Source organism: Streptomyces sp. NBC_00442, from assembly GCF_036014195.1.
Lineage (GTDB): Bacteria > Actinomycetota > Actinomycetes > Streptomycetales > Streptomycetaceae > Streptomyces.
The window spans coordinates 854,923-912,593 of record NZ_CP107918.1; the positions used below are offsets into that span (position 1 = coordinate 854,923).

Sequence of the window (57,671 nt, forward strand, 5' to 3'; positions counted from 1 at the left end):
TCCTGGCCTCCGTACCGGCCCTTCCCAGGCTCCATCGCACCGCGCCGCCCGTGCGGCCGCTGGCCGAGCCCGCGACCGGCTCCGACGTGGTGCTGGGCGCCTGAGCGCGCGTCCCGCGCGGCGCCGTGGGCACAAGAACCGAGGCCGGAACTCGGCCTCGGTGCGGTGCAGTTCCTCTCGTGGACCCACGATAAAAGCACTGGCCTGGACCAGGACCGGCCCGTACCTTGCTGCCCGTGACGAGCGACCCCCGTGAACCGTCGGACCTTCTTCCTCCCCCCAGACTCTTCTCCCGTACGTATCTGGCGGTCACCGCGAGTTTCGCCGCGGTGATGTTCTTGACCGGGTTCGCGGCACTGGCGGTGATGCCGTTGCTGCCGGTGGCCGCCCGAGACCTCGACGGAGTCGGCCTCTACCCGCTGGTGGCAGGGGCGTTCGTGGCGGCGAGCCTGCTCGGTGGGGTGCTGGGCGGGACATGGGCGGACCGCGGCGGGGCCCGGCGGCCGCTGACGGTCGGCGTGATCCTGACCGTCGCGACGCTCCTCGTCTCCGCGACCAGCACCACGATCTGGCAACTCGTCGTCGGACGCTTCACCGACGGCATCGCCGCGGGCCTGGTGGCGGTGTCCGTCAACGCGGCCATCGGGCAGTCCTATCCGGATCTGCTCCGGGCCCGCGCCCTGGCCCTCATGAGCGCGTGCTGGATCGTGCCGTCACTGGCCGGGCCGCCCCTCGCCGGGTTCGTCGCGGCGTCGTGGTCGTGGCGCGCGGTGTTCTACGGCGTGGCCGGGCTCACCCTGATCCCCGCCGCGGCCGCCGTGTTCCTCCTGCGCGGACGATCGGCACGGCCAGGATCGCCGCAGGCACCCGCGAGTCCCGAAACGTCCGCGCGACGGCCCGCCCTGCCCGCGGCGGTGGCGGTGAGCGTGGCGGCGGCTCTCACCCAGTACGGCGTCTCCACCTGGAACGCAGGGCACGCGGTGTGCGCCTCGGTCGGTGTGGTGGTGCTCGTGGCGTTCGCCCCGAGGCTGCTGCCACCGCGCACATGGCGGGCGGGGAGCGGATTGCCCGCCACGGTGCTGCTGCGCGCACTGACCTCGGGCGCCTTCTTCACGCTGGAGACCTACGTCCCCCTGATGCTCAGCACGGCCCGCCAAGTACCCGGCGTCGTGACGGGGTTGGCGTTCACCGGGGCGGCGCTCGCCTGGGCCGGAGCCTCCTGGGCGCAGGGCCGCCTGCAGAACCGTGTGTCGCGGCACCGGCTGGTCGCCATCGGTGCCGCGATCATGGCGGCCGCGGTGGGGGTGGCCGCCATGTGCGCCATGCCGGCGGTCCCTCCGGCCGTGGCGGTGTCCTCGATGGCGATGGCCGCTGTCGGCATGGGGCTCGCGACGCCGTCGCTCACCCTGCTCTCGCTCGCGCACACACCTGCTGACAGGCAGGGGTACGCGAGCGGCGCGATGCAGACCTCGCAGAACCTCGGCCAGACTCTGGTGCTGGCGGTGACGTCGGCCCTGTTCACGGCGGTCTCCGCGGTGTCGGCGAGTCCACTCCCGGCATTCGCCGGAGCGTTCGCGCTTCTGCTCCTCCCGATCGCGGGCGCCGCAGGCCTGGCCGGCCGGACGCGCGTCACGGCTGGAGACCGACACGACGATGCCGCGGGGATGCCGGTCACCACGGCGGAGGGACAGGTGCGGTAAGCACGGCGGCGGGCTGAGGGACGGCAGCGGTGGCAGGCAAGGCAGAAGGATGCTGGCCCACATGGCCCCGGCCCATGGGTCCCCGCCACACACCGCCCCGGTGCACGGGCCCCCGCCACACATGGCCCCGCCCTATAGACCCCCGTCACACATCCCCCCTATTGGGCCCCGTCTCACAGCCCGCCCGACGTATCCCTGCCTCACCCACCCCGCCCCCGGCAACCTCATCCACGCGGCCCACACCGCATGCGTGCCACCTGCGGCGGTGTGAGGCTGCGAGAGTGACCACCGCCAGCGATGCAGCGCCCGTGTCAACGCCACCCGTGCTCGATGTCCGGCAGCGGAACATCGTCTTCGGAACGATCATGCTCGGCATGCTGCTGGCCGCGCTCGACCAGACCATCGTCGGGACCGCGCTCCCCACCATCGTCTCGGACCTCGGAGGCGCCGCCCACATGTCGTGGGTGGTCACCTCCTACCTTCTGGCGGAGACCGTCGCCACCGCCCTGGTGGGCAAGTTCGGGGACCTGTTCGGCCGCAAGGTCGTCTTCCAGGTCTCCGCGATCATCTTCATCACCGGATCGTTCCTGTGCGGGCTGGCGACGAACATGTCGCTCCTCATCGCCTGGCGGGCGCTCCAGGGCGTCGGCGCCGGCGGTCTGATGGTGACCGCGATGGCGTTGATCGCCGACGTGATCCCGCTGCGCGAACGCGGCAAGTACCAGGGAGCGATCGGCGCCGTGTTCGGCGTGTCCACCGTCATCGGTCCGCTGCTCGGCGGACTGTTCACGGACCACCTGACCTGGCGCTGGGCGTTCTATGTCAACGTCCCCATCGCCATCGTCGTGGTGATCGCGGCGGCCCGGAACATCCCCTCGGTCCGCTCGACGGCCAAGCCGGTCATCGACTACCTCGGCATCGGCCTGGTCGCCGCCGGCTCCAGCGCCCTGATCCTGGCCACGAGTTGGGGCGGCAACGAGTACGCCTGGGGTTCCGCGACCATCATCACCCTGTTCGCGGCCGGAGTGATCGCGCTCTCACTGTTCTGCTGGGCGGAGACCCGGGCCGCCGAGCCGATGCTGCCGATGCGGCTGTTCCGCAACCCCGTCTTCACCGTGTGCTCGGTCCTCAGTTTCATCGTCGGGTTCGCGATGCTCGGCGCGATGACCTTCCTGCCGACCTATCTCCAATACGTCGACGGCGACTCGGCCACGGTCTCCGGCGTACGTACCCTGCCCATGGTCATCGGACTGCTCATCGCATCGATCTTCAGCGGCAACGTGGTCAGCAGGACCGGCCAGTACCGGATCTTCCCCATCGTCGGCGCCCTGGTCATGGGGGTGGGCCTCTACCTCCTCTCGCTGATGGGGCCCGACGTCGGCGCCTGGCTGGAATCGCTCTACATGTTCGTGCTGGGCCTGGGAATCGGGCTGTGCATGCAGGTCCTCACCATCGCCGTGCAGAACACCGTCGACTACGCCGACCTGGGCACGGCGACGTCCGGAGTGACCTTCTTCCGTACGCTCGGCAGCTCGTTCGGCACCGCCGTCTTCGGCACCATCTACGCCAACACCCTGAAGACCAACCTGCAGGACGGGATCGCGGCGGCGGCGCGCGCCGGCGGTACGAACCCGGCGCAGCTCACCAAGGCGGCGCAGTCGCCGGAGGGCCTGCACCAGCTGCCCCCGGCGTCGTCCGCCCCCATCGTTCAGGCCTATTCCGACAGCCTCCACACCGTGTTCCTGTGGACGGTCCCGGTCGCCCTCGTGGGCTTCCTGGTCGCGCTCTTCCTCAAGCAGGTGGAGTTGCGGGACAGCGCGCGTTCGTCCTCCACCGACATGGGCGAGGGCTTCGCCCAGCCGACCACGGGCGACTCCGCCAAGGTGCTCGAACTCGCCGTGGGCAAGATCGTGCGTGGGGCGGACATGACCACGGCGCGACGCATCGTGGCGGCCTCCGACACCCGGCTCGACGTGGCCGGCGCCTGGGCCGTCATGCAGGTCGATCAGCACACGCGCATGGTCGGCCACGCCAGCCTCGGCCTGATCGCCTCCCGTCGTCACGTGCCGCCGGAGGTTCTGGTGCCCGTGTTCCAGCGAATGGTCGACGAGGGGTTCCTCAGTCGCGAGGGCAGCTACTTCTCGCACACCCCCGCCGGAGAGCGCGAGGTCGCGGCCATCACCGATTCGTGGGCGACCTGGCTCAACGAGCAGCTGGAGAAGGACCGGGGCCGGCCGCGCAGCGCGGAACTCCGCGCCGCCGCGGACACGATCGCCAAGCGCCTGATGGCCGAGGACCTCGCCAACGGGCTGCCCGCGGCCCGCGAGAGAGTGGGCACGGCCACCCGCCTCTGAGAGCGGGCACGGCCACCCGCCTCCGAGAGCGCTCCCGGCCACCCGCGCCCGAGAGCGCGCCGCCGGTTGCCTCACCTCTGAGAGCGCTCCCTGTCGCCCCACCCCGGAGAGCGCCCCGGCCACACGCACCACCTGAGAGCGCTCCCAGCCACCGCTGTGCCGGAGCGTCTTTCACCCGGCGGGCTGGTCGTCCGCGACGACGCCGTCCACATAGACCCAGCCGCCCTCGACCCGTGAGAACCGGCTCTGCTCGTGCATCGAGCCGGTCTCCGCGCCGTGGGCGTAGTGCGCCCGGAAGGTGACCGTGCCGGTGGAATGAAAAGCGCTCCCATCCGTGGCGCCCAGGATCTCCAGACGCGTCCAGCGCATGCCGGGGTCGAAGTCGATGCCCGCGGGCCGGGTGTCGGGGTGCCAGGTGCGCAGCAGGTACGGCCCGTCGTGCACGGCGAAGGCACTGAACCGCGAACGCATCAGCGCCTGTGCAGTGGGGGCGGCGGCCGCGCCCGAGTGGTACCGCCCGCAGCACTCGGCGTAGGCGGCCGGCAGCCCGCAGGGGCACGACTCCGGGGCGACGGGCGGGGTGGGGCGTGCGGGGCGCTTGGTACGACGGGACATGGCTCCATCTGATCACAGCCGTACGCCCGCCACGGCCCCCTCGGTCTCACTAGGATGCGCTCATGTCCGGTGCCCCACGGGCGCCGGCCCACGACGAGGGCCCGGCCTCGGACCGGTGGCCCCGGCCACCCAGCCCCGGCCCCAGCTCCGACGCCCACCCCGCCCCCAACCTCCACTCCGACCCCGACCCCGACCCCGACCCCGACCCCGACCCCGACCCCGACAGGGAACCCCAACATGACCACAGCACGGGACCTGCTGATCGTCAGCATGGACGTGCCCGCCGCCGACCGTCCCGTCGAGCAGGGCGACCTTTCGCTGGCCCTCGCCGGAGCCGAACTCCTGGATCTGGCCGCCGCCGAGGCGCTCGGCGTGGACGACGACGACCGCATCGTCCCGGGCCCGCCGTGCGATCTGACCGACGGGCCGCTGGCAGCGGCGGCAGCGGCGCTCGTCCGCCATGAACCGTACGAGTCCGTCGAGGACTGGCTGTGGCGCCGGGGTCGCGGGCTGCGCGCCGTCTACCTCGCCACCCTGGAAGCCGAGGGCAGGGTCGTTCGGCGGCGTCACCGGTTCCATCCGCTCAGTACCGGACGGACCGCCGTGGTCGATTCGCCGGACCGGCAGCGTGCGGCGGAGCGCTGGGCATCGGGCGAACCCGTACTCGCCGCTCTCGCGGCGGCCGTCCGTATCCAGGACGCGGCGGCCGACGAACTGGCACGCCTCACCTCGGACACCGTCGTGACCGTACTGGCCGCCGTCGACGAAGCCGTGACGGAACTTGCCGGAGAACGGCAGCGGCGCACGATCGAGGACGCCGCGTTCGACAACATCTGGCGGGGCCAGTAACTCCGTTTCGGATGGGGTCGGATCCGGTCGGTTCCGGCCCTGTACTGCCTGCTCCAGCACGGCCTGGTCCGGTACGGCCTGCTCCAGCAGGGCCCGGGTCCGGAACGGCCCCAACCCGGTCCGGTACGGCCCGGCCCGGCGCTCAACCCGCGTCGTCCGACCGGCGCGACATGCCCGTGCGCGGGCGCGTGCGGGTGCGCCATCCACTGTCGGCCATACGTGGCCATATGCGGCTGCACCAGGTTTTGTCGCAGGCAATCTCGCCTTTCGGACTCTACGGTGATCACGGTGCGTCAACACGCACCGCAACATGAGTCACCGGTCAGGGAGTTGAGACATGAGGCAGAGGTTGCGCGCCCTGGTGGCGGTCGGCGTTCTGATGCTCGCGGCGGCGGGACCAGAGAGCGCTCCCGCCGCCGCGATGACCCGCGGGTGCCCCGCGGGGCAGATCTTCGCCACCGACAACACGGCGATCATCACCGACCCCGCCGACCCCGCGCTCAGGACCCGCCTCACCCGCTTCGACCACGAGGTGCGCGGGATCATTCGCGCCAACGGCTCGCAGCCGGGCGCCTCGACACTCCTCAACGGGGTTTTCTGGTCGCGCGAGTTGCAGCAGATCACCTATGAGCGCTCGCGCGAGTTCGACGTCGACCGGGTCGGCCGTGAGGGGCTGCACCACATCGCCGGGGTGGTCGCCAAGCGGTACCACCAGGAGTCGGTGCTCACCTTCCGCTGCCTTCCGCGCACCTCGCCGCAGGCCGACGCGGTCGAGATCCAGGCGCCCGGGGTCTCGGCGGGAGCGCTCCACGGTGCGCTGGTGAGCGACCCCCGGGCCCGGGACGAGCTCGGCGGCGGGTCGGTCACCCTCGACGGCCGGCTCGTCCTCGTCGCCCCGCTCAAGGATCTGCCGCTGGCCCGGACGTTCACCCGGAGCCTCGGCGTCGATTGGTCCCGGGCCCAAGTGCGGTACGGGGACGAGGAATTCGTCGCATAGCGACTCATCACACGCACTCCACACGCACTCCGCCCCCGCCGGGGCCCCCGCCCGTCTCGCCCCGCGCGCACGCCCGGCCGCGGCCGGGCGTGCCGGGCCACGGCCCCGTCGCGGCCTCACGGCTTCCGGACCACCTCCGGCCCCGCGGGCCTCAGACCTTGCGGGCCACGCCGGCGTAGACGGGGATCGTCTCGTCCCCGTCGAGAGCGCTCTCACCGAGCTCGGGGTGCCAGAAGGCAGCAAGGCCGACGCCCGGGGCGGCCAGTTCACGGCCGTGGAAGAAGCGGGTGACCTCCGCCTTGGTCCGCGGGCGCAGCGTGACGCCGCCGCCCTTGTACAGCTCCACCGCGCGGGCCGCGCTCTCCTGGTCGAAGTCGCCGGTGATCTGCGACAGGACCAGGTAGCTGCCCGGCGCGAAGACGTCGAGGAGGCGGTTGACGATGCCGTACACATCGTCGTCGTCCCCGATGAAGTGCGTCAGAGCGATCAGCGAGACCGCTACGGGGCGCTCGAAGTCCAGGGTGTGGCGGGCGAGTTCGAGAATGCGCTCGGGTTCGCGGGCGTCGGCCTGGATGTACTCGGTGACGCCGTCGGGCGCGGAGCGCAGCAGTGCCTCCGCGTGGCGCAGCACGATCGGGTCGTTGTCCGCGTACACGATACGGGCGTCGGGTGCGGTGCGCTGGGCGACCTGGTGGAGGTTGGGCTCGGTGGGGATGCCGGTGCCGATGTCGAGGAACTGGCCTACGCCCCGCTCGGCGAGCCAGCGCGTGGCGCGGTGCATGAAGGCACGGTTGACCCGGGCGATGTCCCGGCCGCGCGAGTCGAGCGCGAGCAGCTGCTCGGCGAGCACCTCGTCGACCGGGTAGTTGTCCTTGCCGCCGAGGAACCAGTCGTAGACACGGGCCGGATGGGGCTTGCTGGTGTCGATCTGGACGGCGGTGCGGTCTTGCCCGGTCATGTGCGCTCCATGGGGATGAAGGTCAGCGAACAGGATTGTGGAACACGGCAGTTGCGGCTCGAACAGCGGACGGGAACCGGCGGCCCGGCGAGTGCGGCACGACCTGGCGGGATCGGGCGGAATCCGGAGGGATCCGGAGGGATTCGGAGAGACCCGGAGGGGTCCGGCGCACGGAGTCGGCGGGAACGCGTGGATCGTGGATCAGGTCAGATCGTGGATCAGGTCAGCAGGAAGTCGGCCTTGCCCGACTTCGCACCCTGGATGAAGGCGGCGATCTCGCCGGGTGTGTAGATCAGCGCGGGGCCTTCGGGATCGGCGGACTGGCGCACCGCGACCCTGCCGTCGGCCAGTTTCATGGCCTCGAAGCAGTTGCCGCCGTTGCCTCCGCTCCAGGGCTTGTGCCAGCCCTCGGCGCCGAGCTCGGCGGCGGGCATGCCGTTGTAGATGCGCCCGGCCGCCGTCCCGCCGTCGTATATGTGATCCATTCACAGCTCCTTGCGGAGACCCTTGAGGATCTCCTTCGTGCGTTGTGCAGTGGCGGCCTGAGCCGCCATGCGGTCCATGACCTCCAGGTGGGTGGCCACCTCGGGGCGGGCGTCCAGATAGACGGCGCCGGTCAGGTACTCGCTGTAGACCATGTCCGGAAGTTCGGGCACGGCGAAACGGAAGAGGACGAAGGGCCCGTACGTGCCCGGGTGGTGACCGGAGGCGAACTCGGCGACCTGCACGGTGACGTTGGGCAGCGTGGAGGCTTCCAGGAGGCGGTCGATCTGATCCCGCATCACCTGCGGCGTGCCGACCGGGCGGCGCAGCACCGTCTCGTCCATGACGACCCACAGCCGGGGCGCGTCCTCCCGGGTGAGAAGCGACTGGCGCTCCATGCGCAGGGCCACGTGCCGGTCTATGTCGGCGTCATTGGTGGCGCCGAGCGCGCCGCTGCGCATGACGTGGCGGGCGTACTCCTCCGTCTGCAGCAGACCGGGCACGAAGTGCGGCTCGTACGATCTGATGAGCGAGGCCGCGCCCTCCAGACTGACGTACATGCTGAACCAGTCCGGCAGGATGTCGTGGAAGCGTTGCCACCAGCCGGGCTTGTTGGCCTCCTCGGCGAGGGCGACGAAACCTTCCGCCTCCGCGTCGGCGATCCCGTACGCCTTCAGGAGCAGGACGACGTAGGGAATCTTGAGGGAGACCTCGGCCATCTCCATGCGCCGGACGGTGGCCGGGGCCACCCGCAGCACCTTGGCCGCCTCCTCCCGCCGGAGGCCGGCCCGCTCGCGCAGGTCCTGGAGGCGTCTGCCCAGCACGACCTGGCCCACGGTCGGGGCGGACCGGGGTTCACTCACTTCAGACCTCCCCACGCGCTGTTGCGTGCAGTGTGCCACGTCGTTGCAGATAGGAGAACGGCACTCTGCATTTTTCACAGTGCCTCTTGCCAAGTGTCCGCCGCGGGTACAAGGTGGGTCGGTGAACCAGTTCACACGCGGTCGTCGAGTGCAGCCTTGGGGGAGGCGGCACGGGGCTCCGCTTCCCCACTGTGAGGATTCCGGTCGTGGCTCCTGGTAACGCGCTCATCCCCCAGCTGACAGGCGCAGGCTCCGGGACCGCTGTGGTGCGGCGGTACGCGTTCGACGTGCCGTCCCGTACCGATTCGGTCTCGGTGGCCCGGCGCCGCAGCAGGGAGAAGCTGACCGGCTGGGGGCACCACGAGGAACTGCACGAGACCGCCTCCCTGGTGATCTCGGAACTCGTCACCAACGCCGTCATCCACACCGCCGGCGACCACATACTGTGCGAACTCACCGATCTGCGGCGGGCGTTGCGGATAGCGGTCAGGGACCTGGGCTGCGGCCCGGCCGGGCCGCGCCTGTGCCACTCCGGTGAGGAGGAGGAACGCGGACGCGGGCTGCTGCTCGTGGACGCGGTGAGCAGCGCATGGGGCTCGCACGACGCCCCGTACGGGCTCGGCCGGATCGTCTGGGCCGAGCTGGCGCACGAGGGGCCGGGCAAGGCGGTCCTTGAGTGCTGAGAGAGATTCTTCCCTGGGGACCCCGGGGCGGGCGACAGGGCCCGCCACCGGATGGGTCCGGAACCGCCGGGCCCCGTGGCCCCGTGCGCAGTGGGGGTGCGCACGGCGTGCTCGGGCCCGGCGGCTCCGCCGCTCGACCCGGCGGCGGGGTGCTCCTGCCGTCGATCCGGCCGGCGGCGCTGGGCCGGGACGCGGTGGGGGTGCCCGCCGGACACGGCTTCAGGCTCCTGTCCCGGCTGCCGAGCTCCGGCTGCGTGTTCGCCTCCGCCGACTGGTGGTGGTGGATCGTGCCGGCCGGCTCCGACCACGAGCTGCCCTGGCCGGGGCCGGTGCGCTACGCGCCGGGCGCGGTGGTCCCGGACGCCGGCGCGCCGCGCCTGATCCACTTCCCCGAGGGACCGACGCCCTACACCCCGCCGATCCCGCTGTACCTGGTGGTCTGCCAGCTGACCGGCACCGCTCCGGCCTGGGCCTGAGCCGGTACGCGCCGCGCCCGCCGACGGGCGCGTCAGTCCGTGGGCAGGCCGTCCGCCGCCTCGGCGAGCGCTTCGAGGACCGGCCGGAACAGCGGATGGCGCTCGGCTCCCCCGCGTACCGCGGCGAACACCCTGCGGGTCGGCGCGAGGCCCGCCACGGGACGCACCACCGTGTCCTTCCGCTCCATGCCGCTCAGCGCGGAACGCGGCACGAGGGCCACTCCCGCGCCCGCTCCCGCCAGCGCCACCACGGCGCGGAAGTCGTCGGACGAGTGCACCAACTTGGGCTGGAAACCGGCGAGTTCACAGGCCGTCAGCATGACGTCGTGGCAGGGGTTTCCCGGGTAGGGGCCGATCCAGTCGTCGTCGGCGAGCGCCGAGAGCGGAACCTGCGGGTCCTGGGCGAGGGGATGCGCCGCGTGCAGCACGGCGTCGAAGGGCTCGGCGTACAGCGGGACGCGTGAGAGCCGGCTGTCGTCCTCGCGCGGCGCTCCCCGGTACTCCACGGCGAGGGCCAGATCGGCCTCGCCGTCCAGGACCAGGGGCAGGGCCTCGTCGCCCTCGGCATCGCGGACGCGGACCCGGATCGCGGGGTGGCTCGCGCGCAGCCGCACGATCGCGGGGGCCAGCACCTCCGCGATCCCCGTCGCGAAGGCGGCCACGGTGACTTCTCCGGCCGCCCCGCCCGCATAGGCGGCCAGCTCCGCCTCGGCCCGCTCCAGCTGGGCCAGGACCGCGTTGGCGTGCTCCAGAAGGATCTCGCCCGCGGCGGTGAGCCGTACGCCCTTGCCGCTACGGGTCAGCAGGGTGTGCCCGGTCTCCTGTTCGAGGGCGGCGAGCTGCTGGGAGACGGCGGAGGGCGTCAGATACAGCGCTGCTGCCGCGGCGGTCACCGTGCGGTGGTCCGCCGCGGCACGCAGGATGCGGAGCCGGCGGGGGTCGATCACGCAGCCATTGTCGCGCGCCCGGCAGCCCGGCGACGACGCGCCGGGGACGCGGACGCGCCTGCGCGCCGGCCCCGGCACACGGCGTCAGGCCTTCATCGACTCCCGGGCGTCGACGAACGCGGCCACCGTCTTCTCGATGTCCTCGGTGGAGTGCGCGGCCGAGAGCTGGACGCGGATGCGGGCCGCACCCATCGGGACCACCGGGTAGGAGAAGCCGATCACGTACACGCCGCGCTCCAGGAGCAGTTCGGCCATGCGGGCCGCCTCGGCCGCGTCGCCGATCATGACGGGTGCGATGGGGTGCTCGCCGGGCAGGATCTCGAAGCCCTCCTCGCCCATCCGCGTACGGAAGAGCGTGGTGTTCGCGGCGAGCTTGTCGCGCAGGTCGCCGGCCGACTCCAGGAGGTCGAGCACCTTGAGGGACGCGGCAGCGATGACCGGGGCGAGCGAGTTCGAGAACAGGTACGGGCGGGAGCGCTGGCGCAGCAGGGCGACGATCTCGGCGCGGGCCGCGACATAGCCGCCGGAAGCGCCGCCGAGCGCCTTGCCGAGGGTGCCGGTGATGATGTCGACGCGGTCGCTCACGCCGTGCAGGGCCGGGGTGCCCGCACCGCCGGGGCCGGTGAAGCCGACGGCGTGCGAGTCGTCGACCATGACCATGGCGTCGTAGCGGTCGGCGAGGTCGCAGATCTCGCGGAGCGGGGCGATGTAGCCGTCCATGGAGAACACGCCGTCGGTGACGATCAGGCGGCGGCGCGCGCCGGACGCCTCCTTGAGCTTGGCCTCCAGGTCCGCCATGTCGCGGTTGGCATAGCGGAAGCGGGCCGCCTTGGACAGGCGGATGCCGTCGATGATCGAGGCATGGTTGAGGGCGTCGGAGATGACCGCGTCCTCGGCGTCGAGCAGGGTCTCGAAGACACCGCCGTTGGCGTCGAAGCAGGAGGAGTACAGGATCGTGTCCTCCTGGCCGAGGAAGGCGGACAGGCGGCCCTCCAGCTCCTTGTGGACGTCCTGGGTGCCGCAGATGAAGCGGACCGATGCCATGCCGTAGCCCCAGCGGTCCAGGGCTTCCTTGGCGGCGGCGACGACCTCGGGGTGGTCGGCGAGGCCCAGGTAGTTGTTGGCACAGAAGTTGAGCACGTCGCCCGAGGGCACGGAGACGGAGGCGCTCTGCGGGGTGGAGATCACGCGCTCGGGCTTGAAGAGGCCGGCCTCCTTGATCTCGTCGAGGGTCTTCTGGAGGTCGTCGCGGACGTTCGCGTACATCGGGTTCTGCTCCTAAGGCGGGCGGAGAGCGGAAGGGCGGGGACGGCGGGCCGGTCCTGTGGAGGGCCGGCGGGCCTGCGGTCCCCGCCGGGCGGCGGGTCGGGCCGCCCGGGGGGGCTCAGACGGTCCAGTCGAGGATGATCTTGCCGCTGCGCGCGGTGGCGGCCTCGTCGAAGGCGGCGTCGAAGTCCTGGTAGCCGTACTTGCCCGTGATCACGGGGCTGAGGTCGAGCCCGCCTTCGAGCAGCACCGTCATGGCGTACCAGGTCTCGAACATCTCGCGCCCGTAGATGCCCTTGATGGTGATCATCGACGTGACGATCTTGGCCCAGTCCACGGCGAATTCCTGGGCCGGCAGGCCGAGCATGGCGATGCGGCCGCCGTGCGTCATGTTGGCGACCATGTCGCGCATGGCCTCGGGGCGGCCCGACATCTCCAGGCCGATGTCGAAGCCCTCCTTGAGGCCGAGCTGGGCCTGGGCGTGGGCGATGTCGTGCTCGGCGACGTTGAGCGCGAGGGTGGCGCCCGCCTTGCGCGCGATGTCGAGGCGGGACTCGCTGACGTCGGTGATGACGACGCTGCGGGCACCGGCGTGCTTGGCGACCGCTGCGGCCATGATGCCGATGGGGCCCGCGCCGGTGATCAGCACGTCCTCCCCCACCAGGGGGAAGGAGAGGGCCGTGTGCACGGCGTTGCCGAACGGATCGAAGATCGCCGCGACGTCGAGGTCGACCTTGGTGCGGTGCACCCACACGTTGGAGGCGGGCAGCGCCACGTACTCGGCGAACGCGCCGTCGCGCCCCACGCCGAGACCGATCGTGGCGCGGCACAGGTGCCTGCGGCCCGCCAGGCAGTTGCGGCACTTTCCGCAGACCAGGTGGCCCTCTCCGCTGACCAGGTCGCCGACCGCGATGTCCTGGACGTCCGCGCCGATCGCGGCGACCTCGCCGACGAACTCGTGGCCGAGGACCAGGGGCGTCGTGACGGCGCCCTGCGCCCAGCCGTCCCAGGAGCGGATGTGCAGGTCGGTGCCGCAGATGCCGGTGCGAAGGACCTTGATCAGCACATCGCCGGGCCCGGTCTCCGGCTCGGGTACGTCCATGAGCCACAGTCCGGGTTCGGCGTGCTGCTTGACAAGTGCCTTCATGGGCGGTGCTCCCGGCGTACGGAGAGTGGCGGCCGGCCACGGAGGGGTGGCCGGACGTGGGGCTGACCGGACGCACGGCCGGAGGTACCGCCGTACGTGCTGATCCGGCGGACCGGAACAGGCTGCCGAGCCCGGCCGATCCGACTGATCACCAATCTGCCGAGCCCCGGCCCCCGCGTCCATCGAGGATTTCTTAAGCGGGCCAACAGCCAAGCTTCACGCGCGCCCCTCGCGCCCCGGGGGTTCCGCGCACCCCCCTGAATCACGTGCGGCGCACCGGCTGCTCCACACGGGTCACACCGACTGCCCCCCTGGAGACACGGCGAGTCACCACACGTCACGGTGCATCACGCCGGGGACCTCTCCCGGCGGGCCCGCCGCGCCCCAGGTTTGGCCGAAATCCTTCGGTACCGTGCCGGTAAGGGAGGGCCCGGAGACGTGCCTAGTGGCTCGGCACCACGCTCAGACGGGCGCGGCCGCGCCGCGCGACGGGCGGCTCGGTCTCGCGCAGGACCAGGGTCAGCCGCCGAAGCCCGAACTTCCGCAGCGTACGCGGGGATTCGACCACCAGACGGCAGCTGGTGCGGCCGCGCTCGGGGTCGGGGTGGCGCACCTGGCGGACCGTGCCGTCGTGGTGCACCGCCGCGTCGCCGACCGCTCTGACCCAGTGCGGAAGGCCGAGGCGGAAGGCGGCGTCCATGATCGGGTCGTCGGCGATCTCACGCCGGATGTCCGCGAGGCCGGGAGCGTTCTCGTCGTCGGCGAACGCCTCGGCGAACTGGGCCAGCAGGGGCAGGCACCAGCCCGTCTCGTGCTCGGCGAGCACGCTGGCGGCCTCCGGATGGAACAGGACGAAGCGCAGGAAGTTGTGGTCGGGCATCGCGGTCGGGTGCGGCCCCACGCCGCCGAAGAGCGCGTCGTACGCCGGATTGGCGTGCGCCACGCCCCAGCCCGGATCGAGCACCACGGACGGGAAGGGAAGGGCGTCCGTCATCGCGAAGTAGTCGTGGACATAGGCCCTGAGCTCCGGATCTCCCGGGAGCGCCGGGGTGCCGTTCGTTGCTGCCGTCGTGTCGTCGGCGGCGCGCTCCCCCGCGGCCGTCTGCTGTCCGGGCCGCTCCGGGACCAGGGCGAACGGGCGCCCCACCACCGGGACGTGCGCCGCCGGAACCTTGGTCACCGAATCCTTCGCCACCGATTCTTCCGCCATCGAGTACGCGACTCCTCTTGCTGGCCCGCTAGTGCGGCGGCCGGCCTTCGGGCCCGCCCGGGGCTCGGAGGGCGATCTTCACACCGCGTGGCGATCCTGATACCGCCGCCACAATGATGTCAAGCATCGTGGCATTCCGGCCCCCCGAAGCTTTGATTGCGCCACAACTGTGGCAAGTTCTGGTTGTTGTTGCCGGGACCCGCTAGCCTCCGGAGCATCCACTGTTGTGCCCACCGACTCGCATGATCTAGGAGAACTACTGGTGACGGACGGCTTCTTGGTTCCGGGACCGGCAGCCACGGGCCCCCTCGCGGCCGTCATCGCCCGTGTGGCCGAGCTCGCCGGAAAGCTCGGAATGGATCATGCGGACGTCTTCGACGTCCACCGGCTCTCCGAGGCATCGGGCGTGCCCGCCGACGTGGTCGGCGCGCTGCTCGACGGCCGCCCGGCCGGCGAACCCGATCTGCAGGCGCGTTTCCTGCAGCGGTTCGGCCTGCTGCGCAGCACCCGGCGCAAGCCCAACGGCCGCCCGCACACCCAGCAGGAGATCGCCGACGGCGCGGGCATGTCGCGCCAGCAGGCGGGCGCCCTCATCAACGGCGACCGGCGCCCGACGATGGAGCACTGCGACGCGATCCAGCGCTTCTTCGGCGTCCACGCCGGATTCTTGACCGCCGACGACACCGACGCCCTGGGCGGCGCCCTGCTGCGCACCGAGCAGGAGCTGCTCCAGCAGATCGCGGGCCGCGAGCGCGAGGGGGCGGCGCTCGGAGCCCCCGGCGGCGACGCGCTGGAACGGCTGCTCCAGGACCACGGTGTACGCGGCATCGCCTGGCGGGCCGCCCAACTCCCCACCGACAAGCACCGCGACAAGGTCACCGAGTGGCTGGACATGCTCCTGGAGAGCGTCAAGCGGTCGGAGTCCTGACATGCCCCGCACCACGTGGCGGCCGTGGTCCGCCGCGCCCGCAGGCCTGCCCGGACAGCGCTTTCCGCTGATTTCCGGCCTCGCGGTGATGCCGAGTTCAACGAACTCCGGCTCAATGTTGACTGGATCAATCGTTCACGGCTCGGCAGAGTGCTGGACAGTGACGGGTTGCTCGACGAAGTGCTGCTCGATGAACGGCTTGCGGGGAGAACGGTGGGCATAGGCAAGGAGATGCGCCGGCTGTGCGGCGAGCTGGTCGCGGGCATCACGATCCCCGCACCCGCGGAGCCGACCGCGCTGTACGCCGCCCTGTGCGAGGGCATGAGCCGGCGCAGGGGCCGCCCCGTCGAGTTCCGCATGGCGGCCTTCCCGCCCGGCACCGCGAGCGGACTCTGGCTCGACATGGCGGACCGTGACCTGGTCGTGGTGGAGGAGCGAACCGCTCCCGACCACCAACTGGTGATCCTGGGCCACGAGTTGTGGCACATGAACGCGGGGCACGGAAGCCATCACGTGGAGGGCGCGGCCGTCGCGGCCCGGCTGCTGCACACGGAGGGCGACCTCGGCGCGGCCGTACGCAAGGTGGCCGCACGCACCCGCTCGCACCTCTCGGAGGAGACCGACGCCGAGAGCTTCGGCCTGCTCCTGGGCAGCAAGTGCCGTCCCTGGCTCGAAGCATCCGGGAGCCGGGGGCCCGACCGCGAACTGCTCGCCGGCCGCATCGAGGCCGCTCTGGGCTACCGCTGGCCACAGGGCTGAGGCGTGAGGGACCCGGAATTCTATCTGCCCGCCATCCTGCTGGTCGCGGCCTTCGCCTGCCGGCTCCCCGGCATCCGGCAGACCTGGCGCGACCCGCTGCTGCTCACGGTCAACGCCCTCCTCGCCGTGGCGAGTTCGGTGTTCTTCTTCGCCGCTCCCACCACCATCGCGGAGGTCAACCGGATCACCGGCGTGCCCAACTTCTCGGCGCCGCTGGTGTATTCGATCCTCACCGCGTTCAGCGCCTCGTGCCTGGTGCTCATCATCAACTGGCGCGGTGGCCCGCCGCAGGCGGCCCGCCGGGCCACGCTCCGGTGCGTCACCGCGTACTCGCTGGTGATCGTCGCCCTGTTCACGCTGTTCGCGCTCGCCGACGCACCCGTCGAGCGGCTGCGCGACCTCGACACGTACTACGCCAACACCCCGTACATGCGCGAGATGATCGTCCTGTATCTGCTCGCGCACACCGTGGCGGCGCTGGTCACGACCTGGCTGTGCTGGGGGTGGTCGGTGAAGGTACGGGGCTGGCTGCGGGCGGGGCTCGTCCTCATCGTCGTCGGCTATCTGCTCAACCTGGTCTTCGACGCCGTCAAGTGCGCCGCCGTGGGCGCTCGTTGGCTGGGCCACGACCTGGACTACCTCAGCACGGGTACGGCGCCCCCCGTCGCGTCGATGTCCGCGCTGCTCATCGGCTCGGGGTTCATCGTCCCGCTCGTGGGGCCCCGGCTCTCGGAGACCTGGGGATCATGGTCCGCGTACCGCAGGCTCGGTCCGCTATGGTGCGCACTGCACGCGGCACCGGCCCCTCCGAGCGCCACGGTCAAGATGAAATGGTGGTCGCCGGTGCAGTTGCGCCTCACCCAGCGCGAGTCCGGCATCCTCGACGGATTCCTCACCCTCGCACCGTACTTCGACCGCACGCTGCACGGCGATGCCCGTGCCGCCGCGCTCCGCGCCGGCGCCGCGCCGAAGCAGGCGGAAGCGGTCGCTGACGCGGCCATGATCGCAGCCGCCCTCACCGCCCGGAGGAGCGACCCGGAGGGCGCGGCCCTGAGCAGCACCGAACCGGACGCCTCCCCCACCATCGGGCGCGCCCGCGACTTGATCGGTATCGCCCAGGCCTACCGCCGTTCAGCCGGCGCCGAAGGAGCCCGCGCCGACGCGGCACGGACAAAGAGCACACGCCCATGAGCACATCGGACGTCCTGGCGGCGCCGTCCCGCGGGCGCACGGCGGTGGTCGTCGGCGGTGGGCTCGCCGGCATGCTGGCCGCCGCCGCGCTCAGTGGCTCGGTCGACGAGATCACCGTGGTCGAGCAGGATGCCCTGCCCGTCGGACCCGAGCCGCGCGGCCGCCTGCCGCAGGCCCGGCACGCCCACATCCTGTGGTCGGGCGGCGCGGAGGCGATGGAACAGCTGCTGCCAGGAGTGACCGAGGCGTGGCTCGCCGCGGGCGCCCGACGGATCCCGCTCACCTCCCAGATGGTCGCGCTGTCACCCCAGGGCTGGTACCGGCGCTGGCGCGACTCCCACTACCTGATCTCCTGCGGCCGGGACCTCCTGGACTCCACGGTCCGCGACCGGGTCCGCGACCTGCCGGGCGTCACCGTCCTCGACTCGACGCGGGTCGTCGCACTCGAAGGCGGCGCACGCCGGGTCACGGGGGTTCGGGTACGAAAGGCCGACGGCACCGAGGAGTTGCTCCCGGCCACGTTCACGGTGGACGCCAGCGGCCGGGGTGCGCACACGCGGCGGTGGCTCGACGCCCTCGGCGTGCCCGCGGCCCGGGAGGAGGTCGTCGACCCGGGCGTGGTCTACGCCAGCCGTGTCTTCCGCTCGCCGGCCGGAGACCAGACCTTCCCGGTGATCAACGTGCAGGCGAACGCGAGGGCGTCGGCGCCCGGAAGGACCGCCGTCATCCTGCCCATCGAGGCCGGCCAGTGGCTGGTCACGCTCTCGGGCACGCGCGGCGCCCGGCCGACCGGCGACCCCGGCGCATTCGTGCCCTTCGCACTCGGCGCCCGGCATCCGGTCGTCGGCCGGCTCATCGCCGAGGCCGAGCCGCTCAGCGACGTGTCCACCTTCGCGCACACCGCCGGCCGCCGGCTCTTCTTCGAGAAGGTCAAGGGGTGGCCCGAGGGATACGTCGCACTCGGTGACGCGGTCGCGGTGTACAACCCGGTGTACGGCCACGGCATGTCGGTCGCGGCCCAGGGCGCACTCGCGCTGCGGGAGGCACTGGCCACGCAGGGCGTCACCGCGCCGCGGCTCGCCCGACGGGTGCAGCGCGCCGTGGCCGGCCCGGTGGGCACGGCGTGGCTCCTGGCGGGCCAGGACGTCTTCTATCCCGGCGCCACCGCCCGTCGGCCCGGTGCGGTCGAGCGGCTCATGGGCCACTGCGTCGACCGCCTCATCCACACCTCGACCGGCGACTACGCGGTCGCCACCGCGCTGACGGACGTCATGACGCTCACGGCTCCGGTCTCCGCACTGGTGCGGCCCCGCGTGCTCCTGGCCGCACTTCGCGGCCCCGGCCGGCCGCCACTGACCGAGCCTCCGCTGACGGAGCGTGAACTGGCCCTGGTACAAAGCCCGCAGAAGACCGCCTAGGCCGTCGCCGCGCGCGGCGGCCGCACGCCCCACTGATTTGGGGAGCGTGACGATGCTTCCATAGGATCCGGCGATGATCACCAGAAAACGTCTGGCGGCCGGAGTGTGCGCGCTGGTCGCCACTTTCGCCACCGGCATCCTTCCGGCGGCCGGTACGGCCTCCGCCGCCGCGCAGCCCGACGGGCAGCCCGCGCAGGCCGCGCCCAAGGTCGACCTCGTCCTCGACGTCTCCGGCTCGATGCGGACCGCCGACATCGACGGCAAGTCCCGGATGGCCGCCGCCAAGCAGGCGTTCAACGAGGTCCTCGACGCCGTCCCGCCGGAGGTCCAGCTCGGCATACGCACCCTGGGCGCCAACTACCCCGGCGAGGACCGCAAGGTGGGCTGCAAGGACACCCGCGCGCTCTACCCGGTCGGCCCGCTCAACCGTACCGAGGCCAAGACGGCCGTCGCGACCCTCGCACCCACCGGCTGGACCCCCATCGGGCCGGCGCTGCAGGGCGCGGCGGCCGACCTCAAGGGCGGTGACGCCACCCGCCGGATCGTGCTCATCACCGACGGCGAGGACACCTGCCAGCCGCTCGACCCGTGCGAGGTGGCCCGCGACATCGCGGCCCAGGGCATCCATCTCACCATCGACACCCTCGGCCTGATCCCGGACGCCAAGACGCGCGAGCAGCTCACCTGCATCGCCGAGGCCACCGGCGGCACCTACACCTCGGTGCAGCACACCGATCAACTCTCCGGCAAGGTCAAGCAGTTGGTGGACCGCGCGGCCGACCCGGTCGTCGTGCCGGTCGCCACCACCGGCACCGCGAGCTGTGAGAGCGCTCCCGAACTCAAGCCCGGCCTGTACACGGACCGCGAGAAGTTCGCCGAGCACCGCTCGTACAAGGTGAACGTACTGCCCGGCCAGGAGCTGCGTGCCTCGGCCAGCATCGGCATGGACCGCCCGGCCAACCCCGACTACGGCATCCTGCTGCGGGCGGTGACCGCGCACGGCCGCGAGATCGTACGCGGCTCGGAAGCCGGTGACGGCCGGACGGATCTGATCTCCACGGGCCTTCGCTACCCCAAGGCTCCCGCCGACGACTCGGACGACAAGTCGACCCCGGAGCCGGTCTGCCTCCAGGTGTCCAACTCCTTCTCGGCGGGGCCCGGTGTCAAGACCGACCCGGGTCTTCCGGTGGAGCTCGCCGTCGACGTGGTGGACGGCCCCGGCCACGCTTCCGACGTGGCCTCCTTCGGTCTCGGCCGGGGCTGGTGGCTGCTCGGTGCCCTCGCGCTGACCGGCCTTCTCGCGGGTCTGGTGTGGGGCTGGATCTCGCGCTGGCGCATCGCCGTCTGGCGGACCAGCTGATGCCGAACCACACCTTCAACCCCGGGGGCCAACTGATGCGTACCGTACGGACCTTGGCGGCCGCCGCCGTGCTGGCGGGCACGGTGCTCGTGGGCGCCGGAGCCGGAACCGCGCTCGCCGACTCGCCCTCGTCCGACGCGCCCTCGCCCGGCCCGACCGCGTCGAACAGCGACGCGGCGCCCACGGAGGCGGGGACGGCGTTCCGCACGGCGGTCGCGGTGCGGCAGGGCCAGAAGGCCACCGCGTCCGCGTCCAGCGGCGACTACCTGTACTGGATGTTCCCCGCGGATGCCGGGCAGCGTCCCACCGTCACGGCCAAGGTCACGCTTCCCGAAGCGGCCTCGCGGCACGGCGCCTCCACCTGGCGCATCGACGTGTACGACGGGCTGCGCCGCCGCCAGCCCTGTATGTACGGCACGCAGTCCGGGTCCGCGGCCGAGGACGCGGCCACGGTCGACCTGTCCTGCACCCTGCGGCCGACCGTCGCCTGGGCCGACACGTGGTCCACCGACCCGTTGCCGGGCAGCTACTACATCCGGCTGACGGCGGTCTCCCTGCCCGAGACCGACCGGGGGCTGCCGTTCAAGGCGGAGGTCGAGCCGACCGTCCTGGACACCGGGGGCGCCCACGCCGTGGACGGCAGGCTGTCCACCCCGCTCGGCGCGAAGTCCGCGGTCGAGCCGGACGGCGGCTGGGCGTCGGGCTGGTGGACCGACCGCTGGGTGTGGACGGCCGCGGGCGGACTCCTCGCGGCGCTCGCGGGCATCGCCGGCTACAACCTGACCCGCGGCCGCGGCCGGCCCTCCCGCGCACCTCGGGGGGTCTGACACCCGCCGGGGCGGTACCGGCCGGGCACGGCCGAAGGCCCGGCGGGCCGCGGGCCGAGAGCGCTCTCCTGGCCGTGCTTCCCCCGCTCGCTCACCCCTCCCTGCCCGCCGCCCCGCCCCGGGAACGGCGGGCAGGTGTCGTGCCCGGGGCGCCGTGCCCGGCCGAGCCGACTCATCCGTACGAGACTCCGGGGTACGCGACCGAGCACCGCCTGCCCTAGGAGTTCACCGTGTCCTCAGCTTCGCTAGCCTCGACCACGCCCGTCGTCGCCGTCCTCGGCACCGGCATCATGGGGTCCGGCATGGCCCGCAGTCTGATGCGCGCCGGGCTGTCCGTGCGGGTCTGGAACCGCACCCCGGAGAAGGTCCGGGCGCTGGCCGAGGAGGGGGCCACGGCCTTCCCGAGCCCCGAGGAGGCGGTGCGCGGCGCCGATGTCGTCCTCACGGCGCTGAACGACGGTCCGTCCGTCTCCGCCACCCTCGCGGCCGCCTCCGGCGGAACACACCCCGGGCAGCCGTGGCTCCAGGCCTCCACCGTCGGACCGGACGCGACGGAGGAACTGGCTTCGCAGGCAGCCGAGTTGGGGGTGGCGTACTACGACTGCCCCGTGCTCGGCACCCGCGGCCCGGCCGAAGAGGGCAAGCTGACCGTCTTCGTCTCGGGGCCGCCGGCGGCGCGCGAGCGCCTCGCGCCGGTGCTCGACGCGATCGGGCAGCGCACCGTCTGGGTCAGCCACGAGCCGGGCGGCGCCTCGCGCCTGAAGCTCGTCGCCAATACCTGGGTGATCAATCTGGTGGGCGCGGTCGCCGAATGCCTCGGCCTCGCCGAGGCCCTGCAGGTGGACCCCCGCCTCTTCCTGGACGCGCTCTCGGGCGGCCCGCTCGACACCCCCTATCTGCATGCCAAGTCCGCCGCCCTGCTCACCGGCGAGCTGGCGCCCAGCTTCGCCCTGTCGACCGCGCTGAAGGACACCCGTCTGATCCTCGAAGCGGCCGGGTCGGCGGGCGTCCGGCTCGACTTGACCGAGGCGTCGGCCGAGCGGTTCGCGCGGGCGGAGGCAGCCGGGCACGGCGCCGAGGACATGATCGCGACGTACTTCGCCGGCCGGACCGAGGAGTGACCGGGCCCGGCGGGCCGGGGCGGTAACTCCGGCGAGAAGGGTCCGGGCGGTTCGATAGCATGGCCCTGCCCATCGGGCGGGGGCGCCACCTGGTGTGAGCCCCCGGGTGGGCCTCCCTACCTGGGTTCGCCGCGGCCGCGCCGCGGTGCCGCACGTACGAACATAAGGAGCATCCGAGGATGTCTCGACACCTGATCACCAGCGCGCTGCCGTACATCAACGGGATCAAGCACCTGGGCAACATGGTCGGGTCGATGCTCCCCGCGGACGTGTACTCCCGCTATCTGCGCCAGCGCGGCCACGACGTCCTGTACATCTGTGCCACCGACGAGCACGGCACCCCCGCGGAGCTGGCCGCGAAGGAGGCGGGGCTTTCGGTCGCCGAGTTCTGCGCGCAGGCGCACGACACCCAGAAGGCGATCTACGACGGCTTCCAGCTGGCCTTCGACTACTTCGGCCGCAGCTCCTCGCAGCAGAACGTGGAGATCACGCAGCACTTCGCGCGGAAGCTGAAGGAGAACGGGTTCATCGAGGAGCGGGCGATCCGCCAGGTCTTCTCGGTCGCCGACGACCGGTTCCTGCCCGACCGCTACATCGTGGGCACCTGTCCGCACTGCGGTTACGACAAGGCGCGCGGCGACCAGTGCGAGAACTGCACCCGTGTCCTGGACCCGACGGACCTGCTGGAAGCGCGTTCGGCGATCAGCGGGAGCAGCGAGCTCGAGGTCCGCGAGACGCGGCACCTGTTCCTGCTCCAGTCCAAGCTCCAGGGCGAGGTGGAGGAGTGGATCGACCGGGTCGGCGGCGAGTGGCCGCAGCTCGCGTCGTCCATCGCCCGCAAGTGGCTGACCGAGGGCCTGCACGACCGCGCGATCACCCGTGACCTGGAGTGGGGCGTGCCGGTCCCGGCCGACACGTGGCCGGAGCTGGCCGCCGAGGGCAAGGTCTTCTACGTCTGGTTCGACGCCCCGATCGAGTACATCGGCGCGACGAAGGAGTGGTCCGACCTCGACCCGGCGAACCGCGACTGGAAGTCGTGGTGGTACGAGCCCGAGGGCGCGGCCGACGTCCGGTACACCGAGTTCATGGGCAAGGACAACGTGCCCTTCCACACGGTGATGTTCCCGGCGACCGAGCTGGGCGTGCGCGAGCCGTGGAAGAAGGTCGACTACGTCAAGGCGTTCAACTGGCTCAACTACTACGGCGGCAAGTTCTCCACCTCGCAGCGCCGTGGCGTCTTCACACACGACGCCCTGGAGATCCTGCCCGCCGACTACTGGCGCTACTTCATGATGGCGAACGCCCCGGAGTCCGACGACACGTCGTTCACCTGGGAGCACTTCACCGCGACGGTCAACAAGGACCTCGCGGACACGCTGGGCAACTTCGTGAACCGTGTCCTGTCGTTCTCGCGCAAGCGCTTCGGCGACGACGTTCCCGCGGGGGCGGCGGCCGGAGCGGCCGAGGAGAAGCTGGGCGAGGAGATCGTCGGGCTGCTCGCCGAGTACGAGGGCCACATGGAGGCGCTCCAGTTCCGCAAGGCGGCCGCCTCGCTGCGGGCGCTGTGGTCGGCCGGCAACTCCTACCTGGAGGAGAAGGCGCCCTGGCTGGAGATCAAGACCGACCCGGAGGCGGCCGCGCTGACGCTGCGCACGGCGATGAACCTCATCCACCTGTACGCGGTGGTGTCCGAGCCGTTCATCCCGTCCTCGGCGAAGGCGATGCGCTCGGCGTTCGCACTCGCCGACGACTCGGCGACCTGGGTCACCCCGGAGCAGGCCAGGGCTCTGGACACGGTTCCGGCCGGGACGGCCTTCACGGTTCCGCCCGTCCTCTTCGCGAAGATCACGGAGGAGGACCTGGAGTCCTACCGAGAGCGCTTCGGCGGCGCCGACGAGGCCTGACCTCCCCCACTCCGACGCGCTCTCAGAGCTTGACGCGGGGCCCCTGCCAGGATCGGCGGGGGCCCCGCGTCCGTGTGCCCGTGGGTCAGGCGTGTTCGTACGTTCCCGTGTGCTCGTGTGCTCGTCCGTGCTCGTGGGGAGCGGTGGCCCGCGCCCTCCGGGTTCAGGTGGTGAGCAGCGCCGGGTCGCTCAGGCCGGACGCGCCGGTCTCCACGTGACCGGCGAACCGGCGCAGGAAGGCCGAGTCGGCGTCGGAGGTGACCGACACGTCGTACCAGTTCTTGCTGGAGCGCAGATTCACGGTGTAGCGGACGGTGGCACCAGCGGCCACGGTCAAGGTGTGTGTCGCTCCCCCATAGGCCGCCGCGGTGGTGACCGTGAGGTGGACCGTGCTCGTGCCCGCGTTGGTCATGGTCAGATCGAGGTTCCCGGTGCCCGCGTTGTGGCGCGCGACGACCTCGGGTCCCGCGGTCTTGCCCGGGTTCTGGAAGGTGCGCAGGAATCCGTTGGGGCCGAAGACGCTGAGGTTGGTGACACCGCCCGAGTAGGCCGTGTTCCACGTGTCGGAGATCGTCTTGCCCGCCTCCGTCGTATAGGTCCAGGGGCCGTCGGTGCGGTTGGTCGAGGTGACCAGGAACTGCGCGCCGGCCGAGGCGCCGCCGCCGAAGGTGAGCGTGAACTTGCCCGTGCTCACGTTCGCCGCTCCGTCGACGAGGGGCGCGTAGCGCAGCGGCCGGGTGGGCCGGGCGCCCCGCTCCTGCTTGGGCAGGGTGCCGGTCGCGGGCGGCACCGGCACGAAGTCGGGGTGCCTGTTGTGGTCCGGCGGGACGTACGCGTCCGTCGAGGGCAGCGACGGGGCCGAGGAGTGGCTGCGGCCGAAGTCGAACGCCGAGGTCAGGTCGCCGCAGATCGCGCGCCGCCAGGGCGAGATGTTCGGCTCGTGCACGCCGAAGCGGCGTTCCATGAAGCGGATGATCGAGGTGTGGTCGAACGTCTCGGAGCAGGTGTAGCCGCCGGTGCTCCACGGCGAGACGACGAGCATCGGCACCCGCTGCCCCAGCCCGTACGGTCCGGCCGCGTAACTGGCGTTGCCCGGGAAGTAGTCGGGCCCCGTCGCCACGGTGGACAGCCCCTGGGATGCGCCGGAGGGCACGAACGGCGGAACCACGTGGTCGAAGAAGCCGTCGTTCTCGTCGTACGTGATGAACAGCGCCGTCTTGGCCCACACGTCCGGGTTGGACGTGAGCGCGTCCAGGACCTGGGAGATGTACCAAGCGCCGTAGTTCGAAGGCCAGTTGGGGTGCTCGGTGAAGGCTTCGGGCGCGGCGATCCAGGACACCTCGGGCAGCGTGCCGGCCTGGACGTCGGCCCTGAGGATGTCGAAGAAACCGTCGCCGTTCTTGGCGTTGGTGCCCGTACGCGCCTTGTCGTACAGCGGGTCGCCGGCCGTGGCGTTGCGGTAGGTGTTGAAGTACAGCAGCGAGTTGTCGCCGTAGTTGCCCCGGTAGGCGTCGTTGATCCAGCCCCAGCCGCCGGCCGCGTTCAGGCCGTCGCCGACGTCCTGGTAGATCTTCCAGGAGATGCCCGCCTGCTCCAGGCGCTCGGGATATGTGGTCCAGCCATACCCCTTCTCGTCGTTGCCGAGGACGGGTCCGCCGCCAGTGGCGTCGTTGCCCGTGTAGCCCGTCCACATGTAGTAGCGGTTGGGGTCGGTGGAGCCGATGAACGAACAGTGGTAGGCGTCGCAGATGGTGAACGAGTCGGCGAGCGCGTAGTGGAACGGGATGTCCTCACGCGTCATGTACGCCATCGTCGTGGACGTCTTGGCGGGGATCCACTGGTCGTACTTGCCGCCGTTGAACGCCTTGTGGCTGCCGTTCCAGTCGTGGTTCAGGTCCTGGATGAACTGGAGGCCCAGCTTGTCCGCCTTGGGGCGGAACGGGAGCACCTCCTTTCCCGCACCGACCTGGTGGAACACGGACTTTCCGCTGGGCAGGGTGACCGGCCGCGGGTCACCGAAACCACGAACGCCGTTCAGGGAACCGAAGTAGTGGTCGAACGAACGGTTCTCCTGCATCAGGACGACGACGTGTTCGACGTCCTGAATGGTGCCGGTACCGCCCGCGGCCGGGATGGAGGCGGCCCGCGCGATGCTCTGCGACAGCGCGGCGAAGGCGGCGGTGCCGCCCGCGAGCTGCATGAACCGGCGCCGGTTGAGTTCAGCCATGAGTGAGGGCCTCTGCAAGCGTGAGGGAACAGGGGGCGAGAGGGGTGTATCAAGAACACCCGGGGCCGCGAAAGCCCCCATGTCGTCACTGTGACACTCAGCGGTACGTCAAACGAACAGGAACCGCATGTGGCAGCAGACCCCACACGTTGTGAAGTTTCTGTGGTCGCCTAGGCCATCCAGAAGAAGACGGCGGTCATCCGCTTGTCATCGATGGTGCTTCCGCAGTAGCCCGTCGCGCTGTGCATCGTGTTGGCGGTATAGAGCAGCAGCCGGTTGTAGCGATGTGCGACGCGCACGTCCTCAGTGAAGGAATCCGGGGGAACGAAGCGCGTACCGAGTGCTTCCACGAGGTTGTTGTGGGGCGCGGTGACCATGTTGCCGCCGAGCACTCCGCCGGGCAGGCTCTGCCGGAAGAAACTGGTGCCGCAGTCCTTGGGGGCGCGCGGACTGAGATAGAGGACCGCCGCATAGCGGCACAGCGCGCGCGAGTCGGTATGCGGGCGCGGCTCGCTCTCACCGGCGCCGACGACCTGAATGCAGTTGTGGTTGAGCGTCGCGCCGCCCGGAGCGGTGGCCTGCCACACCTCCTTCGCGCCGGTGTTGGCCCTGACCAGGCGTTCCACGCGGGCCAGCTCGGCGGGTGCGAGGCCGGGCATGGTCCGCAGCCCTGGCCACGACTCGGGTTTGTACGGATATCCCTCGACCCAGTCGCTCTTGGCCACGCATCGGGCCCTCACTTCGTCGATGTTGGGCAGTACGTCGTCCAACACCCAGTAATCCCGGCCGAGTTTGGGCTTGCGATAAGGAAGGACCGGGAGCGCCGGACGAATGGGGGGCATGCGGCCGACCATACTGGCGGGTCTGGTCGCGCTCCCCTCCGAACAGGTCAACCTTTCCCCAATAGAGGGGAATTGACGAACGGCCACTTTGGGAGGGGGCTCGCAAATGTCCGATGGGCGATCACGCGAAAAGAAAAGCAAGGGCAAGAAAGGACCATGCTCCAGTAACAGCTCGCTCCGCATTTCGTCAGGTCGCCCACCCTTGGTGGGGAGGTGAGGCAGGGCGGACGGGCGGACGGGTCCAGGGGTGGCTCGGCCGAGAAGGCGGACGCTCCGGGGCGGCCGAGCGGAGCATCCGGCCAAGCGGACGGACGGGCCTGGGGCCGGCCGGCCGGGCAGGCGGACCCACCGAGCGGGCGGGCCGGGGAGACAGGCCTCGGAGGGGTGGCCTGGGGGCCCGAGCACCCGGCCCGGCCGGCTGAGGGCCGGCCGGGCGCGAGCACCGGCCAGGCGGGGGCTGAGAGCGCTCTCGGCGGCCCGCCCCCGCCCCGGGCGGCACCCCGGGAGCCCGACGCTGGGCTTAGGCTCGGAGGTGACATGAACGACCACTCGACCGTGCCCAGCCGCAACCGCCCCGCGCCGCTCGCGCCCAAGGCGGACAAGGACACCGTGCGCCGGCACAACCTCAGTCTTGTGCTGCGGGCCGTGTTCGATGAAAGCGCTCTCAGTCGGGCCGGAGCCGCCGCCCGCACCGGCCTGACCAGGGCCGCGGTGTCCTCGCTCGCCGATCAGTTGATCCGCGGCGGGTTCCTCACCGAGTCGGGCAAGTCGTTCAGCGGACAGGCGGGGCGCCCCGGCACCATGCTGACCCCGGCGCGCAGCGGTCCGGCCGGGGCCGGGGTCGAGGTCAACATCGACTACGTATCGGTGTGCGTCGTGGACCTCGCGGGCACCGACCGCGTACGGCTCACGGAGCACCTCGACAACCGGGGTCAGCCGGCCACCGGCGTACTGACCCGGGCCGCAAGGATCACCGCGCGCGCCCTGGACTCGGCGGCCGATCAGGGTCTCCATCCGGTCGGCGTGGAACTGGCGCTGCCGGGCCTGGTCTCCCAGGGCTCCGTGCGGCAGGCGCCCAACCTGGGCTGGAAAGAGGTCGACGCCGAGGACCTGTTCAAAGCGGCCCTGTCCGACCTGAGGCCCGACTCGCCCGCCTCGACGGTCACTTCGGACAACGAGGCCAATCTCGCGGCACTCGCCGAGCTGTGGTTCGGCGGTACGGACGGACGGGTCGGCCACTTCCTCTACCTGACCGGGGAGATCGGCGTGGGCGGGGCGGTCGTGGCCGGCGGCGAGCTGCTGCGCGGCGCGCACGGCTTCGCCGGCGAGATCGGGCACACGCCGGTGGATCCGGAGGGCCCCGAGTGCCGCTGTGGTTCGCGCGGCTGTCTGGAGCAGTACGCGGGCCAGTCGGCGCTGCTGCGGGCGGCGGGAATCGACGAGAACGCCGGAGTGCCCGGCGTCATCGAGCTGGAGCACAGGGCGCGGGCCGACGACGAGAGCGCTCTGCGCGCGCTCGACGACGCCGGCCGCACCCTGGGCATCGCCCTGTCCGGTGCGGTCAACCTCCTCGATCCGGACGCGGTCGTACTCGGCGGCATCTACCGCACATTGCTGCCCTGGCTCGCGCCCGCCGTGGAACGGGAGCTGTCCAGCCGGGCCGTGTCCGGGCTCTGGCCCCCCGGGAGCGGACGCGTCCGCGCCTCGTCCCTCGCCGGGGACGCCGCCCGGGGCGCGGCGGCCCGCGTCGTGCGCGGGATCGTCGCCGACCCGCTCGCCTATGAGTAGATACGGCCTGCGCGTAGGCACCGTCGGTCGCCCCCCTCGCGCGGGGCGACGCCCCATGGGCCCGTGGCGGTCGATGCCGGGCCGGCCGCCGCGTGCGGCGTCGCCGGGGGGCCATTCCCGCCGATTCCGTTGACTGTCGGGGAGAATGCCGTACCGCGGTCTTGAGCGGCCGGCGCATACAGACGGGACTCGGCAGATGACCGAAATCGAAGCGTCTCGTACGGCACCGGAGGCGTTCGCGGCGGGATGGGCGCTGCGCGACGTGGTGGTCGACGCACTCGAAGCACGCTGGCCCGCCGGGCGGACCGGCCTCGACGAGGTGTGCCGGCACTCCCTGTTGCCGGTGGGGAAGCTGCTCAGGCCCAGTCTGCTCCTCGCGAGCACCCAGGCCGTCGGCGGCGACCCCCTGAGAGCGCTCCCGGCGGCGGTCGCCACGGAGAGCGGACACGTCGGCAGCCTGATCCACGACGACATCATCGACGCGGACACGGTCCGCCGAGGGCGTCCCGCCGCGCATACCCGGTACGGCACGGGCGAGGCCATCGTCGCGGGCGACCTGCTCTTCTTCTCGCTGTTCGAGTCCCTCGCCCAGTGCCGCGACCGAGGCGTCCCGGCCGACCTGGTGGTGACAGCGGTCGCGGCCATCTCACGGGCCGGGATGGACCTGTGCCGGGGCCAGAGCCTGGAGGCACGGCTCGCCGGACGGCAGGCGTTCGAGGTGGACCCGTACCTGGAGATGGTCCGGCTCAAGACGGCGGCGCTGTTCCGTGCGGCGTGCGAGGTCGGCGGCATCCTGGGAGGGGGCGGCCCGGCCGAGCTCGCCGCGTTGGTGGCGTACGCGAACCATCTGGGGGTCGCGTTCCAGGTTCACGACGATCTGCTGCCCTACACCAGCGACGCGGACACCACGGGCAAGGCTCCGACGAGCGACATCAGGAACGGCCGGCCGGTACTGCCGGTCGCCCTGGCCCATCGCGGCGCCGACCCGTCCACCCGGCTCGCGATCGAGGCCTGCCTGACGGAGCGGGGAGAGCCGGCCGCGGCGCTGGCCGCGCTCACGGAGATCCTGCGGGCGTCCGGTGCGATCGAGGAGTCGTTCGCGCTGGCCGGACAGCACGCCAGGGCCGCCGTCGACGCGTTGGAAGCGCTCTCACCCGGCGAAGGGCGCGATCTGCTCGCCACGTTCGTGACACGCGCGCTCGCCGCGGCGCCGACCCCCTGACCCACGGGGTCCCGCTCCCCCAACCCTGCGCGCCCCGCAGCCCCGCGCGCACCGGCCATCCGTGTCCGCACCGGCCATCCGTGTCCGCACCGGCCCTCCCGTGTCCGTACCCGCACCTGCCACCCGTGTCCGCACCGGCCCTCCCTGACCGCGCCGGCCATCTCTGTACGCACCCTCGTCGCACCCCGCCCCCGCCACACCCCCAACCCGGCAGCTTTACAAGTGACTTGACTCAATTTGACTCCGCCTGTTGAATTTTATCGAGTCGCAGAGTCAACCGAGGGGGACGGCGCGATGAAGGACGACACCTGTCCCTTCCGCCGGCCCCTCCGCCGGGCTCCAGCGCCACCTACCGATTCAGGACACTCCCGGGGGCACCGTGTCTTCCATCCTCCAGCTCTTCGACGCGAGCACACGTCCCGCACCGCCCCACCTCCCCGCACCGCCCGCGACGGCCGACTTCACCGCCTACTGCCAGGACCTGTTCGGCGCGATGACCCGCTCGGACCAGCGGCGTTGGGGCACGGTGTATGTGCGCGGGCTGCTCGACGTGCCCGGCCGCAAGACGCCGACGAGAATCTCCGAGCATGTCCTCGGCCACCGGGCCGTGCAGCAGCTCCAGCAGTTCCTCCACCAGAGCCCGTGGGACTCGGGCCCGGTACGCCGGCGGATCGCCGAGCGGACGAACGCGGTGTTCCGCACCGAGGCCTGGGCCGTCGACGAAGTCGTGTTCGCGAAGAACGGCGACCGTACGGTCGGCGTGGCACGCCAGTACGCCCCCTCCCAGGGACGCACCGTCAACTGCCAGCTCGCGTACGCGGCTTCACTGGTGGGCTCCGGGGGCGGCGTGCCGGTGAACTGGCGGCTGATGCTCCCCGGGCGCTGGGACCGGGACGAGCCGCTGCGCCGACAGGCCCATGTGCCGGACGGCGAGCACTGCCGGCCGCGCTGGAGCTACGTCCTTGAGGCGCTGGACGAGATGACGGACGAGTGGCTTCTCGAACCCCAGCCGGTCCTTGCCGACTGGCGGTTCGACAGCGATGTCGAGCCGCTGCTCAAAGGTCTTGAGGCACGTGGCCACGGCTACTTGGTCGAGGTGTCGCCGAGCACGGCCGTCACCCTGCCACGGCCGAACGCCGCGTCACCCGCGGCGCGGGGCACGGTGGCCGAGCTCGCCGAGCACCTGTCGCGGCGCGGTGAACGCACCGCGATCGCGTGGTACGACCGAACGGCGGAGCGGATGCGGCGCTCGCAGTTCCTGTCCGCTCCCGCCCTGCTGCGCACGGACGGCGCGCGGCATTCGGCGCCGCGTCGGCGTCCGCAGGTCCGCACGCCGCCCGGCCCGGAGGACCCACACCCCCGGGCGCACCCTCCGCGGTCGCGGCACCTGGTCACGGACTGGCCGTACGGCCGCCCTGCGCCGCGCGCCCACTGGCTGACCAATCTGCCGGCCCGTCGCCTCCACGAGACGATCGCGCTGGCGCAGTTACGCGCCCTGTCCGGGGAGGGACTGCGCAGACTCCAGGACGAGTTCGGACTCGGGGACTTCGAGGGGCGCTCGTTCCGGGGCTGGCACCATCACGTCACGCTCGCGTCGGCCGCGCTCGCCTTCGACGCGCTCACCCGGCACGCCGAGGAGGAGTGGCTCAGCGGACAAGGAGGGTGACGGCGCCCGCCGATCTGACACACCATCACCATGCTGGGTGCGAGGGCTATTTCCGCCACCCCACCGCCGCGAAGTCGATGTCGCCGAGCCCCGGTACGCCGAAGTTGGCGAGACCCTTGCGGACGGCGATCATCTCGGGCCGCTGGTAGAGCTCGACATCGTGGCCGAGCTGCCAGATCTCCCTGTCGGCCTGGTTGTACAGCTGGGCCGCACGCTGGGGATCGAGAGTCGCGGACGCCTCCTTGAGGAGGCCGTCGAGGGTGGCGTCCGAGATCCTGCCGTAGTTCAGGAAGCTCTGGGCGCCGCGCGGCAACCGGTAGACGGCCTGCAACTGGCTGGGGTAGGTCATGTCGGTGAAGCGGAAGATCGCGAGGTCGAAGTTGCCGACGTCGAGGTATTTCGGGCCGTAGTCGTCGGCCGGCACCTTCTGGATCTCCACGGCGATGCCGACCTGGGCGAGCATCTGCTGGAGCAGCTGGGCGAGGTCGAGGCCGAGACGGTTGGTGGACTCCGCGATCACGAACCGTAGTTTCAGGCTCTTCCCTGCCTTCACGCGCGGCTCGCCCGCACCCGTCGGCTTCCATCCCGCCCGGTCCAGGAGCCGTTCGGCAGCCTTCGGGTCATAGGTGCCCAACTCGCCGGAGTTGTCGGCGTATCCGGGCTGGTTGGTCATGAAGATGTGATTGCCGAGCAGGGGCACGCCGATGGGCAGCCGCTCCGCCGCCACGTTGGCCAACGCCTGCCGGTCGACGGCCCGTTGAACCGCGTGGCGAACGTCGATGTCCTGGAGCGGGCCGCCCGCGCCGTTCAGGCTGACGTGGACCTCGTCCCAGGCGGAGCCGATGCGCACGGTGCTGTCGCGGGCCGACTTCAGCTGCTGGTACGCCTCGGCCGTGGCGGCGTTCACCGCGTCGATCTCGCCGTTGAGGTAGGCCTGCAGTGCGGCGGCCGGGAGCAGCGCGCGGAACACCACCTTGTCCAGGCGGGGCCGTGTGCCCCACCAGGCGGGGTCGGGGACGGCCGTGACGGACTGGGTCGTCGGATCCATCGAGGCGATCTTGAACGGTCCCGCGGTGACCGGGATCCGCGCGCGCCAGCCGTTGTTGAACTGCTCGGGCGTGCTGGTGGCGGACGCCGGGAAGAGCGGGCCGAACAGGCGCTGCCAGTCGGCGTACGGGGAGCGGAAGACGACCTGCACTTCACTCGCGTCGTGTCCCGGCCGCACCTGGGATATCTGGTCGTAGCCGGAAGGGTCGGCCACCAGGTACCGGTCGTCCCCCCGCCCGAGCGCCCGCCACTGGGCCTCGAAGTCGGCCACGCCCAGTGGCTTTCCGTCGGACCAGCGGGCTCGCGGGTTGAGTCGGTAGGTGACCGTCTGCGGGGACGCCGTGGTGACGGAGGCGGACAGGAGATAGTCGGGGTTGGGATGCGGTACGCCCTTGGCGTCGCGGTGGAACAGTTCGGGCTCGACGAGGCTGTCGATCTCCGACGCCTCGCCGATGGATCCGGCGGCCTGGTTCACGTTGTACTGCGTGACCCACTGGGAGGTGGCGAGCGTCATGGTGCCGCCCTGGCGCAGGCTGCCGGGCGGTTGGCGGTCGATGCCCTCGGTGCCGTAGGAGGGGGCGGGCAGCGGGCGGGCGGATCCGCCGGGCCGCGCCGTGGAGGACGTACAGCCCGCGAGCAGGAGCGCCGCCGCCGTGCCCAGGGCCGTCCACACCCGCACGCCACGCAACCGATTCACCACGGCCCCCGCCTCGACGAAGCATCAGTGCATGCGTGCATGCACGCGTCAATCCATCAGTACGTCAGCGCATCGGTACGTCAGCGCGTCAGCGCGTCAGTACGTCAGTACGTCAGCGCGTCAATTAAGCGAACTGATCTACGATTTCCGGCTCGGACCCTAACATTGTGGCCAGTGAGGACGGTGAACCGTGCCCGCCGTCCGCCCGTTCGAGGAGAGACCCGTGATCGGCCGTTTGTCCTGGCGCCTCGCGCGCGGCGCGGTCCTGCTGCTCTCCTCGGTCTTCCTCTCGTATCTCATCGCCTCCGCGGCGCTCAGCCCGCGCGCCTACTTCGAGGACCGTCAACCGCGGCCGCCGGCCGCCGCCGTCGACCACGAGCTCGCGCTGCTCGGCGCGGACGACCGCACACCCGTCCTGGAGCGCTTCGGGCACTGGGCGGTGCGGGCGGCCCACGGCGACCTGGGGCGCACCGTCGACGGGACGTCGGTGAACGACGAGTTCGGCCGCAGGGTCGGGGTGTCCGTCCGGCTGCTGCTCGTCGGCACCCTGGTCGGCACCGGGCTCGGCGTGCTCGCAGGACTGTGGGCGGCGGTCCGCAGGCACCGGCTGCCCGACCGCGCCCTGACCGTCCTGTCGTTCCTGGTTCTGTCGGTGCCCACCTTCGTGCTCGCGCTGCTCCTCAAGGAGGGCGCCCTCTGGTTCAACCAGAGCGCCGGGCACACGGTGATCCGTTACACGGGCGAGCGGACTCCGGGGCTCACCGGCCCGCCGCTCACCCGGCTGGGGGACCGCGCGGCCCATCTGGCGCTGCCCGCGGCCACGGTGGCGCTGGGCGCCATCGCCTCGTACAGCCGCTATCAGCGCGCGGCGACGCTCGACGTGCTCGGCGCGGACCATCTGCGGACCGCCCAGGCCAAGGGCCTCACGCCGGGCCGGGCGCTGCTGCGGCACGGGCTGCGCACCTCGCTGATCCCGCTGACCACCTTCTTCTCGTTCGGCTTCCTGACCCTGTTCACGGGGGCCGTGTTCACCGAGCAGATCTTCGGCTGGCCCGGCATGGGCAGCTGGTTCATGGAGTCGGCCCAGAAGGGCGACGTCAACTCGGTGGTCGCGGTCGACCTGTTCGCCGCGGTGACCGTGCTGCTCGCGGGCTTCGTCGCGGACGTCCTGCACGCGGCGCTCGACCCGAGGGTGCGCCGACGGTGAGCGGTCAGCCGTCCGCGGAGGCGGTGGGGGCGCGGCGGGAGCGGCCGTCCGCGCCGCGCGGGCGCGGCGTCACGACCGGCCTGGCACTGCTGCGGTCGCCCGGGGCGCTGACCGGCCTCGCGCTGATCGCGGGCCTCGTCCTGCTGGCGTACGCGGGCCCCTGCCTGACGCCCTGGAACCACACCGACATCGACTACACCTCGCTGCGCGACGGCCCCAGTTCCCGGCACTGGATGGGGACCAGCCGGATCGGCCAGGACGTGTTCGCGCAGACGGTGCGCGGGCTCCAGAAGTCTCTGCTCATCGGGGCTCTGGTGGCTGTGGCGAGTACGGGACTCGGCGCGGCGTTCGGAGCCTGCGCCGGGTACTTCGGGGGCTGGGTGGACCGGGTGCTGATGTTCGTGGTCGATCTGCTCCTGGTGATCCCCGGCTTCCTGCTCCTCGTGCTCCTGGCACCGAAGCTGCGCCGGTTCGGCTGGCCGGCGCTCGCCCTCGTGCTGGCCGCGATCGGCTGGATGATCACCGCGCGGGCGGTCCGCATCATGACGCTCTCGCTGCGCGAGCGCCCTTTCGTCGCCGCGGCCCGGCACATGGGTGTCGCACCGTTCAGGATCATCGTGCGACACGTCCTGCCGCACCTCGCCTCGTTCCTGATCACCGACGCGACCATCGCGGTCGCCGGCGCCGTGATCAGCGAGACGGGCCTGTCGTACTTCGGTTTCGGGGTGCAGCCGCCGGACGTGTCCTTGGGCACGCTCATCGCGTCCGGCAGCGATGTGGCGCTGACCTGCCCGTGGATGTTCTTCTTCCCCGCCGGGCTGCTGCTGCTCCTCGTGCTGGCCGTGCACCTGGTGGGCGACGCGCTGCGGGACGTCCTGGACGTCGGCTCCGGCCGGGGACGGGACGCGCGATGAACTCCCCCTCGGTGCTGGAGGTCAGGGACCTGCGGGTGGCGTTCGCCGGAGAGTCCCGGGCGCCGCTGCCCGTCGTGCGCGGGGTGGGATTCGCACTGCGGCGCGGCGAAGTACTGGGCCTGGTCGGCGAGTCCGGGGCGGGCAAGACGGCGACGGCCCTGGCGCTGCTCGGGCTGCTGCCGCCGGGAGCGCGGGCGAGCGGCTCGGTGCGGCTGCTCGGCACCGAACTCGTGGGCCTGCCCGCACGCGAGCTGGCACGGCTGCGCGGCCGGCGCATCGCCATGGTGTTCCAGGACCCGCTCGCGTCCTTCAACCCGGCGCAGCACATGGGCGACCAGATCGGCGAGGCGCTACGCATCCACCAACAGCCGCGCGCGGAACGGTGTTTGACACGCGGGCGCGTTCTCGAACTCCTGGCCGGGGTGGGCGTGTCCGATCCGGGACGGGTCGCCCGTTCGTATCCGCACGAGCTGTCCGGCGGGCTGCGCCAGCGCGCCATGATCGCGATGGCGATCGCCAACGACCCCGATGTGATCGTGGCGGACGAGCCGACCAGCGCCCTGGACGCCACGGTCCAGGCCCAGGTGATCGACGCCCTGGAGAGCGCCCGCCGGGCGACGGGAGCGGCGCTGCTCCTGGTCAGCCACGACCTCGGGGTGATCGCGAGGATGGCCGACCGGGTGGCCGTCATGTACGCCGGGCGCATCGTCGAAACGGGCCCCGTGGACGCCCTGTTTGCACGCCCCCGCATGCCGTACACGCTGGGTCTTCTCGGTTCGGCGCCCCGCCTGGACGCCGTCGTCCCCCTCACTCCGATCCCGGGCACCCCACCCACGCCGGGCGGCGCGGGATCCGGATGCTCCTTCGCACCGCGGTGCCCCTTGGCGACCGAGGCGTGCCACGACGCGGAGCCCCAACTCGCCCTCCACGCAGCCGAGTCGCCGTCGGGGGATTTCGATGCCGCGGCGGAACCGGCGCCGGTGGCCAGTGACGCGACGAACCTCGCCGAGCCGTCCGCGGGTCACGCGTTCGCGGGCCGGCCCGAACACGACCTCCCCGAACCGCACATGGCGGCCTGCTTCCGGCCGGACGCCCTCGCGGGGCGGTCCGCGTCCACGCTGTTCCCCGCCGCGGCCGTCCCGCCGCCCCGCATACCCCTGGGCCGGGCGCCGGGCGGGGCTCCGCTGCTGCGCGTCGCGGGCCTCGCCAAGTCCTTTCCACCGCCCGGCCGGCGGGGCCTGTTCGCGCGGCGGACGCCGCGGGGCCGGGTCGCGCTGGAGCGGGTGGACCTGGAGGTCGGGCGGGGTGAGACGGTGGCGCTGGTCGGCGAGTCGGGTTCGGGGAAGACCACCACCCTGATGGAGATCATCGCCCTCGCCGCCCCCGCCGCCGGGGTCATCGAGGTCGCCGGGTACGACACGGCCGCGCTGAGCCGCGCCGATGTCCGCAAGCTGCGCGGCACGGTGCAGATCCTCGTGCAGGACCCGATGGCCAGCCTCGACCCGCGCATGCGGGTCGCCGACATCGTGGCCGAGCCGCTGCGCGCCCAGGGCGCGGCCCGGGAGCACGTCGTGGCGCGGGTGCCCGAGCTGCTGCGCCGGGTCGGCCTGGACGCCGCGGACGCCGAGCGCCGCCCGCACCACTTCTCCGGCGGGCAGCGCCAGCGCATCGCGCTCGCACGGGCCCTGGCCGTACGGCCCGAACTCCTGCTGCTCGACGAGCCGGTGTCGGCGCTCGACGTGTCCGTGCGGGCCGGCATCCTCGATCTCCTGCGCGGGCTGCGGGCCGAGCAGGGCCCCGCCTGCCTGTTCGTCACGCACGATCTGGCCGTGGTGCGCCAGATCGCCGACCGGGTGGCCGTGATGTACGGCGGCCGGACCGTGGAGAGCGGCCCGGTCGACGCCGTCTTCGGCGCCCCGCGCCACCCCTACACCCGGGCCCTGCTGTCCGCCGTCCCCCTGCCCGACCCGGTCGCCGAGCGGGCCCGCACCCGTATCGTGCTGCCCGGCGAACCCCCGCGCGGCGAAGGCCCGTTGACGGGCTGCGGCTTCCGTCGGCGGTGCCCGGTGTACGCCGCGCTCGGCGAGGAGCGGCGCGGGGTGTGCGAGCGCGAGCCCTTGGCGCCGGTCGGTGCGGATGCCCCGGCCGGACACACCGTGGCCTGCCACTTCCCGTACGGGTCGAAGGGAACGTCCGGTCACGGCGGGACGCGATCCCCGGTCCCGCCGCGCCGGGAAGCGGAGGAACTCCCGCCGGTGAGCTGAGGCCTGGCCACGGTCGCTGGAGGCCGGTGCTCCGATCCGCCGGAGGCCGGCGCTCCGATCCGCCGGAGGCCGGTGCTCCGATCCGCGGGTGCGGGGTGGCCGATCCACGCGTGGCGGGGTGGCCGATCCGCGGTGGCCGGGGCCGAAGAGTCCCGATGCGGGCGCTTGCGGGTGAGTAACATCGCTTGTAATGATCGGAGTCAAGCACCGTTGCTCAAGGGAGTCGCCGTGGATCACTCTGAGCCCTCCTCCCCCCTCGGCCTGGGCCGGCGCTTGCGGGAGCTCCGGGTCCGGCGCGGCCTCAAGCAGCAGGACCTCGCGTCCGACGAGATCTCCACCAGCTATGTGTCACTGATCGAGGCCGGCAAGCGGGTCCCTTCACAGACGGTGCTCGCCACCCTGGCCGAGAAGCTGGGCTGCAGCGCCGCATACCTGCGTACGGGGCTCGACGAGCACGAGGTGGAGGAGGCCAGGCTCAGGCTGGCCTTCGGCGAGATGGCGCTGCGCAACGGGGTGGACGGCGAGGCGCTGCAGACGTTCAGCGAACTGCTCACCGGCGGGCTGCCGTTGGACGCCGCCATGAAGCGCCGCGCCCGTCTCGGCCAGGCCACCGCGCTGGAGAAACTCGGGAGGCTGGAGGCCGCGATCCCGCTCCTCGAGGAGGTCCTGGCCGGCCGCGAACCGGCGCCGGGCTCGGACGAGTGGTGCCGTACGACCGTGGCGCTGTGCCGGTGTTATCGCACCATGGGCGATGTCACGGTCGCCATCGAGATCGGCGAGCGGGCCATGAGCAGGCTGGACTCCCTGGGCCTCGAGGTGACGGTCGATCACGTCCAGCTCGGCTCGACGCTCATGGGCTGTTACCGCGTGCGCGGCGACCGGACCCGTGCGTACGTGATGGCGCAGCGGCTCATCACGGTCGCGGAGAAGCAGGGCGCACGGGCCGCGCGGGGCGCGGTGTACTGGAACGCGGCGATGATCGCCCAGTCGCGCGGCCAGCGGGCCGAGGCCCTGGCCCTCACCGAGCGGGCGCTGGCGATGATGGCCGAGGAGGACAACGTGCGCCATGTCGCCACGCTCAAGATGAACTACGGGCTGCTTCTGCTGGAGATCGAGTACGCGGATGTCGGCCGGGCCAAGCGTCTCCTCCTGGAGGCGCGGGAGTCGCTCGCCGAGGCCGGCACCGCCGACGAGATGACCCGCTGCGAACTCTGCCTGGCGCAGGCCGAGATCGCGCTCGGCGACCTGGCGCGGGCCGCCGCCCACGCGGAACGCGCTCTCGACGTGCTCGGCAGCGAGCCACGCGTCCTCACGGTCAACGCCCGGATCGTCCTCGCGGAGGTGCACTTCCTGCGCGGTGAGAGCGCTCTCGGCGAGCAGGTCCTCGAAGCCGCCGCCCGCCAGTTGCGGCACTTCCCCGCCACGTACGAGGTCTCGGGATACTGGCGCATGATCGGCGACCTGTGGCGGGGCGAAGGCCACGTCGAGCGCGCTCTCGTCGCCTACGACGCCGCATTGTCGGCCAACGGCCTTCCCCCGTCGGCGAGTTGGCAGGACCGGGACGGCGAGCGGGCGGCCCGGACCTCGGAGCTGCCGGCGCCGACGGCCGGCGAGGATGTGGCGCGCCGACGGTAGCCGGGCGGCGGCGCGGGAGGAGTTGCCGCAGCCCGTGCGACGACTTGACGCAGTGCGCGCCGGCCGCCGCGCGGCCCGTGCGCGGCGGTGGCGGATGTGCCGGAATCGGAGGGCGGCACCGCGGCCCCGGGTGCCGTGGCGCGTCGTGCGCGAGGGCCGTACCGAACACGGCAGGGGCACCCTTCGACATCCCACGGAGTGAAACCGCATGACCACTGCCACCGAACAGACCATCCTCATCACCGGCGCGACCGACGGCCTCGGTCGCGCCCTGGCCCATGAACTCGCCGGCCAGGGACACGCGTTGATCCTGCACGGCCGCAACCCCGGCAAGGGAAAGGAGCTGCTGGCGGAGCTGCGCGAGCAGACCGGCAACGACAGGAGCTCCTTCGAACTCGCCGACTTCTCCTCGCTCAAGGAGATCGACGCACTCGCCGATCGTGTGCTGGCGCGTCATGTCCGTCTCGACGTCCTGGTGAACAACGCCGGCATCGGCGTGGAGCTGGCCCGCCAGGACAGCCGCGACGGCCTTGAACTGACCTTCCAGGTCGACTACTTGGCGGCGCACATGCTCAGCTGCCGGCTCGCCCCGCTCCTGGTGCGCTCCGCCCCGGCCCGCATCGTCAACGTCAGCTCGGCCGGGCAGGCCCCGATCGACTTCGACGACGTCATGCTGGAGCGCCGCTGGGACGGGGTGCAGGCCTACTGTCAGGCGAAGCTGGCGCAGGTCAGCCTGACCGTGGACCTCACGGAGCGGCTGGCGGGCACGGGGGTGACGGTGAACGCGCTGCACCCGGCCTCGTACATGCCGACCAAGATGGTGGTCGGTCTGTTCACCCCGCAGAGCACGGTCGCCGAGGGCATGCGCAATGTGGCACGGCTGGTCACCGACCCCGCGCTCACCGAGGTGAGCGGGGAGTACTTCGACCGGGACCGGCGTTCGCGGGCCGGCGCCCAGGCCTACGACGCGGCGGCCCGCGCCAGGCTGCGCGAGCTGAGCGAGTCCCTCACCGGGGTCGCGCTGCCCGCCCTCGGCTGATCCCCCCGGCTGATCCCCCCGGTCCACGCGGAAGTGCCCCGCACCAGGCTTCCTGGTGCGGGGCACTTCCGCGTGGGCCCGTGCGGGCCCGTGCGGGACAACCGCCCGCGGGGCTCGGGCCCCCGGGGACTCAGTAGACGTCGTGACCGCTGACCGTGGTCTCCGGAACGTCCTCGCGGACGTCCCAGTGCTCCACGATGCGCCCGTCGTCGATGCGGAACACGTCGACGACGACCATGCCGCGGTGGCCCGGCTCCGGCCGGAAGTGCGAGTGGGTGAAGACGAGGCCGTTGTCGCCGGCGATCCGGCGGATCTCGAAGCGGGCCTCGGGCAGCTGCTTGCGGAATCCCTCGATGAAGTCGACCAGGGGCTTGCGGCCGTCGGGCAGGTTCGGGTTGTGCTGGATGAGGCCGTCGGCCAGGTATTCGTCGGCGCGGTCGGTCTGGCCCTCGTTCCAGATGTTCTCGATGTAGTCGCGCACGAGCTGCACATGGTTGGACACGGTGACTCCTAGGTGTATTGGGTGTCGTAACGGTCTGGTGCGGGATGTGGCTGGTGGGCCGCCAGGGAGTGTCTTCAAAGCCCCGCCCGCCGGACGGGACGTCGAAGACACGGCCTAGGGGGCGGGGACCGGTGTGGCGGGCCCGGCCACCGTGATCTTGCGCGCCGACGAGGCGTGCGCGAGGGCGGCGACGGCGAGAATGGCGAGGGCGACGGCCGGGATGGGGCCCGCGCCCATGTCGGGCAGCAGGGCACTGCCGATGAAGCTGCCCAGGCTCATGCCGAGGTAGAGGGCGGCGGCGTTCATCGCCAGGATCAGGCCGGGCTGTGCGGGCAGCAGGTCCACGAGCCGGGCCTGCTGGGGCGCCTGGTACATCTGACTGAAGAACGCCCAGATCGCGAAGAGCACGAGGCCCGGCTCGGAGTGCGGGGCGATGAGGAGGAGCAGGAATCCGGCGGCGAGGCCGGCGACCGCGATGGTGATGGTGCGCAAGCCGCCGAGCTTCTCGGCGATCCGGGGCGACGCGGCGTTGCCGAGGACACCGATGACGCCGAAGGCGAGCAGGGTGACCGAGATCAGTCCCGGGGAGGCGTCGAAGCGTTCCTTGAGGTAGGCGCCCGCGATGCCGTAGACGGTGAACTGCGCCGCCATGAACAGCAGCGTCGTCGAGACGGTCGAGAGCGCGGCCGGTGTGCGCAGGGTCTCGCGGTAGGCCTTCACCGTGGGCGGCTCGCCGGAGGGGATGTCTGGTACGTACACCGCGACGAGCAGGCATCCGAGCGCCGAGAGCGCGGCCACGCCGAGCATCGCCGGGCGCCAGCCGAAGCTGCCGCCGAGGAACGAGGCGAGCGGCACCCCGAGGACCGCCGCCGCCGTCATTCCGGCGAAGACGGTGGCGAGGGCGCGCTGCCTGCGCTCGGGCGGGACGATCAGGGACCCGGCCGCCGAGGCGCCGGGTCCGAAGACGGCCGCCCCCATCGCGCCGACGACCCGCGTGGCGGCGAGGAAGCCGTAGCCGGGCGCGACCGCACCGAGCACCGCGCCCACGGTGAGCAGACCGATCCCGAGCAGCAGGACCCGCTTGCGGTTCCAGCGGCGCAGCAGGATGGGGGCCGCCGGGGCGAACAGGGCGAACGTGAGTGCGAAGACGGTGACCAGGAAGCCCACGCGCGCCGGCGCCACGTGCAGATCGTCTCCGATGGGGCCGTTGAGCCCGACCACCGCCAGTGAGATCGTGCCCAGACTGAAATAGCCCAGCGACAACGCGAGCAGCGCCGGTGTCGAACTGCGGGACGGCATCACGCCACCTCCTTTTCCATGCCGGAGAACTTGAGTACGCAGGAACGCTAGGGGCCCGCGGCCGGCGGTTTCGCGCCCGGCGGCCGCCCCCGGAACACTTGGTCAGGTCCCTGGCCGTACTACGTCAACTAGCCCTGCGAAATCCCCGGTTGGGCCTGCTGGACGGCGTTTTGGTCCGGCCCGGAACGCGCCGCGCGGGGGCGCCCCCCACTCGCCCCCACCCTCCGGCCACCGCGACGCTTGCATAAACATTCGGAATGATGAATACTCTTCCCATGTCCAAGGTTCTCACCTCCCTGCCCGCCGGCGAGCGCGTCGGCATCGCCTTCTCCGGCGGCCTCGACACCTCCGTCGCGGTCGCGTGGATGCGCGACAAGGGCGCCGTCCCGTGTACCTACACCGCCGACATCGGCCAGTACGACGAGCCCGACATCGCGTCGGTGCCGGGCCGCGCCCAGGCCTACGGTGCCGAGATCGCGCGCCTGGTCGACTGCCGGGCGGCCCTGGTCGAGGAGGGCCTGGCCGCGCTCGCGTGCGGCGCTTTCCACATCCGCTCGGGCGGCCGCGCCTACTTCAACACCACCCCGCTGGGCCGTGCCGTCACCGGCACCCTGCTGGTGCGGGCGATGCTGGAGGACAACGTCCAGATCTGGGGCGACGGCTCGACCTTCAAGGGCAACGACATCGAGCGGTTCTACCGTTACGGCCTGCTCGCCAACCCGCACCTGCGGATCTACAAGCCCTGGCTCGACGCGGACTTCGTGACCGAGCTCGGCGGCCGCAAGGAAATGTCGGAGTGGCTTCTCGCCCACGACCTGCCCTACCGCGACAGCACCGAGAAGGCGTACTCCACGGACGCCAACATCTGGGGCGCCACCCACGAGGCCAAGACCCTCGAACACCTGGACACGGGTGTCGAGACCGTCGAGCCGATCATGGGCGTACGGTTCTGGGACCCGTCGGTCGAGATCCCCACCGAGGACGTGACGATCGGCTTCGCCCAGGGCCGCCCGGTCACGATCAACGGCAAGGACTTCGCCTCCCCCGTCGACCTGGTGATGGAGGCCAACGCCATCGGCGGCCGCCACGGCATGGGCATGTCCGACCAGATCGAGAACCGGATCATCGAGGCGAAGAGCCGCGGCATCTACGAGGCCCCCGGCATGGCGCTGCTGCACGCGGCGTACGAGCGCCTCGTCAACGCGATCCACAACGAGGACACCCTCGCCCAGTACTACAACGAGGGCCGCCGTCTCGGCCGGCTGATGTACGAGGGCCGCTGGCTGGACCCGCAGGCGCTGATGGTCCGCGAGTCGCTCCAGCGCTGGGTCGGCTCCGCCGTCACCGGCGAGGTGACGCTGCGGCTGCGGCGCGGCGAGGACTACTCGATCCTCAACACCACGGGTCCCGCGTTCAGTTACCACCCCGACAAGCTCTCGATGGAGCGCACCGAGGACTCGGCCTTCGGCCCGGTGGACCGGATCGGCCAGCTCACGATGCGCAACCTCGACATCGCCGACTCGCGCGCCCGCCTGGAGCAGTACGCGGGCCTCGGCATCGTCGGCACCGCGCACCCCGAGCTGATCGGAGCCGCCCAGGCCGCGGCGACCGGACTCATCGGCGCCATGCCGGAGGGCGGCGCGGAAGTCATCGCCTCGCGCGGTGAGGTCTCGGCCGACGACGAGCTCCTGGACCGAGCGGCGATGGAGTCCGGCACCGACTGACGTCCGGTGCCTGTCGACGGCGGCGGCCCGCTCCCTCGGGGAGCGGGCCGCCGCCGTCGTAGGGGCCCGACCGGCGCCCCCCGCTCACCCCGACGAGGGGCTGGCCGAAGCCGAGGAGGACGGCGAGGACGAGGATGACGGCGACGCCGACGAGGACGGACGCGGCTCGGGCACCGGCAGGTTGAACACGTGCCCCGGCGTCACGATGCTGCTGACCGCCTGGCCGAAGAGCGTGCTGGGTTCCGTCTTGCCGTCCAGGATGTCCGTGTTGAGGACCACGACCATCGTGGCCTGCGACTCGGGCAGGTACACGGTCAGGGTCTCGTAGCCGGGCAGCGATCCGTTGTGGCCGATCCAGCCCTGGACGTTGATGATGCCCAGGCCGTACCCGGCGCCCGGAATCCCGGTCGGGATGACCTTGAGCCGCTCGGCCTGCGTCTTCGGGGACAGCAGGGTGCCGGTCGCGACCGTACGGGCCCAGCTCTTCAGGTCCGGGAGCGTGGAGATCATCGCGCCGGCCGCCCAGCCCCAGGAGGGGTTCCAGTTGGTGGTGACCGCTTCCTTGCCGTCAAGGGTCTGGTTGGTGTAGCCCTGCGGATGCGGGCTGGGGAACTCGGCGCCGACCGGGAAGCTGGTGTTCTTGAGACCGGCCGGCTTGAGGACGTTCTGCGCGATGAAGTTCCGGAGCGGCATGCCGCCCTGCTTCTCCACGACCAGACCCAGCAGGATCAGGTTGGTGTTGGAGTAGAAGTACTTCGTTCCGGGCGGGAACTGGATCGGCTGCTTGTAGGCGTAGGCGAGCAGCTGCTGCGGGGTGAATGGCCGCTTCGGGTCGGAGAGCAGCGCCTGGACGAACGCCGGGTCCTCCGTGTAGCTGGGCAGACCGCTCCGCATCTCGGCGAGCTGGCGCAGCGTGATCTTGTCCCCGTTGGGGACGCCCTTGATGTACTTCCCGATCGGATCGTCCAGGCCTGCTTTGCCCCGGTCGACCAGTTCGAGCAGGGCGGTCACGGTGAACGTCTTGGTCTCGCTGCCGATCCTCACGAAGAGGTCCGGCGTCATCGGCCTGCCCGTCGCCTTGTCGGCGACGCCGAAGGACTTGAGGTACGTCCCCTTGCCGGGCGCCGACACGCTGACGGACACACCCGGGACGTTCGCCTCGCGCATGACCTTCTGGATCGCGGCGTCCAGGCGCGCGGTGACGGCCGGGGTGAGCTGGGTGAAGCCCGATCCGCTCGACGCGGACGCCGAGGTGGAGGGGGACGGCGCAGGGGGCGCGGTGGCGGCGTACGCGCTGCCGACTGCCGCCGGTACGGTCAGCAGCGCGGCGGCGGCGACACCCGCGCACGCCCTGCGCCACTGGTTCTGTGAGTACCTCACGGGCAGGCCTCCTGCCGGTCGAGGAACATCCGGACGACGACGTCCGGACGGGAACGTCCTGACGGGACATCCCGACGGGGGACGTCATTCACCACCACGCTAGGCCCGCCCGCTCCGCCCCGCATGGTGGCGCCCGGCTTGCGACCCGGCCCACCGCGTGCTGCGCCTTCCACGCGAGCACCGCCTCCCGCCCCCACTGCCACACGCCTCCGCCCCGCTCAACCCCCGTACCGCGCACGGCTGTTGGACGGATCCGGAGAGGATGCCGAGCCCGATGCCGGACCGCCGCCCGACCGGCCGGAGTTCGCGACGGCACGGCCTGATCCCCCTCGCCGGGCTCGCGGCCGCGCTCCTCGTGCGCACGCGGGCCGAGAGCAAAACCGACTCCGCACCCCAACCATGTCGTCGCAGGTCCAAGCCCCGGACGAACAACCAAGGCTTGGCTTACTTAGGCTAGCCTCACCTTTCATGACTCTCGTTCACGTGGCCGCCTCCGCCGCCTACACCACGCCCCCGCTCTGGCGAATCCTTACCAAATCCGGCTATTTCCTCGGCCTGTCCGGGGCCATCGGCGCCGCCGTGACCTACGCGGCCACCGTCCGCCCCGCCCTGCGCTCACCGGGCCACGGGCGCGGCGACATCGACGTGCTGCGCCGGCGGACGGCGCTCCACCTGGCCTGGTCCGGACTCGTGCTGCTCGTGAGCGGCTACTTCCAGCTCGCGGGCCGCGTGGCCAGGGCCGGCAAGGGCATGCCGTTCGAAGACGCCCTCGTGCCGGGCGCCATCGGGGACTTCCTGAACGCCCCCGCGGCCAAGGGCGCCTGGGTGGCGCAGGGAACGATCTACGGGGTGCAGAACATCCTCGTGGTCCTGGCATCCACCGTGCTCGTCGCGCTCTTCTTCCCACGGGTTCGAAGACACCTCGACGCGCTCGCCCTCACCGCTCTCCCCCTCGCGCTCGCCGTGACGCTCGTCGGCGCGATACCGGCCACCGCGCCGAAGGACGCGAGCAGGACCTTCGACCTCGTCCTCGACCAGGTCCACATCGTCAGCGGCACGGTGTGGATCGGCGGCCTCGCCGCTCTCGCCGCGCTCGCCACCACCCGTGGCAGGCTCGGCGCGAGCGCGGGCGCACTGTGGGCCGACCTGTGGCGCCGCTTCAGCCTCGTCGCACTGGTCTGTGTCGGCGCCGTCCTCACCTCGGGCCTGTGGATGAGCTGGAAGCACGTCGGCGGCATCGCCCAGCTGTGGACCACGAGTTACGGGTTCTTCCTGCTCATCAAGATCGTGCTGGTGCTCGCCATGGTCACGGCCGGCGGCGTCAACCAGTTCTGGCTGATGCCCCGCATCGCCCGCGCCCGCCGCGCCGACGCCACGGCCTCCCTGTTCCATCTGACGCTGCGTCACTTCCCGAAGGTCGTCTGGGCCGAGGTCGCCCTGGGGCTCGCCGTCCTGGCCGTGCTCCCCTTCCTCAGCGGCTCGGCCCGCTCCGAGGCGGGCAGCCCCGCGCCGGTGGCGAGCGGCAGCATCATCACCGTGGGCGCCGCCCTGGTCCTGACCCTCGCCGCGTCGCTCTGCATCACGGTGCGGACCTCGGACGCCCTGGCCCGCCGCACGGAGGTGGCCGCGGCCTGAGCCGGGGCGGACGGCCGGGTCGGGCGGCCGGGGCGGACGGCCTCAGCCGCCGAGCCTCGCGAGCGCGTCCTCGGTGACCGGAGTGAAGAAGTTGACGAGGTGGCCGTCGGGGTCGCGCAGCAGCATCGAGCGGTTGCCCCACGGCATGGTGGTGGGCACCTGGACGAACTCCTCGACGAGGCCGGAGCCGACCAGGTCGCGGTGGACGTCGTCCACGTCGTCGACGCGGAATTCGAGGATGACGCTCCGGTTGTCGGCGGGGCGCGCGGCGCCGGGGGCGAACATCGGGACGGTACGGGTGCTGCCGATCGCCAGCGTGGCCGAGGCGGTCCTGAGCTCGGCGAAGTCGTCGGTCGACCAGGCCGCCCGCACCCCCGTGGCCCGCTCGTAGAAGCCGACGAGACGGGAGATGTCCGCGGTGATCACGCGGATCGAGACGAAGTCCATGGTGCTCTCCGAACTGAGATGTCGATGGCCGAGGTGCGTTCCGCGCCTCCGACCACACGCTATGACCAATACCGGACAGAATCCGCCCGGTATTCACGCGATACTTGCGGCATGGCCCGACCCACCGCGCGCGTGCTCACGCTCCTCGAACTCCTCCAGTCCGGCGGCACCCGCACGGTGTCCGAACTCGCCGGGCGGCTCGACGTCGACGAGCGCACGGTGCGGCGCTATGTGCGGCATCTGCTCGAACTCGACGTGCCCGTCGAGTCGGTGCGCGGACGCTACGGCGGCTACCGGCTCGCCTCCGGCTACCGGATGCCGCCCCTCATGCTGAGCGACGACGAAGCACTCGCGGTGCTGCTCGGTCTGGTCGCCGGGCGGCGGGCGGGGCTGATGACGAGCGCGGGCGTGGCGAGCGAGACGGCCGCGGCGAAGGTCCGGCGCGTGTTGCCCGAACGGCTCGGCGAGCGCCTCGACGCCGTCCTCGACTCCCTGGCGTTCACCTCCGCGGCCGAGCGGTCCGCCCCGACGGGCCCGACGGGCCCGAGCGCCCCACCGGCCGCGGCGAGCCCGACCGGCCCCCCTTTCGTATCCGACCCGGCGGACACCACCGGCCCACACACCCCATCCGACCCAACGGACACGACCGGCCCACACACCCCATCCGACCCAACGGACCCGATCCGCCCGTCCGCCCCGTCCACCCCACCTGCCCCGTCCGCCCCGTCCGCCCCAGCGGGCACCGCCGGCCCGCCTTCCGTATCCCGCCCGCGCGAAGGACGGCCCGCCGCATCCGCCCCGCCGGGCGACGGGCCCCGGGCGGCCGCACCGGCTCCGGGGCTCGCACCGCCCGCCGCTCCTCGCAGCAGCATCCTGCTTCCCCTTGCCGACGCCGTGCGCCACCACCGGCCGGTCCGCATCCGGTACGCCTCCGCCGACGGCCGCCGCAGCGAGCGCACCCTGCACCCGTACGGCCTGGTCGCCCATGCGGGCAGGTGGTACGTCACCGGCGCCGACCCCGCGATCGGTGAGGACCGGACCTTCCGCGTCGACCGCGTCCTCGACGCCCGTACGCTGCCCGGCTCGTTCGAGCCGCCCGCCGGGGTCGACCCCGCCGAGCGCGTCCTGACCGGGCTCGCCACGGCCCCGTACGCACACGCGGTGAGCCTGCGCGTCCAGGGGACGGCCGAGCAGATCCGGTCCCGCATGCCGGCCGGCCTGGCGACGCTCACCGAGGTTCCCGCCGCGGCCGGCGCGGACACGGGGGCCCAACCCGCCTGGTTCCGCGTCGAGTTGAGGGTCGAGCAACTCGACTGGCTGCCTGCCGTGATCGCCTCGCTCGACCGGCCGTTCGTCATCGATCGCCCCGTCGAACTCCGCTCCCTCGTCGCCGACTTCGCCGACCGGCTCGCCCGCTCGGCGCGATCGCCGCACGACTGATGACGCGCCCGGCGCCCCCTGCGACACTCGCCCGATGAACCGTGAACAGATCTCCCTGCTCGCCCACGCCAACCACCCCATCGCGGCCCCCGTCGACGACGCCGCCGTGCACCGGCTGCTGAAACGCGCCGTCCCGCGCCCCGACGCCCGCGTCCTGGACCTCGGCTGCGGAGGTGGCGAGTGGCTGCTGCGTGCGCTCGCCGACCACCCCCACCTGCGGGCGGAGGGCGTCGACATATCCGAGCGGGCCCTGGCGCACGCCCGCGCCGCGGCCGGGGCGCGCGGCGTCGGCGAGCGACTCACCCTCCACCAGCGCGACGCGGCGGACTTCACCGCCGCCGCCCCCTTCGACCTGGTGCTCAGCGTCGGGGCCACGCACGCCCACGGGGGCCTGCTCCGCACGCTCGCGGCCGCCCGCAAGCACCTGGCACCCGGCGGACACGTCCTGGTCGGCGACGGGTTCTGGGAGCGCGAACCCACACCGGAGGCCGTCGAGATGCTGGGCGAGCTGAGCGACCTGGCGACCACCCTCGACGATGTCGTGGCCGACGGCTGGACACCGGTCGAGGCCCACATCAGTACGCGCGGGGAGCTCGACGCCTACGAGTGGTCCTGGACGGGGTCGCTCGCGGCGTGGGCCCTTGACCACCCGGACGACCCCGACGGCCCGCAGGCCCTGGAGGCGGCGGCCGTCCACCGCACGGAATGGCTGCGCACCTACCGGGACTCGTTCGGCTTTCTCTGCCTGATCCTGCGCCCCACCTCGTACTAGCCCGAACGGGCGGCGGAGCCGGGCGCGTTGGCTCAGTGGCCCCGCAGGGCCGAGGCGATCAGGTCGTGGATGAAGAACCCCTGCGGAGCGCGGCCCTCCTTGAGGCGCGGCAGGTCATCGGGCCCGAACCAGCCGTAGGCGGTGTGCTTGGACCACTCGAGGGCGGGGTGGTCCAAGTCTCCGTCGACCTCCACCAGGTAGTCGGCCTCCTGCCGGACCCGGCCGTCGTCGTCCCCCGTCCAGTGGCAGACGCCCAGCAACGCCCGTACGCGCCGCAACCGCCAGCCGGTCTCCTCCGTCACCTCGCGGGCGAGGGCCTCCACGAGGGACTCTCCGGGCTCGACGTGCCCGCCCACGATGTCCCAGCAGTCGGGGAAGAGCCGCCGGCCGGGCCCGCGCCGTTGCGCGAAGGCCTCGCCCCGCGGGTTGAGGATCACCGCACCGACCACCCAGGTCTCACCGTCGGCCGGCACCGGCACCTCGGCCCCGCCGTCCACGACCACGTCGTCCTCACGGTCTCCTCGCATGCCCCCACGGTAGGGAGACGGACCGCCGCGGCCTCCCAACTCCCAGGAATTGCCTGCGGTTTACCCGCACTCCCTTCACAAGCCATGTGACATATGCAATTTTACAGTCGCGCAAGAGCACGCCGCATTTCACGCCAACTGATCAGCTCGGCCCGAGGGCCACCGGGTCCGCTCCGCCATGCCCCGACACCCGGGGGCCGCGGTCGCCCCGGCCCTTCGGTACCCCCACCGCCGCGCCCCGGGCGCGGCCTCCACACCGCTGGGAGGCGGCACGTGAACACCCGACCAGAAGGACTGAGACGAAGTCTCACCGGTTTCCTCATACTCGCCCTCGCCCTGTGCCTGGGCATCGCCATGATGGCTCAGCCGAGCCGCGCCGCCGCCGCCGACGGTCCGTCGAAGGCGGCCGGCCCCTCCGGCGGGGCCGCCGCCGCGAGCCCGGCCACGAGCAAGTCCGCCCCACCGCCGCTGGGTTCGTCCGCCGCTCCGTCCGACCGGTCCGACGCCCGGCGCACCGCGATCGACGCCGCGCACCTGCCGCCGAAGCGGCCCGTGACATCACCGGCGCAGCGGAAGGCGAAGAACACGGCGGCGAAGGGCGCGGCCGCGGCGTCCTGCACGCCGGGCGACTTCGGCAGCCGGACGGGCACCGCGCTCGTCTCCTTCATCCAGGCGTCCACCACGGACTGCGTCAACACGCTGTTCGCGCTGACGGGCACCGACGCGTACAACGCCTTCCACGAGGCGCAGATGGTCACCGTCGCGAACGCGCTGGCGACGTCGGCGCGGACCTACCCCGGTGACAACTCCACCAACGTGTGGCAGCTCGTCCTGTTCCTGCGCGCCGGGTACTACGTGCAGTCCTACAACGCCGATGCCGTCGGCCCCTACGGCGCGACGCTGGCCACCGCCAGCGAGGCCGCCCTGGACACGTTCACCGCGTCCCCGCACTTCATGGACGTCAGCGCGGCCAACGGCGACATCATGGGCGAGGTCCTGGTCCTCACCGACAGCGCCAACGAGCAGGCCCGCTACCTGACCACGTACAAGAAGGTGCTCAACGCCTACACCAGCTCCTGGGACGCGTACTGGAGCATGGACACCGCCGTCAACGACGTGTTCACACCGCTCTTCCGCGGCCACTGGAACCCGGCGTACATCGCGGCGGTGACGGCCGACCCGAGCATCATCGACACGCTGAGTTCGTTCACTCTGAACCACCTCGCCAAGCTCAACGACTCGTGGTTCTACCTGGACGCCAACGCGGGCAGCGAGACGGCCCGCTTCCTCGACACCCCCGCCCTCCAGGCCAAGGTGCGGCCGCTGGCGAAGGCCCTGCTCGGCGCCTCCGCCATCACCGGACCGACCGCGCCTTTGTGGGTCGCGGTGGGCGCGATGACGGACGCGTACGACAAGGCCCAGTGCTCCTACTACGGCACCTGTGACTTCATCGGCAAGCTCACCGCCGCGGCCCTGCCCATCACCTACACCTGCGACGCCGACCACACCTTCCGCGCCCAGTCGCTGAGCGACGCCGCCCTCGCCGCGGCCTGCACCAGCGTCAAGGGCCAGGACGCGTACTTCCACAGCATCGTCAAGGACAGCGGTCCGGTGGCGAACGACCACAACACGAACATCCAGATCGTGACGTTCGCGAGCCCCAAGGACTACCAGACCTACTCCGGCTGGATCTTCGGCAACAGCACCGACAACGGCGGCGAGTACCTGGAGGGCGACCCCTCCGACCCGGCCAACCAGGCGCGTTTCCTGTCCTACGTGAAGAGCGTGGGCGACGGCTTCCCCGGCGACATCTGGAACCTGAACCACGAGTACACGCACTACCTCGACGGCCGCTACGACATGGCGGGCGACTTCAACGCCGGGCAGGACGTGCCGGACATCTGGTGGATCGAGGGCTTCGCGGAGTACGTCTCCTACAGCTACCGCAACCTGCCCGACACCGAGGCGATCGCCGACGCCGCCCAGCACACCTACGCGCTGAGCACCCTGTGGCAGAGCGCGTACTCCAACTCCGACCAGACCCGCACCTACCCGTGGGGCTACCTGGCCACCCGCTACATGGTCGAGAAGCACCCGGCGGACGTCCAGAACATGCTGGCCAAGTTCCGCAGCGGTGACTACGCGGGGGCGTACGCCGTCTACAACACCGGCATCGGCACCCGATACGACGCCGACTTCACCAGCTGGCTCGACGCGTGTGCCGCCGGGGCCTGCGGCGGTACGAGCAGCGGTCCGCGCGCCGCCTTCGACGCCACCGTGTCCGGGCTCACGGTGAGCCTGACCGACACGTCGACGGACTCCGGCAGCACCATCACCGGGCGCTCGTGGAACTTCGGCGACGGCACCACCTCCACCGCCGCCAACCCGTCAAAGACCTACACGGCCCCCGGCACCTACACGGTCACCCTGACCGTGACCGACGCCAAGGGCCTGACCAACACCACCAGCACATCCATCACCGTCACCGGCGCGCCGCCCACCTGCACGGACCCCGACGCCCGCGTCATGGGCCAGAACTGCTCGCGCGCCGGCCGCACGGCCAAGCAGGGCGACCTGGACTACCTGTACCTCTACCTGCCCGCGGGAAAGGTCACCCTCAAGGTGACCACGGCGGGCGGCACCGGAAACGCCGACCTCTACTACAACACCAGCACGTGGGCGACGAACTCCGCCTACACCGCACGCTCCACGAAGTCCGGGAACACCGAGAGCATCACCGTCACCAACACGACGGCCGGTTACCGCTACATCAGCCTGTACGGGAAGACCGCGTTCAGCGGCGTGACGGTCACCACGGCCTACTGATCACGCCGCCCGTCGCGGCCCGCTGATCACGCCGGCCATCGTGGCCCGCTGATCACGCCGGTCACCACGGCCCGCTGATCGTCCCGGTCACCACGTCAGCGGATCCGTGTGCGGTGCCGTCCCACGTACGAAGGGGCGGCACCGCACCGGTCTCCGGGCCCGCTCAGGCCGGCCAGGTGCCGGTCAGGCGGCGCGTCGCGGTGGCGCCGGCCCGGTCCACGGTGGCTTTGACCACCGCGTAGATGGCGCCCTGCAGCGCGGCGGCGATCAGCACCTCGCGCCACGTACGGTCCTCGTCGGTCGCGTCGGGGGCGTCGTCGTCGTGGCTGATCCGCTTCCACGCCTGCTTGAACACCACACCGGCGAGCAATCCGCCGGCGACCCCGAGGCCAAGGCCGAACGGCTTGTAGACAATCTTCGACACCTTCACCGGGTCAGCCCTTCCTGTGCCGGTACGTCAGCCACACCACGACGGCCGCGCCGGCCGCGGCCAGCAGCACGGTGCGGTGGTCGCGGACGGCACGGCCCGCCGGAGCGGGCACCTTGTCCTGGATCGTGTCCTGCACCTTGTCCTGTACCTGGTGCGCGACGTCGGCGGTCCTTGCCTTGAGCTCGCCGGCCTTGGCCGCGGCACGCTGCTGCACCTCGGCGGCCTTCTCCAGGGCCCGGCCCTTGACGTCGGCCTTGGCCGCCAGCGCTTCGACCGTCCGCCCGAGGTCCTCGCGGGTCCGTTCGACCTGTTCGCGCAGTTCCTCGGAGCCGGGAGCGCTCCGGTCGTCGTGGGACGGACTGGTCATCGGTGTGCACTCCCCTTGATAGCGGCCACATCGGCCTTCACGTTCTCGATCGTCTGCTCGGGCGCGGGCGGGGACGCTCGGCCGACCTCCTTCTTGCCGGTCAGGGCCATGATCGCGGCGATCGCTCCGAGGACGGCGGCCACGATCAGCGCGGCGGCCCACACGGGCAGCGGCACGGCGAGACCCGCGATCGCGGCGGCCACCAGGGCCTGCAGGGTGAGGAAGCCGAACAGTCCGGCACCGCCGAACAGGCCGCCGCCCCGGCCGTACCGTTTGCCCTTCTCCTTCATCTCGGCCTGCGCCAGCGACAGTTCGCCGCGTACCAGCTCCGTCAGTTGTTGCGAGGCCCGCTGGACCAGTTCGCTCACCGGCGCCTCGCCCGGTCCGTGGGCACCCGGGCCGGGCCCGGCATCGTGCGGCTGCGCGCTCGACACGACGGCCACCTCCCGTCTTCGTCAACCCTTCGGCCGGCGGGCAGCGCTGCCCGCGACCGCTTGCTGGGACGCGCGTACCCCGGACCGCGCGATTCAGGGCGGAGCACCCAAAATGTCCCGCGGGGAGATCCCGTGCCGGTCACGGCGCGATCGCGTCACAGCGCGGTGGCGGTGGCGGTAGCGGTCACGGTGACGACCACGGTCACGGCTCGTTCACTCGGCGCCGGTCCTCCTCGTCCCACGCCGTCGTGTCGCGCGGCTCGGTGTACGGCTCCTCGTCCGGCGGCATACCACCGGCGATCGCCCGCTGCCGCACCGCTTCGGCGTCGAATTCGAGACCGAGCAGGATCGCCAGGTTGGTCAGCCACAGCCACATCAGGAAGATGATGACGCCGGCCATCGTGCCGTACGTCTTGTTGTACGAACCGAAGTTGGCGACGTAGAACGCCAGGCCGCCGGACGCGATCATCCAGATCACCAGGGCCACGAAGCCGCCCGGGGTGATCCATGTGAAACCCTTCACCTTCGCGTTCGGGCTCGCCCAGTACAGCAGCGCGAGCATCAGCACGACCAGGACGACCAGGACCGGCCACTTGGCTATCGACCACACCGTCAGTGCGGCGCTCCCCATGCCGAGCGCGGCTCCGGCCTGATGGGCCAGGCCTCCGCTGAAGACCACGATCAGCGCACTGAGGAGTGCCAGGACCATGAGGACCACGGTCAGTCCGAGCCGCACCGGAAGGATCTTCCACAGCGGCCGCCCCTCGGGCATGTCGTAGACCGCGTTGGCCGCACGCATGAAGGCGGCCACATAGCTGGACGCCGACCACATCGCCAGGAGCAGGCCGAAGACCGCCACCAGCGAGCCGACGCCCGCGCTGTCCTGCAACTGCTTCACGGCATGGGTGATGATGTCGCGGGCCGGACCGGGCGCGAGGCCCTGGAGGTTGTGCAGGAGCCGGTCGGTGGTGGACCGTCCGGTCATGCCGAGCAGGGACACGAGCACCAGGAGCGCGGGGAACAACGACAGCACGCCGTAATACGTGAGCGCCGCCGCCCGGTCGACGAGCTCGTCGTCCCTGAACTCCCGCACACTGCCTTTCAGTACGGCACGCCACATCCCCTTGGGCAGCTTCGTCGGGGCGTCCGGTGCCGCCCGCTCCACCTCGGAGTCCGGTCCGGCCCTCCGCGCCGTCCCCTCCGCGCCACCGCCGCGGCCGGCCTCGCGGCCACCGTCGCCGTCGCCGTGCGGCCGGCCGCCGTTCTGCCCGGGAAGATGCAAGTTCGCCATGTGCGGCGAGTACCCCCGGGAGCGGTACTTTCACAGAGCGGGCGGCGCGAGAACGACTACTTCAAGCCAACGCGCCCCATATTCATGGCAACGCGAGTTCGCCCTGTGCATGGTGGCCAGTGAATGTCGGAGACAGAACCGGATGAACGGCCGTTACGAACGGCACGCAGTCCGGGCAGCGGACGGCCGCATGAGCGGAACACCCGGATGGCGCCTCCAGCGGGTTTCCGACGTTCTCACGTGATGCACGGGGACGCGGCAATGTCGCCCACGCCGGAAGGCGAGCGGTGACGGGGGAAGAAATGTCAACTTTGGGATATCTGGAGCGACTTCCGGAACTCGCACTCGAATTCGCGGACGAGGCCAATCGCATCGCCCACCGCGACCGCGGTGTGGTCGGTGCGCAATTCGTCTCCTGCCTGACCGCCGAGGCGGGACTGGATGTCGCCGACTGCCTCGTCATCACCGAAGCGGCGGCTCTGGCCGCCCTCGCGCCGGCGCGCGCCGACAGGCTGCTCCGTTCCCTGGAGCGGCGGGGAGCGGCGGGTCTCGCCCTGGCCGTGCGCGGAGATCCGGCAGGCGGCATTCCGCCCGTGGTGCGGGGGGCCGCCCTGCGGCTCTCCTTGCCGCTGATGGCGACCCGGGCCCGCGCGGAGGTGTGGACGTGTGTCGATCGCGACCTTTCCCGTACGTGGCAGCGGCAAGCCACGCGGTACATGGAACGGATCGCACAATTCGTGGGGCACCTTCCGGACGGTTTCCACCGGCCGGATGTGCGTGAACACCTGGTGACCGGGCTGTCCAAGTCGATGGGCGCGTACGTACTCTTCGTCGATTCGACGGCCGGCGGGGTGCGTGCCGAATATCCGCTCGATGCCCCCGACGTCCATCGCTATACGGCTCATGACATCGCACTGAGCAGGGACACGTCCCGGAGTCCGCAATTCCGTAGCGGTCTGCACGTGGTGAGAGTGGCCGTGGGACAGGCGGTGGGACAGGCTGACGGCGGCTCGTTTCTGGTCATGGTCTCGGCCGCTCCTTTCGAGGCGGAAACGCTCGCACTGGCGGACCACACGGGCAAGTTGCTGGCCCTGGCACAGGACGTCGCGCATGTGCGGCGGCTGTCCGACAGCGCGCGGGGCGTCCGGCTCGGCGTCTTTCAGATGCTGATGGGCGGCCAGACCGTGCTGGCCCAGCGGGCGATGGAGGGCCTGAGTCCGGGCCTGTTGCAGGCGGAGCAGATCCGCGTCTACGTGATCTCCACGCCACCCGGGGCCCGGGAGGATCTGGTGGACGCCCTGGAGCCGGTCGCGGACGGCAGGGCGTTGCTGGTGCGCTGCCCGGCCCGGGGCGATCATGTCGTAGCGGTGGAGCCTCTGCGCCGCGCGGGCCGCGCCACCGACGGACCGTCGTGGGTCGGCCTGAGGCACGTCCTGACGGACGCGATCGCGGCTCGGCCCGGGTGCGCCATGGGCGGCAGTCGCCCCCATGGGCTGGCCGAGGTCTCGGACGCGTACAGCGAGGCGGCCCACGCGCTGGTGTCCGCACACCACACCTCCGGACGGGTCGGGATGTTCGACGGCTCCTCCCAGCTGGCGCCGCTGCTCGGCGAAGCGGCACATCGCTGGGCGGAACATGTGGTGGCTCCACTGCTGGGCCTGCCGTATGCGGTCCGGGACGAGCTGATCGGCACGATGCGGATCGCCCTCGAATTCCCGTACACGCAAACCGCCCGGATCCTCGGAGCGCACCGCAACACGGTCGCGTCCCGTGCGGCGCGCGTCGCGGAGGTGCTGGGCCGCGAGGGCAGGCCGCTCGATCTGAAGGACGTCCGCGTGCGCGCGGTCCTGCACCTCGCCCTGTCCTTGCTCAGGACGTGGAACCCGCGGAACGAGGCCGCCCCCGACCTGCCCTCGCTCCCCTCGATCCTCCGGAGCGCGCCGGCCCGCACCTGGGCCGAGGGCATGCTGCACCCGCTCCGCGACGCCTCACC

The 57,671-nt window shown here is 71.7% G+C and carries 49 protein-coding genes (2 of these 49 only partly in view); 29 read left to right on the forward strand and 20 right to left on the reverse strand.

Features of this window, described 5'->3' with window-relative positions; translation table 11 throughout:
* The 3 genes from OG432_RS03900 to OG432_RS03910 all read left to right on the forward strand — a co-directional run.
* A protein-coding gene (locus OG432_RS03900) for an urea transporter (protein WP_328307728.1) crosses the window boundary here: on the forward strand, nt 1-104 show its final stretch. It extends 895 nt beyond the left edge of the window; 104 of the gene's 999 nt are visible here — the last part of the coding sequence; its start codon lies beyond the left edge, outside the window; its stop codon occupies nt 102-104.
* A 228-nt stretch (nt 105-332) separates the two neighbouring features.
* On the forward strand, nt 333-1,700 hold the full coding sequence (locus tag OG432_RS03905) for an MFS transporter (RefSeq protein ID WP_328314987.1): 1,368 nt from the start codon (nt 333-335) through the stop codon (nt 1,698-1,700).
* A gap of 281 nt (nt 1,701-1,981) precedes the next feature.
* Entirely contained in the window at nt 1,982-4,054 is a 2,073-nt protein-coding gene (locus OG432_RS03910; protein ID WP_328307730.1) for an MDR family MFS transporter, read from the forward strand.
* A gap of 171 nt (nt 4,055-4,225) precedes the next feature.
* On the opposite strand, the gene OG432_RS03915 is transcribed toward OG432_RS03910, so the two are convergent.
* Nucleotides 4,226-4,669: a YchJ family protein gene (locus OG432_RS03915; protein WP_328307733.1), complete on the reverse strand. Its 444-nt coding sequence runs from the start codon at nt 4,667-4,669 to the stop codon at nt 4,226-4,228.
* A 237-nt stretch (nt 4,670-4,906) separates the two neighbouring features.
* Between OG432_RS03915 and OG432_RS03920 the strand changes: the two genes are divergently transcribed.
* Nucleotides 4,907-5,518: a GPP34 family phosphoprotein gene (locus OG432_RS03920; protein ID WP_328307735.1), complete on the forward strand. Its 612-nt coding sequence runs from the start codon at nt 4,907-4,909 to the stop codon at nt 5,516-5,518.
* Nucleotides 5,519-5,855: 337 nt separating this feature from the next.
* The gene (locus tag OG432_RS03925) at nt 5,856-6,515 is read left to right on the forward strand and encodes a hypothetical protein (protein WP_328307737.1); all 660 of its coding nucleotides are present in this window, start codon (nt 5,856-5,858) and stop codon (nt 6,513-6,515) included.
* 151 nt (nt 6,516-6,666) lie between these two features.
* Here OG432_RS03925 and OG432_RS03930 read toward each other — a convergent pair whose 3' ends face one another.
* The 3 genes from OG432_RS03930 to OG432_RS03940 all read right to left on the reverse strand — a co-directional run bounded on the left by OG432_RS03930 (nt 6,667) and on the right by OG432_RS03940 (nt 8,819).
* Nucleotides 6,667-7,473 (reverse strand): SAM-dependent methyltransferase, encoded by an 807-nt coding sequence (locus OG432_RS03930; RefSeq protein ID WP_328307739.1) that lies wholly within the window; start codon nt 7,471-7,473, stop codon nt 6,667-6,669.
* 218 nt (nt 7,474-7,691) lie between these two features.
* Nucleotides 7,692-7,958, reverse strand: coding sequence for a DUF397 domain-containing protein (locus OG432_RS03935; protein ID WP_328307741.1), 267 nt, complete (start codon nt 7,956-7,958; stop codon nt 7,692-7,694).
* The gene (locus OG432_RS03940; RefSeq protein ID WP_328307743.1) at nt 7,959-8,819 is read right to left on the reverse strand and encodes a helix-turn-helix domain-containing protein; all 861 of its coding nucleotides are present in this window, start codon (nt 8,817-8,819) and stop codon (nt 7,959-7,961) included. It lies immediately after the preceding gene.
* Nucleotides 8,820-9,025: 206 nt separating this feature from the next.
* Here OG432_RS03940 and OG432_RS03945 point away from each other — a divergent pair, with 206 nt between their 5' ends.
* Entirely contained in the window at nt 9,026-9,502 is a 477-nt protein-coding gene (locus tag OG432_RS03945; RefSeq protein ID WP_328307745.1) for an ATP-binding protein, read from the forward strand.
* Nucleotides 9,503-9,585: 83 nt separating this feature from the next.
* The gene (locus tag OG432_RS03950; RefSeq protein ID WP_443058333.1) at nt 9,586-9,978 is read left to right on the forward strand and encodes a hypothetical protein; all 393 of its coding nucleotides are present in this window, start codon (nt 9,586-9,588) and stop codon (nt 9,976-9,978) included.
* 32 nt (nt 9,979-10,010) lie between these two features.
* Here OG432_RS03950 and OG432_RS03955 read toward each other — a convergent pair whose 3' ends face one another.
* From OG432_RS03955 to OG432_RS03970, 4 genes are all read right to left on the reverse strand, one after another.
* The gene (locus OG432_RS03955; RefSeq protein WP_328307747.1) at nt 10,011-10,925 is read right to left on the reverse strand and encodes a LysR family transcriptional regulator; all 915 of its coding nucleotides are present in this window, start codon (nt 10,923-10,925) and stop codon (nt 10,011-10,013) included.
* Nucleotides 10,926-11,009: 84 nt separating this feature from the next.
* Nucleotides 11,010-12,191, reverse strand: coding sequence for a glycine C-acetyltransferase (locus OG432_RS03960; protein ID WP_328307749.1), 1,182 nt, complete (start codon nt 12,189-12,191; stop codon nt 11,010-11,012).
* A gap of 118 nt (nt 12,192-12,309) precedes the next feature.
* Complete coding sequence (gene tdh, locus OG432_RS03965) at nt 12,310-13,338, reverse strand: L-threonine 3-dehydrogenase (RefSeq protein ID WP_328307751.1); 1,029 nt, start codon at nt 13,336-13,338, stop codon at nt 12,310-12,312.
* Nucleotides 13,339-13,780: 442 nt separating this feature from the next.
* On the reverse strand, nt 13,781-14,548 hold the full coding sequence (locus OG432_RS03970; RefSeq protein WP_328307753.1) for an MmyB family transcriptional regulator: 768 nt from the start codon (nt 14,546-14,548) through the stop codon (nt 13,781-13,783).
* Nucleotides 14,549-14,810: 262 nt separating this feature from the next.
* Between OG432_RS03970 and OG432_RS03975 the strand changes: the two genes are divergently transcribed.
* The 8 genes from OG432_RS03975 to metG all read left to right on the forward strand — a co-directional run bounded on the left by OG432_RS03975 (nt 14,811) and on the right by metG (nt 24,056).
* The gene (locus OG432_RS03975; protein WP_328307755.1) at nt 14,811-15,476 is read left to right on the forward strand and encodes a helix-turn-helix domain-containing protein; all 666 of its coding nucleotides are present in this window, start codon (nt 14,811-14,813) and stop codon (nt 15,474-15,476) included.
* Between the two features lie 231 nt (nt 15,477-15,707).
* Entirely contained in the window at nt 15,708-16,235 is a 528-nt protein-coding gene (locus OG432_RS03980; protein ID WP_328314989.1) for a toxin-antitoxin system, toxin component, read from the forward strand.
* A 3-nt stretch (nt 16,236-16,238) separates the two neighbouring features.
* The gene (locus OG432_RS03985) at nt 16,239-17,426 is read left to right on the forward strand and encodes an MAB_1171c family putative transporter (RefSeq protein ID WP_328307757.1); all 1,188 of its coding nucleotides are present in this window, start codon (nt 16,239-16,241) and stop codon (nt 17,424-17,426) included.
* Nucleotides 17,423-18,844: an FAD-dependent oxidoreductase gene (locus OG432_RS03990; RefSeq protein WP_328307759.1), complete on the forward strand. Its 1,422-nt coding sequence runs from the start codon at nt 17,423-17,425 to the stop codon at nt 18,842-18,844. The genes OG432_RS03985 and OG432_RS03990 overlap by 4 nt, the downstream gene beginning before the upstream one ends.
* Before the next feature lie 73 nt (nt 18,845-18,917).
* Nucleotides 18,918-20,204 carry a VWA domain-containing protein gene (locus OG432_RS03995; RefSeq protein WP_328307761.1) on the forward strand — a complete coding sequence of 429 codons (1,287 nt, stop codon included), beginning with the start codon at nt 18,918-18,920 and terminating at the stop codon, nt 20,202-20,204.
* A 35-nt stretch (nt 20,205-20,239) separates the two neighbouring features.
* Entirely contained in the window at nt 20,240-21,031 is a 792-nt protein-coding gene (locus OG432_RS04000; protein ID WP_328314990.1) for a hypothetical protein, read from the forward strand.
* 230 nt (nt 21,032-21,261) lie between these two features.
* Nucleotides 21,262-22,152 (forward strand): NAD(P)-dependent oxidoreductase, encoded by an 891-nt coding sequence (locus OG432_RS04005; protein WP_328307763.1) that lies wholly within the window; start codon nt 21,262-21,264, stop codon nt 22,150-22,152.
* 179 nt (nt 22,153-22,331) lie between these two features.
* Entirely contained in the window at nt 22,332-24,056 is a 1,725-nt protein-coding gene (gene metG / locus OG432_RS04010; RefSeq protein ID WP_328307765.1) for a methionine--tRNA ligase, read from the forward strand.
* A gap of 163 nt (nt 24,057-24,219) precedes the next feature.
* On the opposite strand, the gene OG432_RS04015 is transcribed toward metG, so the two are convergent.
* A complete protein-coding gene (locus OG432_RS04015) occupies nt 24,220-26,283 on the reverse strand; it encodes a phosphocholine-specific phospholipase C (protein ID WP_328307767.1) in 2,064 nt (687 codons plus the stop codon).
* 170 nt (nt 26,284-26,453) lie between these two features.
* Nucleotides 26,454-27,125: a DUF6445 family protein gene (locus OG432_RS04020; protein ID WP_328307769.1), complete on the reverse strand. Its 672-nt coding sequence runs from the start codon at nt 27,123-27,125 to the stop codon at nt 26,454-26,456.
* Between the two features lie 537 nt (nt 27,126-27,662).
* Between OG432_RS04020 and OG432_RS04025 the strand changes: the two genes are divergently transcribed.
* The 3 genes from OG432_RS04025 (at nt 27,663) to OG432_RS04035 (ending at nt 31,801) form a co-directional block, all read left to right on the forward strand.
* Nucleotides 27,663-28,913, forward strand: coding sequence for an ROK family protein (locus OG432_RS04025; protein ID WP_328307771.1), 1,251 nt, complete (start codon nt 27,663-27,665; stop codon nt 28,911-28,913).
* A gap of 196 nt (nt 28,914-29,109) precedes the next feature.
* Nucleotides 29,110-30,135, forward strand: coding sequence for a polyprenyl synthetase family protein (locus OG432_RS04030; RefSeq protein ID WP_328307773.1), 1,026 nt, complete (start codon nt 29,110-29,112; stop codon nt 30,133-30,135).
* 379 nt (nt 30,136-30,514) lie between these two features.
* Nucleotides 30,515-31,801 (forward strand): IS701 family transposase, encoded by a 1,287-nt coding sequence (locus tag OG432_RS04035; protein ID WP_328307775.1) that lies wholly within the window; start codon nt 30,515-30,517, stop codon nt 31,799-31,801.
* 46 nt (nt 31,802-31,847) lie between these two features.
* On the opposite strand, the gene OG432_RS04040 is transcribed toward OG432_RS04035, so the two are convergent.
* Nucleotides 31,848-33,545, reverse strand: a complete 1,698-nt coding sequence (locus OG432_RS04040; RefSeq protein WP_328307776.1) for an ABC transporter family substrate-binding protein — start codon at nt 33,543-33,545, stop codon at nt 31,848-31,850.
* 223 nt (nt 33,546-33,768) lie between these two features.
* Here OG432_RS04040 and OG432_RS04045 point away from each other — a divergent pair, with 223 nt between their 5' ends.
* The 5 genes from OG432_RS04045 (at nt 33,769) to OG432_RS04065 (ending at nt 40,604) form a co-directional block, all read left to right on the forward strand.
* On the forward strand, nt 33,769-34,752 hold the full coding sequence (locus OG432_RS04045) for an ABC transporter permease (protein ID WP_328307778.1): 984 nt from the start codon (nt 33,769-33,771) through the stop codon (nt 34,750-34,752).
* 80 nt (nt 34,753-34,832) lie between these two features.
* Nucleotides 34,833-35,666 (forward strand): ABC transporter permease, encoded by an 834-nt coding sequence (locus tag OG432_RS04050; protein ID WP_328314991.1) that lies wholly within the window; start codon nt 34,833-34,835, stop codon nt 35,664-35,666.
* The gene (locus tag OG432_RS04055; protein ID WP_328307780.1) at nt 35,663-37,930 is read left to right on the forward strand and encodes an ABC transporter ATP-binding protein; all 2,268 of its coding nucleotides are present in this window, start codon (nt 35,663-35,665) and stop codon (nt 37,928-37,930) included. Before OG432_RS04050 ends, OG432_RS04055 begins: the two co-directional genes overlap by 4 nt.
* A gap of 228 nt (nt 37,931-38,158) precedes the next feature.
* Nucleotides 38,159-39,565: a helix-turn-helix domain-containing protein gene (locus OG432_RS04060; RefSeq protein WP_328307782.1), complete on the forward strand. Its 1,407-nt coding sequence runs from the start codon at nt 38,159-38,161 to the stop codon at nt 39,563-39,565.
* Between the two features lie 208 nt (nt 39,566-39,773).
* Complete coding sequence (locus OG432_RS04065; protein WP_328307784.1) at nt 39,774-40,604, forward strand: SDR family NAD(P)-dependent oxidoreductase; 831 nt, start codon at nt 39,774-39,776, stop codon at nt 40,602-40,604.
* A gap of 130 nt (nt 40,605-40,734) precedes the next feature.
* Here the strand turns inward: OG432_RS04065 and OG432_RS04070 are convergent, their stop codons facing one another.
* Nucleotides 40,735-41,106 (reverse strand): nuclear transport factor 2 family protein, encoded by a 372-nt coding sequence (locus tag OG432_RS04070; protein WP_328307785.1) that lies wholly within the window; start codon nt 41,104-41,106, stop codon nt 40,735-40,737.
* Between the two features lie 114 nt (nt 41,107-41,220).
* On the reverse strand, nt 41,221-42,405 hold the full coding sequence (locus OG432_RS04075; protein WP_328307787.1) for an MFS transporter: 1,185 nt from the start codon (nt 42,403-42,405) through the stop codon (nt 41,221-41,223).
* Between the two features lie 275 nt (nt 42,406-42,680).
* On the opposite strand from OG432_RS04075, the gene argG reads away from it, so the two are divergent.
* Complete coding sequence (gene argG / locus OG432_RS04080) at nt 42,681-44,129, forward strand: argininosuccinate synthase (RefSeq protein ID WP_328307789.1); 1,449 nt, start codon at nt 42,681-42,683, stop codon at nt 44,127-44,129.
* Nucleotides 44,130-44,213: 84 nt separating this feature from the next.
* On the opposite strand, the gene OG432_RS04085 is transcribed toward argG, so the two are convergent.
* The gene (locus tag OG432_RS04085; RefSeq protein WP_328307791.1) at nt 44,214-45,509 is read right to left on the reverse strand and encodes a serine hydrolase domain-containing protein; all 1,296 of its coding nucleotides are present in this window, start codon (nt 45,507-45,509) and stop codon (nt 44,214-44,216) included.
* A 468-nt stretch (nt 45,510-45,977) separates the two neighbouring features.
* On the opposite strand from OG432_RS04085, the gene OG432_RS04090 reads away from it, so the two are divergent.
* The gene (locus tag OG432_RS04090) at nt 45,978-47,144 is read left to right on the forward strand and encodes a copper resistance D family protein (RefSeq protein ID WP_328307793.1); all 1,167 of its coding nucleotides are present in this window, start codon (nt 45,978-45,980) and stop codon (nt 47,142-47,144) included.
* Between the two features lie 42 nt (nt 47,145-47,186).
* Here OG432_RS04090 and OG432_RS04095 read toward each other — a convergent pair whose 3' ends face one another.
* Complete coding sequence (locus OG432_RS04095; RefSeq protein WP_328307795.1) at nt 47,187-47,591, reverse strand: VOC family protein; 405 nt, start codon at nt 47,589-47,591, stop codon at nt 47,187-47,189.
* 111 nt (nt 47,592-47,702) lie between these two features.
* Here OG432_RS04095 and OG432_RS04100 point away from each other — a divergent pair, with 111 nt between their 5' ends.
* Both OG432_RS04100 and OG432_RS04105 read left to right on the forward strand, forming a co-directional pair.
* Complete coding sequence (locus OG432_RS04100) at nt 47,703-49,031, forward strand: helix-turn-helix transcriptional regulator (RefSeq protein ID WP_328307797.1); 1,329 nt, start codon at nt 47,703-47,705, stop codon at nt 49,029-49,031.
* A 34-nt stretch (nt 49,032-49,065) separates the two neighbouring features.
* Entirely contained in the window at nt 49,066-49,803 is a 738-nt protein-coding gene (locus OG432_RS04105) for an SAM-dependent methyltransferase (protein ID WP_328307799.1), read from the forward strand.
* A 32-nt stretch (nt 49,804-49,835) separates the two neighbouring features.
* Here the strand turns inward: OG432_RS04105 and OG432_RS04110 are convergent, their stop codons facing one another.
* Nucleotides 49,836-50,330, reverse strand: a complete 495-nt coding sequence (locus OG432_RS04110) for an NUDIX hydrolase (protein WP_328307801.1) — start codon at nt 50,328-50,330, stop codon at nt 49,836-49,838.
* Nucleotides 50,331-50,603: 273 nt separating this feature from the next.
* Here OG432_RS04110 and OG432_RS04115 point away from each other — a divergent pair, with 273 nt between their 5' ends.
* A complete protein-coding gene (locus tag OG432_RS04115; RefSeq protein ID WP_328307802.1) occupies nt 50,604-53,156 on the forward strand; it encodes a collagenase in 2,553 nt (850 codons plus the stop codon).
* A gap of 163 nt (nt 53,157-53,319) precedes the next feature.
* On the opposite strand, the gene OG432_RS04120 is transcribed toward OG432_RS04115, so the two are convergent.
* The 4 genes from OG432_RS04120 to OG432_RS04135 all read right to left on the reverse strand — a co-directional run bounded on the left by OG432_RS04120 (nt 53,320) and on the right by OG432_RS04135 (nt 55,678).
* Nucleotides 53,320-53,586 carry a DUF4235 domain-containing protein gene (locus OG432_RS04120; RefSeq protein ID WP_328307804.1) on the reverse strand — a complete coding sequence of 89 codons (267 nt, stop codon included), beginning with the start codon at nt 53,584-53,586 and terminating at the stop codon, nt 53,320-53,322.
* Between the two features lie 4 nt (nt 53,587-53,590).
* Nucleotides 53,591-53,953 carry a DUF3618 domain-containing protein gene (locus OG432_RS04125; RefSeq protein WP_328307806.1) on the reverse strand — a complete coding sequence of 121 codons (363 nt, stop codon included), beginning with the start codon at nt 53,951-53,953 and terminating at the stop codon, nt 53,591-53,593.
* Nucleotides 53,950-54,321 (reverse strand): phage holin family protein, encoded by a 372-nt coding sequence (locus OG432_RS04130; RefSeq protein ID WP_328314992.1) that lies wholly within the window; start codon nt 54,319-54,321, stop codon nt 53,950-53,952. Before OG432_RS04130 ends, OG432_RS04125 begins: the two co-directional genes overlap by 4 nt.
* A gap of 268 nt (nt 54,322-54,589) precedes the next feature.
* Complete coding sequence (locus OG432_RS04135; protein WP_328307808.1) at nt 54,590-55,678, reverse strand: YihY/virulence factor BrkB family protein; 1,089 nt, start codon at nt 55,676-55,678, stop codon at nt 54,590-54,592.
* A 302-nt stretch (nt 55,679-55,980) separates the two neighbouring features.
* Here OG432_RS04135 and OG432_RS04140 point away from each other — a divergent pair, with 302 nt between their 5' ends.
* Nucleotides 55,981-57,671, forward strand: partial view of a helix-turn-helix domain-containing protein gene (locus tag OG432_RS04140; protein ID WP_328307810.1) — the 5' portion only. The gene runs 241 nt beyond the window's last position; 1,691 of the gene's 1,932 nt are visible here — the first part of the coding sequence; it begins with the start codon at nt 55,981-55,983; the stop codon falls past the right edge of the window.

What these genes read in the sequence shown, in the direction of transcription:
- OG432_RS03905 (WP_328314987.1), top strand. Translation starts at nt 333, where the DNA reads ATGTTCTTGACCGGGTTCGCGGCACTGGCGGTGATGCCGTTGCTGCCG.
- OG432_RS03915 (WP_328307733.1), bottom strand. Translation starts at nt 4,669, where the DNA reads ATGTCCCGTCGTACCAAGCGCCCCGCACGCCCCACCCCGCCCGTCGCC.
- OG432_RS03920 (WP_328307735.1), top strand. Translation starts at nt 4,907, where the DNA reads ATGACCACAGCACGGGACCTGCTGATCGTCAGCATGGACGTGCCCGCC.
- OG432_RS03925 (WP_328307737.1), top strand. Translation starts at nt 5,856, where the DNA reads ATGAGGCAGAGGTTGCGCGCCCTGGTGGCGGTCGGCGTTCTGATGCTC.
- OG432_RS03930 (WP_328307739.1), bottom strand. Translation starts at nt 7,473, where the DNA reads ATGACCGGGCAAGACCGCACCGCCGTCCAGATCGACACCAGCAAGCCC.
- OG432_RS03935 (WP_328307741.1), bottom strand. Translation starts at nt 7,958, where the DNA reads ATGGATCACATATACGACGGCGGGACGGCGGCCGGGCGCATCTACAAC.
- OG432_RS03960 (WP_328307749.1), bottom strand. Translation starts at nt 12,191, where the DNA reads ATGTACGCGAACGTCCGCGACGACCTCCAGAAGACCCTCGACGAGATC.
- tdh (WP_328307751.1), bottom strand. Translation starts at nt 13,338, where the DNA reads ATGAAGGCACTTGTCAAGCAGCACGCCGAACCCGGACTGTGGCTCATG.
- OG432_RS03970 (WP_328307753.1), bottom strand. Translation starts at nt 14,548, where the DNA reads ATGGCGGAAGAATCGGTGGCGAAGGATTCGGTGACCAAGGTTCCGGCG.
- OG432_RS03980 (WP_328314989.1), top strand. Translation starts at nt 15,708, where the DNA reads ATGCGCCGGCTGTGCGGCGAGCTGGTCGCGGGCATCACGATCCCCGCA.
- OG432_RS03990 (WP_328307759.1), top strand. Translation starts at nt 17,423, where the DNA reads ATGAGCACATCGGACGTCCTGGCGGCGCCGTCCCGCGGGCGCACGGCG.
- OG432_RS03995 (WP_328307761.1), top strand. Translation starts at nt 18,918, where the DNA reads ATGATCACCAGAAAACGTCTGGCGGCCGGAGTGTGCGCGCTGGTCGCC.
- OG432_RS04000 (WP_328314990.1), top strand. Translation starts at nt 20,240, where the DNA reads ATGCGTACCGTACGGACCTTGGCGGCCGCCGCCGTGCTGGCGGGCACG.
- metG (WP_328307765.1), top strand. Translation starts at nt 22,332, where the DNA reads ATGTCTCGACACCTGATCACCAGCGCGCTGCCGTACATCAACGGGATC.
- OG432_RS04015 (WP_328307767.1), bottom strand. Translation starts at nt 26,283, where the DNA reads ATGGCTGAACTCAACCGGCGCCGGTTCATGCAGCTCGCGGGCGGCACC.
- OG432_RS04020 (WP_328307769.1), bottom strand. Translation starts at nt 27,125, where the DNA reads ATGCCCCCCATTCGTCCGGCGCTCCCGGTCCTTCCTTATCGCAAGCCC.
- OG432_RS04025 (WP_328307771.1), top strand. Translation starts at nt 27,663, where the DNA reads ATGAACGACCACTCGACCGTGCCCAGCCGCAACCGCCCCGCGCCGCTC.
- OG432_RS04030 (WP_328307773.1), top strand. Translation starts at nt 29,110, where the DNA reads ATGACCGAAATCGAAGCGTCTCGTACGGCACCGGAGGCGTTCGCGGCG.
- OG432_RS04055 (WP_328307780.1), top strand. Translation starts at nt 35,663, where the DNA reads ATGAACTCCCCCTCGGTGCTGGAGGTCAGGGACCTGCGGGTGGCGTTC.
- OG432_RS04065 (WP_328307784.1), top strand. Translation starts at nt 39,774, where the DNA reads ATGACCACTGCCACCGAACAGACCATCCTCATCACCGGCGCGACCGAC.
- OG432_RS04075 (WP_328307787.1), bottom strand. Translation starts at nt 42,405, where the DNA reads ATGCCGTCCCGCAGTTCGACACCGGCGCTGCTCGCGTTGTCGCTGGGC.
- argG (WP_328307789.1), top strand. Translation starts at nt 42,681, where the DNA reads ATGTCCAAGGTTCTCACCTCCCTGCCCGCCGGCGAGCGCGTCGGCATC.
- OG432_RS04090 (WP_328307793.1), top strand. Translation starts at nt 45,978, where the DNA reads ATGACTCTCGTTCACGTGGCCGCCTCCGCCGCCTACACCACGCCCCCG.
- OG432_RS04095 (WP_328307795.1), bottom strand. Translation starts at nt 47,591, where the DNA reads ATGGACTTCGTCTCGATCCGCGTGATCACCGCGGACATCTCCCGTCTC.
- OG432_RS04100 (WP_328307797.1), top strand. Translation starts at nt 47,703, where the DNA reads ATGGCCCGACCCACCGCGCGCGTGCTCACGCTCCTCGAACTCCTCCAG.
- OG432_RS04105 (WP_328307799.1), top strand. Translation starts at nt 49,066, where the DNA reads ATGAACCGTGAACAGATCTCCCTGCTCGCCCACGCCAACCACCCCATC.
- OG432_RS04110 (WP_328307801.1), bottom strand. Translation starts at nt 50,330, where the DNA reads ATGCGAGGAGACCGTGAGGACGACGTGGTCGTGGACGGCGGGGCCGAG.
- OG432_RS04125 (WP_328307806.1), bottom strand. Translation starts at nt 53,953, where the DNA reads ATGACCAGTCCGTCCCACGACGACCGGAGCGCTCCCGGCTCCGAGGAA.
- OG432_RS04135 (WP_328307808.1), bottom strand. Translation starts at nt 55,678, where the DNA reads ATGGCGAACTTGCATCTTCCCGGGCAGAACGGCGGCCGGCCGCACGGC.